Source organism: Sporosarcina sp. SAFN-010 (assembly GCF_059415065.1).
The window spans coordinates 1-47,891 of record NZ_JBPFDS010000019.1 but is presented as its reverse complement, the minus strand read 5'-3'; the positions used below and the strand labels follow the sequence as shown (position 1 = coordinate 47,891).

Annotated in this window: 49 protein-coding genes; 8 read left to right on the top strand and 41 right to left on the bottom strand. The window is 41.8% G+C overall.

Features of this window, described 5'->3' with window-relative positions; genetic code table 11:
• Window positions 1-166 precede the first annotated feature (166 nt).
• The 4 genes from ACR65F_RS16450 to ACR65F_RS16435 all read right to left on the bottom strand — a co-directional run bounded on the left by ACR65F_RS16450 (window position 167) and on the right by ACR65F_RS16435 (window position 5,282).
• Window positions 167-2,353 (bottom strand): peptidoglycan D,D-transpeptidase FtsI family protein, encoded by a 2,187-nt coding sequence (locus ACR65F_RS16450; protein WP_039041666.1) that lies wholly within the window; start codon window positions 2,351-2,353, stop codon window positions 167-169.
• Window positions 2,354-2,458: 105 nt separating this feature from the next.
• Window positions 2,459-3,067, bottom strand: a complete 609-nt coding sequence (sodA, locus tag ACR65F_RS16445; RefSeq protein ID WP_440505062.1) for a superoxide dismutase SodA — start codon at window positions 3,065-3,067, stop codon at window positions 2,459-2,461.
• A gap of 84 nt (window positions 3,068-3,151) precedes the next feature.
• Window positions 3,152-3,634, bottom strand: a complete 483-nt coding sequence (locus ACR65F_RS16440; protein ID WP_039041668.1) for a DUF456 domain-containing protein — start codon at window positions 3,632-3,634, stop codon at window positions 3,152-3,154.
• 16 nt (window positions 3,635-3,650) lie between these two features.
• Window positions 3,651-5,282, bottom strand: coding sequence for a Na/Pi cotransporter family protein (locus ACR65F_RS16435; protein WP_039041669.1), 1,632 nt, complete (start codon window positions 5,280-5,282; stop codon window positions 3,651-3,653).
• 197 nt (window positions 5,283-5,479) lie between these two features.
• Here ACR65F_RS16435 and ACR65F_RS16430 point away from each other — a divergent pair, with 197 nt between their 5' ends.
• From ACR65F_RS16430 to ACR65F_RS16415, 4 genes are all read left to right on the top strand, one after another.
• The gene (locus tag ACR65F_RS16430; RefSeq protein ID WP_440505061.1) at window positions 5,480-6,001 is read left to right on the top strand and encodes a DUF1189 family protein; all 522 of its coding nucleotides are present in this window, start codon (window positions 5,480-5,482) and stop codon (window positions 5,999-6,001) included.
• Between the two features lie 44 nt (window positions 6,002-6,045).
• A complete protein-coding gene (locus ACR65F_RS16425; protein ID WP_440505060.1) occupies window positions 6,046-6,381 on the top strand; it encodes a protein YqfZ in 336 nt (111 codons plus the stop codon).
• 92 nt (window positions 6,382-6,473) lie between these two features.
• Window positions 6,474-7,598: a flavodoxin-dependent (E)-4-hydroxy-3-methylbut-2-enyl-diphosphate synthase gene (gene ispG / locus ACR65F_RS16420; protein WP_039041672.1), complete on the top strand. Its 1,125-nt coding sequence runs from the start codon at window positions 6,474-6,476 to the stop codon at window positions 7,596-7,598.
• Window positions 7,595-8,176 carry a 5' nucleotidase, NT5C type gene (locus ACR65F_RS16415; protein ID WP_039041673.1) on the top strand — a complete coding sequence of 194 codons (582 nt, stop codon included), beginning with the start codon at window positions 7,595-7,597 and terminating at the stop codon, window positions 8,174-8,176. Before ispG ends, ACR65F_RS16415 begins: the two co-directional genes overlap by 4 nt.
• Before the next feature lie 37 nt (window positions 8,177-8,213).
• Here the strand turns inward: ACR65F_RS16415 and ACR65F_RS16410 are convergent, their stop codons facing one another.
• Genes ACR65F_RS16410 through ACR65F_RS16400 form a run of 3 tightly spaced genes read right to left on the bottom strand, consistent with a single transcriptional unit; the run spans window position 8,214 to window position 10,250 of the window.
• Window positions 8,214-8,624 (bottom strand): Fur family transcriptional regulator, encoded by a 411-nt coding sequence (locus tag ACR65F_RS16410; RefSeq protein ID WP_440505059.1) that lies wholly within the window; start codon window positions 8,622-8,624, stop codon window positions 8,214-8,216.
• Window positions 8,621-9,484, bottom strand: coding sequence for a metal ABC transporter permease (locus ACR65F_RS16405; RefSeq protein WP_440505058.1), 864 nt, complete (start codon window positions 9,482-9,484; stop codon window positions 8,621-8,623). The genes ACR65F_RS16410 and ACR65F_RS16405 overlap by 4 nt, the downstream gene beginning before the upstream one ends.
• The gene (locus ACR65F_RS16400) at window positions 9,477-10,250 is read right to left on the bottom strand and encodes a metal ABC transporter ATP-binding protein (protein ID WP_039041676.1); all 774 of its coding nucleotides are present in this window, start codon (window positions 10,248-10,250) and stop codon (window positions 9,477-9,479) included. The genes ACR65F_RS16405 and ACR65F_RS16400 overlap by 8 nt, the downstream gene beginning before the upstream one ends.
• 99 nt (window positions 10,251-10,349) lie before the next feature.
• Here ACR65F_RS16400 and ACR65F_RS16395 point away from each other — a divergent pair, with 99 nt between their 5' ends.
• Window positions 10,350-10,598 (top strand): hypothetical protein, encoded by a 249-nt coding sequence (locus ACR65F_RS16395; protein WP_039041677.1) that lies wholly within the window; start codon window positions 10,350-10,352, stop codon window positions 10,596-10,598.
• Window positions 10,599-10,726: 128 nt separating this feature from the next.
• Here ACR65F_RS16395 and ACR65F_RS16390 read toward each other — a convergent pair whose 3' ends face one another.
• Both ACR65F_RS16390 and ACR65F_RS16385 read right to left on the bottom strand, forming a co-directional pair.
• Complete coding sequence (locus ACR65F_RS16390) at window positions 10,727-11,629, bottom strand: deoxyribonuclease IV (protein WP_440505064.1); 903 nt, start codon at window positions 11,627-11,629, stop codon at window positions 10,727-10,729.
• Window positions 11,630-11,640: 11 nt separating this feature from the next.
• Complete coding sequence (locus ACR65F_RS16385; RefSeq protein ID WP_125103617.1) at window positions 11,641-12,936, bottom strand: DEAD/DEAH box helicase; 1,296 nt, start codon at window positions 12,934-12,936, stop codon at window positions 11,641-11,643.
• Between the two features lie 114 nt (window positions 12,937-13,050).
• On the opposite strand from ACR65F_RS16385, the gene vrrA reads away from it, so the two are divergent.
• Entirely contained in the window at window positions 13,051-13,536 is a 486-nt protein-coding gene (gene vrrA, locus ACR65F_RS16380) for a VrrA/YqfQ family protein (protein WP_440505057.1), read from the top strand.
• 66 nt (window positions 13,537-13,602) lie between these two features.
• The gene (locus ACR65F_RS16375) at window positions 13,603-14,574 is read left to right on the top strand and encodes a 4-hydroxy-3-methylbut-2-enyl diphosphate reductase (RefSeq protein ID WP_039041679.1); all 972 of its coding nucleotides are present in this window, start codon (window positions 13,603-13,605) and stop codon (window positions 14,572-14,574) included.
• 45 nt (window positions 14,575-14,619) lie between these two features.
• Here ACR65F_RS16375 and ACR65F_RS16370 read toward each other — a convergent pair whose 3' ends face one another.
• The 9 genes from ACR65F_RS16370 to ccpN all read right to left on the bottom strand — a co-directional run bounded on the left by ACR65F_RS16370 (window position 14,620) and on the right by ccpN (window position 23,245).
• Window positions 14,620-15,429 (bottom strand): Nif3-like dinuclear metal center hexameric protein, encoded by an 810-nt coding sequence (locus ACR65F_RS16370; RefSeq protein ID WP_440505056.1) that lies wholly within the window; start codon window positions 15,427-15,429, stop codon window positions 14,620-14,622.
• Window positions 15,426-16,124 (bottom strand): tRNA (adenine(22)-N(1))-methyltransferase, encoded by a 699-nt coding sequence (locus tag ACR65F_RS16365; protein WP_440505055.1) that lies wholly within the window; start codon window positions 16,122-16,124, stop codon window positions 15,426-15,428. Before ACR65F_RS16365 ends, ACR65F_RS16370 begins: the two co-directional genes overlap by 4 nt.
• A gap of 143 nt (window positions 16,125-16,267) precedes the next feature.
• Window positions 16,268-16,642: a cytochrome c550 gene (cccA, locus tag ACR65F_RS16360; RefSeq protein WP_039041682.1), complete on the bottom strand. Its 375-nt coding sequence runs from the start codon at window positions 16,640-16,642 to the stop codon at window positions 16,268-16,270.
• A gap of 145 nt (window positions 16,643-16,787) precedes the next feature.
• Entirely contained in the window at window positions 16,788-17,930 is a 1,143-nt protein-coding gene (locus tag ACR65F_RS16355) for an acyl-CoA dehydrogenase family protein (RefSeq protein WP_039041683.1), read from the bottom strand.
• 84 nt (window positions 17,931-18,014) lie between these two features.
• The gene (locus ACR65F_RS16350) at window positions 18,015-18,572 is read right to left on the bottom strand and encodes a hypothetical protein (RefSeq protein ID WP_039041684.1); all 558 of its coding nucleotides are present in this window, start codon (window positions 18,570-18,572) and stop codon (window positions 18,015-18,017) included.
• A 61-nt stretch (window positions 18,573-18,633) separates the two neighbouring features.
• Entirely contained in the window at window positions 18,634-19,752 is a 1,119-nt protein-coding gene (gene rpoD / locus ACR65F_RS16345; RefSeq protein ID WP_025784778.1) for an RNA polymerase sigma factor RpoD, read from the bottom strand.
• 33 nt (window positions 19,753-19,785) lie between these two features.
• Window positions 19,786-21,597, bottom strand: coding sequence for a DNA primase (dnaG, locus tag ACR65F_RS16340; protein ID WP_039041685.1), 1,812 nt, complete (start codon window positions 21,595-21,597; stop codon window positions 19,786-19,788).
• Between the two features lie 165 nt (window positions 21,598-21,762).
• Window positions 21,763-22,605 carry a pyruvate, water dikinase regulatory protein gene (locus ACR65F_RS16335; RefSeq protein ID WP_440505054.1) on the bottom strand — a complete coding sequence of 281 codons (843 nt, stop codon included), beginning with the start codon at window positions 22,603-22,605 and terminating at the stop codon, window positions 21,763-21,765.
• A gap of 10 nt (window positions 22,606-22,615) precedes the next feature.
• Window positions 22,616-23,245: a transcriptional regulator CcpN gene (gene ccpN / locus ACR65F_RS16330; protein ID WP_039041687.1), complete on the bottom strand. Its 630-nt coding sequence runs from the start codon at window positions 23,243-23,245 to the stop codon at window positions 22,616-22,618.
• 324 nt (window positions 23,246-23,569) lie between these two features.
• On the opposite strand from ccpN, the gene ACR65F_RS16325 reads away from it, so the two are divergent.
• Window positions 23,570-24,949, top strand: a complete 1,380-nt coding sequence (locus ACR65F_RS16325; RefSeq protein WP_039041688.1) for a glycine--tRNA ligase — start codon at window positions 23,570-23,572, stop codon at window positions 24,947-24,949.
• A gap of 28 nt (window positions 24,950-24,977) precedes the next feature.
• Here the strand turns inward: ACR65F_RS16325 and recO are convergent, their stop codons facing one another.
• The 23 genes from recO to lepA form a co-directional block, all read right to left on the bottom strand.
• Window positions 24,978-25,763 (bottom strand): DNA repair protein RecO, encoded by a 786-nt coding sequence (gene recO / locus ACR65F_RS16320; RefSeq protein WP_039041689.1) that lies wholly within the window; start codon window positions 25,761-25,763, stop codon window positions 24,978-24,980.
• Between the two features lie 30 nt (window positions 25,764-25,793).
• Entirely contained in the window at window positions 25,794-26,702 is a 909-nt protein-coding gene (era, locus tag ACR65F_RS16315) for a GTPase Era (protein WP_039041690.1), read from the bottom strand.
• The gene (locus ACR65F_RS16310) at window positions 26,689-27,096 is read right to left on the bottom strand and encodes a cytidine deaminase (RefSeq protein WP_039041691.1); all 408 of its coding nucleotides are present in this window, start codon (window positions 27,094-27,096) and stop codon (window positions 26,689-26,691) included. The genes era and ACR65F_RS16310 overlap by 14 nt, the downstream gene beginning before the upstream one ends.
• Window positions 27,097-27,114: 18 nt before the next feature.
• On the bottom strand, window positions 27,115-27,429 hold the full coding sequence (locus ACR65F_RS16305) for a diacylglycerol kinase family protein (RefSeq protein ID WP_052245731.1): 315 nt from the start codon (window positions 27,427-27,429) through the stop codon (window positions 27,115-27,117).
• A gap of 40 nt (window positions 27,430-27,469) precedes the next feature.
• Window positions 27,470-27,940 (bottom strand): rRNA maturation RNase YbeY, encoded by a 471-nt coding sequence (gene ybeY / locus ACR65F_RS16300; RefSeq protein WP_039041693.1) that lies wholly within the window; start codon window positions 27,938-27,940, stop codon window positions 27,470-27,472.
• Window positions 27,941-27,960: 20 nt separating this feature from the next.
• Window positions 27,961-30,078, bottom strand: coding sequence for an HD family phosphohydrolase (locus tag ACR65F_RS16295; RefSeq protein ID WP_039041694.1), 2,118 nt, complete (start codon window positions 30,076-30,078; stop codon window positions 27,961-27,963).
• A 54-nt stretch (window positions 30,079-30,132) separates the two neighbouring features.
• Window positions 30,133-31,089 (bottom strand): PhoH family protein, encoded by a 957-nt coding sequence (locus ACR65F_RS16290; protein ID WP_039041695.1) that lies wholly within the window; start codon window positions 31,087-31,089, stop codon window positions 30,133-30,135.
• Complete coding sequence (locus ACR65F_RS16285) at window positions 31,090-32,184, bottom strand: sporulation protein YqfD (protein WP_440505053.1); 1,095 nt, start codon at window positions 32,182-32,184, stop codon at window positions 31,090-31,092.
• Window positions 32,174-32,431 carry a hypothetical protein gene (locus ACR65F_RS16280; protein ID WP_039041697.1) on the bottom strand — a complete coding sequence of 86 codons (258 nt, stop codon included), beginning with the start codon at window positions 32,429-32,431 and terminating at the stop codon, window positions 32,174-32,176. Before ACR65F_RS16280 ends, ACR65F_RS16285 begins: the two co-directional genes overlap by 11 nt.
• A 57-nt stretch (window positions 32,432-32,488) precedes the next feature.
• Window positions 32,489-33,019 (bottom strand): YqfB family membrane protein, encoded by a 531-nt coding sequence (locus tag ACR65F_RS16275; RefSeq protein WP_440505052.1) that lies wholly within the window; start codon window positions 33,017-33,019, stop codon window positions 32,489-32,491.
• 36 nt (window positions 33,020-33,055) lie between these two features.
• Window positions 33,056-34,057 (bottom strand): flotillin-like protein FloA, encoded by a 1,002-nt coding sequence (floA, locus tag ACR65F_RS16270; protein WP_039041699.1) that lies wholly within the window; start codon window positions 34,055-34,057, stop codon window positions 33,056-33,058.
• Window positions 34,054-35,367, bottom strand: a complete 1,314-nt coding sequence (locus ACR65F_RS16265) for an NfeD family protein (RefSeq protein WP_440505051.1) — start codon at window positions 35,365-35,367, stop codon at window positions 34,054-34,056. Before ACR65F_RS16265 ends, floA begins: the two co-directional genes overlap by 4 nt.
• A 300-nt stretch (window positions 35,368-35,667) precedes the next feature.
• The gene (rpsU, locus tag ACR65F_RS16260; RefSeq protein ID WP_025784794.1) at window positions 35,668-35,841 is read right to left on the bottom strand and encodes a 30S ribosomal protein S21; all 174 of its coding nucleotides are present in this window, start codon (window positions 35,839-35,841) and stop codon (window positions 35,668-35,670) included.
• Window positions 35,842-35,941: 100 nt separating this feature from the next.
• On the bottom strand, window positions 35,942-36,610 hold the full coding sequence (deoC, locus tag ACR65F_RS16255) for a deoxyribose-phosphate aldolase (protein WP_039041701.1): 669 nt from the start codon (window positions 36,608-36,610) through the stop codon (window positions 35,942-35,944).
• A 98-nt stretch (window positions 36,611-36,708) separates the two neighbouring features.
• The gene (gene mtaB / locus ACR65F_RS16250) at window positions 36,709-38,052 is read right to left on the bottom strand and encodes a tRNA (N(6)-L-threonylcarbamoyladenosine(37)-C(2))-methylthiotransferase MtaB (protein WP_039041702.1); all 1,344 of its coding nucleotides are present in this window, start codon (window positions 38,050-38,052) and stop codon (window positions 36,709-36,711) included.
• Window positions 38,053-38,068: 16 nt separating this feature from the next.
• A complete protein-coding gene (locus tag ACR65F_RS16245) occupies window positions 38,069-38,809 on the bottom strand; it encodes a 16S rRNA (uracil(1498)-N(3))-methyltransferase (protein ID WP_125103632.1) in 741 nt (246 codons plus the stop codon).
• A 1-nt stretch (window position 38,810) separates the two neighbouring features.
• Complete coding sequence (gene prmA, locus ACR65F_RS16240; RefSeq protein WP_039041704.1) at window positions 38,811-39,755, bottom strand: 50S ribosomal protein L11 methyltransferase; 945 nt, start codon at window positions 39,753-39,755, stop codon at window positions 38,811-38,813.
• Window positions 39,756-39,770: 15 nt separating this feature from the next.
• Entirely contained in the window at window positions 39,771-40,907 is a 1,137-nt protein-coding gene (dnaJ, locus tag ACR65F_RS16235; RefSeq protein ID WP_440505050.1) for a molecular chaperone DnaJ, read from the bottom strand.
• 128 nt (window positions 40,908-41,035) lie between these two features.
• Window positions 41,036-42,862, bottom strand: a complete 1,827-nt coding sequence (dnaK, locus tag ACR65F_RS16230; RefSeq protein ID WP_125103635.1) for a molecular chaperone DnaK — start codon at window positions 42,860-42,862, stop codon at window positions 41,036-41,038.
• A gap of 48 nt (window positions 42,863-42,910) precedes the next feature.
• On the bottom strand, window positions 42,911-43,501 hold the full coding sequence (grpE, locus tag ACR65F_RS16225; RefSeq protein ID WP_440505049.1) for a nucleotide exchange factor GrpE: 591 nt from the start codon (window positions 43,499-43,501) through the stop codon (window positions 42,911-42,913).
• The gene (hrcA, locus tag ACR65F_RS16220; protein WP_039041708.1) at window positions 43,498-44,550 is read right to left on the bottom strand and encodes a heat-inducible transcriptional repressor HrcA; all 1,053 of its coding nucleotides are present in this window, start codon (window positions 44,548-44,550) and stop codon (window positions 43,498-43,500) included. Before hrcA ends, grpE begins: the two co-directional genes overlap by 4 nt.
• Before the next feature lie 96 nt (window positions 44,551-44,646).
• Window positions 44,647-45,780, bottom strand: coding sequence for a radical SAM family heme chaperone HemW (gene hemW, locus ACR65F_RS16215; protein ID WP_440505048.1), 1,134 nt, complete (start codon window positions 45,778-45,780; stop codon window positions 44,647-44,649).
• Window positions 45,781-45,849: 69 nt separating this feature from the next.
• Complete coding sequence (gene lepA / locus ACR65F_RS16210) at window positions 45,850-47,673, bottom strand: translation elongation factor 4 (RefSeq protein WP_440505063.1); 1,824 nt, start codon at window positions 47,671-47,673, stop codon at window positions 45,850-45,852.
• Window positions 47,674-47,891: the final 218 nt, after the last annotated feature.

The following is a 47,891-nucleotide window of genomic DNA, read 5'->3' as shown; positions in this document are numbered from 1 at the left end:
GAGAGCAAGCCCCTCGGAAAGCGTCCGCTCGCAGCGGAAATCAACTTTTTCTAGTTAATACTATTGTAAAAGAAAAAAACTGTAGGCAAACCCCGTGATTACTGGAGTTTGTCTACAGTCTGAGACAAGCTTAGTGATACTAAGCTTGTCTTTTTGTTTTGAAATTTTATTTTTTAGTTCCTGCTTCCACTTCTAACGACGGCTTAATAGTCGGTGTTTCTGTAGAAAAGATTTCAGACTCAGCCCGTTTTTTCTTAAGTGCAAAATACTCTTTGACAGCCGCTTGGGCAATATCATTGTTCGGATGTGCATAACCTTTTGTATATGTTGATACGTGCGGCACAATAACAGAATATGCAATTTCAGGGTTTTCATACGGAGCAAAACCTACGTGAGCAACAGAAATTGTTTGAGTCCCCCATAGTGATCGATCTTCGCCCTCATAATACCCTGCCTGCGCAGTACCCGTTTTCCCTGCAGCATCGAAATCTTCACCTTGGAAAATGTTGTACGCAGTCCCTTTGGGTTGATAGTACGTATAATGCATCCCTTTTTTAACTCGTTCAATTTCTTCAGGGGTATTATCAATTCGGTTGAGAATCTTCGGATCGTTCTGTTCCAAGAGAGCTCCGAATTCTTTTCCATCTTTTGAAGGATCATATACAGCCTTCAGTACTTGTGGTGCAATTCTATATCCACCATTTGCAACAGTGGAAACATACTGCGCGAGTTGCAGAGGCGTGTACGTATCATACTGGCCAATCGATAAGTCGAGTAGCTTACCAGGCTCTTTACGGTTTGGCTCTGGTGAAGACCCCGACACTTCGCCCGGCAAATCGATTCCTGTTTTGACACCCAAACCAAACGAGGCATAACTGTCTCGTAATTTGTTGAATGCATCAAAATCGATTTTTAAGCTACCGCCTTTTACATAATTATAGTTTGCTATATCCATTGCAATTTTGAACATATACACGTTGGAGGAGCGTCCAAGTGCTTCAATGTCGTCAACGGAAACGCGAGAATTTTGGTTAAAAAGAGATGCTTTGCGTTGTTTACCTACATAAATAGGCTCATCAATTTTCCTTTCTCCTAAACTCAATACATCATGCTGATAACCACTTAACACAGTAGCCAACTTCATAGTCGACCCAACTTCATATGACGTACTGAACGTACCAAATGTGTAGTCTTGTACAGTTAGTTTACCCGTTTCTTTGTCTTTCACAATCTTTTTGCCAACCATGGATAATACTTCACCTGTATTTGGGTCCATCATCACTAAGAAGGCTCGATCTAAAAATTGAGAACCACCCATTCTTTTTGCTTTCAGTAAATTATCTTCTACAATTTTTTCCAGATGGGATTGCAGTTCCTGATCTAATGTCAACATCAGATCTTTTCCTGGTTCCCCTTCACGAACGGTTTTGGTTTCTACGACTTTGCCGGTTCTATCCTTAATATTTTTCACAACTGTTTTCTGACCTTTTAGCAAATCTTCATAATAACGTTCAATGTAGCTTTTGCCTACCCTGTCATTCCGCGAATAACCACGTGAAAGGAAGTAGTCCAGATCTGTTTTAGGAATTCCTTCTAGAGGGCTAGTCGTTGTTCCAAGGATCGCGCTATCTGACATCTTGACGCGTTCCCAATCTGTTGTCGTATTGACTCCAGGAAGTGATCCCAGTTGTTCAGAGACCGTTGCGAATTCCGTATCAGTCACTTCTTCACTCTTAACGATTTGTGGAGTATAGGCATATCCTGACATCATTTCCCGATAAATCGCGAGAACTTCAAGCTCACTATCTGTAAACGAATCCATTTCTTCGTCTGTAATGCGGTCCCGTGTCATTTTCGTGATTTCGCGTTGCGCTTCCTTTTTTGAGATGGATTCGTCATTTTGAAGCGCCAATTGTTCCTTCTTTGTAACTTTATCTAGCGCTTCATCAGGATGTAACAGGATCCAAAAGTCTTTTTTGTCACCTAGAGTTACTCGCGTCGTAGGTTTGTCAATTAACTTTGCAAGCTTTTTAGCAGTTTTCAACATGTCTTCAGACGTTGTAGAAGTTGTCTTCGTATATGTAATCGCATTTCGTGGTTCGTTATCTACGAGCAAATGACCGCTCCGATCAAAAATCCGGCCTCTTGGAACACTAGTGTTCACTGCGATTTCTTCTGTACGTTCTAACTCACGCTTATAGTCTTCCCCTTTAACAATTTGCAAATATCCTAAACGAAAAATTAGCAACGAAAACAAAACGAATATAGAAAAGAATAAAAAGTTCATTCTGAAGGAAGTCAATTTGCGCTGGCGGACTTTTGCCTGATCGACTTTACGCTGATTTTTCCTCACGTTTTCCTCCTCCTTCATTAGGTGCACATCAAATGAATTATAGCATTAAAAAAGAAAAAGCACACATCTTGACGAACAAGATGTGTGCTTGGTTGCATCAATCACTTACTTATTTTCTGTGTAAAGCTTTTGTACTTCATCCCAGTTAACAACATTCCAAAATGCTGAAATGTAATCAGGACGACGGTTTTGATAGTTTAAGTAATAAGCATGCTCCCAAACGTCAAGCCCAAGAAGTGGAGTCTTACCTTCCATTAATGGAGAGTCTTGGTTTGGTGTAGACATGATTGAAAGTTCGCCGTTATCAAGAACGAGCCAAGCCCATCCAGAACCAAAGCGAGTTTTTGCAGCATTCGCAAACTCTTCTTTGAATTTGTCTAAGCTTTCGAACTTCTTGTCAATTGCTTCAGCTAGAGTACCAGTTGGCGCTCCGCCACCGTTTGGTGAAAGAAGTGTCCAGAATAAGGAGTGGTTCGCATGACCTCCGCCATTATTGCGAACTGCAGTACGGATATCTTCAGGAACTGCATTCAAATCTGAGATAAGCTCTTCAACAGATTTTGCAGCAAGATCAGCATGTCCTTCCAATGCATTATTTACATTGGTAACGTACGTATTATGATGCTTCGTGTGGTGAATCTCCATCGTTTCTTTGTCGATGTGTGGTGCTAGTGCATCATATGCATAAGGCAATTCAGGTAATTTGTAAGCCATTTCCAATTCCTCCTTGAATGATTGAATTCTTTCCTACCTTTCAAGATTATCAAACTTCCCATAGGCATTCAATTATCTTGTCTTTTATGTGACGAAGAAGATGAAAATACCGATCATAACAATCATGACAATGCCTTTGACGATAACAGATGTTAAAAATCCGATCAACGAGCCAATTCCTGAACGAAAGGCTTGTTTAAAACCAGCACGCGTAATGAGTAATTCCGCAAAAACAGCACCAAGGAATGGTCCAATTAGAATTCCAGCGACCGGAATGACGAATGGCCCAATGAGAAGACCAATCGTACTCCCCCATCCTCCAGCATTAGATCCTCCAAAACGTTTTATACCGAAAAGGTTTGCAATCGTATCTGCTCCAAACAACAAAATAGTGAATAAAATTTGTATTGTCCAGAACAGCCATCCCATGGAACTGAATGTATCAATTAGCCCATAGAGCAAAAAGCCGCCAATGATGAAGAGAACAGAAGGAATCACCGGATAGATTAAACCAATAAAAGCAACAACGAAAAACAGACTTGCTACAATCCATGCAATCCATTCCATCCGACTTTCTCCTCCCTTATGCGCGTTTTCCTAAAACCGCTTCTGCAATATTGACAGCATGATCTCCGATTCTTTCCAAGTTAGAGACAATATCTACAAATACAATACCAGCTTGCGCAGAACAGCCACCTTCATTCAGACGAATAATATGGCTCTTTCTACATTTGCGTTCCATTTTGTCGATTAACTCTTCTTGTTTAGCAACAGTACGTGCAAGCTCCCAATCGTTCGTATCTAAGGAATCCACTGCTTTTTGTACTGTACCAATAGTCAGTGCAAACATCTCTGAAAGTTCTTCTAGAGCATCTTCAGAAAGCTTTACCTTATTAACTTCTCTAAAGTCAATGAGTTCAATGATATTCTCAAAGTGATCTCCAATTCTCTCGATGTCACGAACCGTATCCATCAACATGACGTGACGGACGGATTCAACCGGCGAGATATTGACAGCAGAAATCTCAACTAGATAATCCGTGATTTTACGGTCCAAATTATTAATGGCATCTTCAATTTGATACGCAGTCTCTGCATGGCCCTTCTTACTGCTCTTCAAGTATTCGAATGTTTCTTCTAATCCTTGGACAGCGAACGAACCCATACGAATGATTTCTTCTTTTGCTTGTCCAATCGCAACGGCTGGAGACTGAGTAATGAAATGAGGATCCAAATGTTTCGGTTTATATTCAATCGTCACATCTTCACCAGGAATTAGTTTCGTTACAAAGTACGCCCAAGCACCGATGAACGGAAACTGGATTGCTGTGTTCACCACGTTAAATGAACCATGGGCGAACGCAATTTGCATCTTCTTGTCAATTCCGAACGTACTCGTTATCCATTCCACGTAAGCAGTGAAAGGAACGAGGAGGATCATGAATATGGCCGCACCAAGAATATTGAACAAAACGTGGGTTGCAGCCGCACGACGGGCAGCAACAGATGCGCCTATTGCTGCTAAAATTGCAGTTATCGTAGTTCCGATATTGTCACCAAACAAAACAGGCAATGCAGCTTTCAAATCGATAAGATTTTCCGCATATAAGCCTTGCAAGATCCCTACAGTCGCACTGGAACTCTGAACGATTAAGGTAAACACCGTACCTGCAACCACTCCAAGCATCGGGTGGTCTGCCATCGAAACGGTCAAATCAGTAAACGACTCAAGTGATCGTAAAGGCACCATCCCTTCACTCATTAGTTCGAGCCCTAGGAACAGGCCTCCAAACCCGAATACAACCTCACCAAAATGTTTAACCGTCAGTTTCGGGATGAAGAATATCATGAACGCACCAACCGCCATGATTGGCAACGCATAAGCACCTACGTCCAATCCGATGATGAATGCCGTAACGGTTGTACCTATATTGGCACCCATAATAACACCGATTGCTTGTCTCAGTTTCATGAACCCCGCACTAACGAGCCCAACGGTAATAACGGTCGTACCTGAACTTGACTGAATCAGAACCGTCACAATAATTCCGACTAGTACACCCATGAACGGGTTCGTTGTAAAACGGTCGAGAATAGAACGTAGCCTATCTCCAGCTACTTTCTGAAGACCGTCCCCCATGTATTTAATGGCGAAAAGAAATATACCTAGTCCACCAAGAAATTGAAACGCCACTTCCTGCCAATTAATATCCATGTAATGCGCAACCTCCAATAACGATATGTATACTCCCCTATTATTGTCGCCGACTTCTCATATGTAAATAGACAACGGTCAATCTTTACAATCCCTTAACATTTGACATGCTAAACTGGCTAATGTTGTGACAATCCCTACCCAATTTTATAGTACCGATGCTAAACTAGCGATATACCCAGAAAGGAGTCAACGTTTTGAAGAACTATCAATTGTTTTTTGCTTCCATCTACGAGCCAAAAAAACTCGCAGCTTTCCGATTGCTACCTATCGGAAAAGTATTTCAATACGTATTTCTATTTGTAATTCTATCAACCTTGGTGTCTTTTATACGATTCCTTACGGGAGATATTGATTTGTTCGGCTCTTCTCAAGAATTGATCGATTACGCAGCAACTGTCGGTGGTTTGCTCTATCCTATGGCATTTGTCCTTCAGCTTGTCATTAGTACGTTTTATTTATTCATCCGAGTTAGTTTCTTCGGGCTTGTTGGGCTTGGACTTTTGAAAATTTTCAAACGTCGCGGAGAATACAGGCATATGTGGCGTACTTCTGCTGTTTCAATTACTGTCCCTATTTTAGTTTCTTTAGTACTTGATATCTTTCATGTTGAAAGCGCCTTTAATTTCCCACTTACCGCGATTATCCATATTGTGTATTTAGCATTGGCTACAAACTATTATCCGAAACAGCCTCAAGCAAAAGTAACGCGCGCATAATTGTCTTCCTTCGTGCATATCGTGAGCGAAGGGGGGCTTTTCTTATGAGACTACTAATTACCGCGCTAGCTGTATTCGCGCTTATCCATATGCTGAAAATTGATTTGACAGAAGGCACGATTCAACTTGCAGCTTTTGCATCAGATGAACCCACTTGTGAAGAAGTGGACAAGCCTGTATCTATTGTTGTCACAACGGTTCAAGGTGATACAATCGAAACGTTATTTGCACTTTATCCTGATCCAAGTATGCCTTTCATTGATCGATTGACAGTTTTCTATCAACTAAACCCTCATTTACAGCTTCAGGACATTGTAGGTGGAGAGCAGATTGAAATTCCACTTAGTAGTGAAACCGTCACATTTTGCTCAAAACAATAGAGTCCGGAGGGCAGTTCCTTGTCTTTTTAGCACAATGATTGATAAAATGTACAATAGTAAACAGTAGTAATTCGAAGTAAGGAGAGAAAATAATGACTGAAATGATACATCGATCCAACACTCGTCCTGTTAAAGTCGGGAATCTTACAATTGGTGGAAGTAACGAACTATTCATCCAAAGTATGACAACGACTAAAACACATGACGTGGAAGCAACTGTTGCAGAAATCAAGCGTTTGGAAGAAGCAGGTGTTCAGATTGTCCGCGTTGCTTGCCCAGATGAGCGCGCAGCTTACTCAATCGGCGCGATTAAAGCACAGATTAACATTCCACTCGTTGTCGATATTCACTTTAACTATAAACTAGCACTGATTGCGATTGAACAAGGTGCTGATAAGATTCGTATTAATCCTGGTAACATCGGGAAGCAAGCAAAAGTGGAAGCTGTTGTTAATGCAGCTAAAGCAAAAGGAATTCCTATTCGAATCGGTGTAAACGCCGGATCTCTTGAGAAGAAAATCCTTGAGAAATATGGCTACCCAACAGCTGACGGAATGGTTGAAAGTGCCTTGCACCACATTAAAATCCTTGAAGACCTCGATTTCCATGACATCATCGTGTCGTTGAAAGCGTCAGATGTGAACTTGGCAATCGAAGCTTATAAGAAAGCTGCAGCTGCATTCGACTATCCGCTTCACCTTGGAATTACTGAGTCCGGTACACTATTTACCGGTTCCATTAAGAGTTCTGCAGGTCTCGGAGCGTTACTATCAGCAGGCATTGGTAACACCATGCGTGTATCCTTGAGTGCTGACCCCGTACAAGAAGTTAAAGTGGCACGTGAGTTATTGAAAGTATTCGGTCTTTCATCGAACGCAGCTACTCTCATTTCATGCCCAACTTGTGGACGTATAGAAATTGACTTGATATCCATTGCAAACGAAGTGGAAGAATATATCTCACACATCAAAGCACCTCTTAAAGTAGCAGTTCTTGGTTGTGCAGTGAACGGACCAGGTGAAGCACGAGAAGCGGATATCGGAATCGCAGGTGCTCGCGGCGAAGGACTTCTGTTCATGCACGGAAAAACAGTACGTAAGGTTCCTGAAGAGACAATGGTCGAGGAATTGAAAATCGAAATTGATAAACTTGCGGAAGAGTACTTCGAAAAAAAGAGACAAGAAGAACTGCTTGAAGAAAGTGGAACCTCTAAGTGAAAAACTATCGATTCGGTATCGATATTGACGGAACTGTAACGACTCCATCCTCTCTACTTCCGCATATTAATAAAAAGTTCGGTTGCGAGCTCGTTTTAGATGATATTAAGGAATATGATCTGACAACTGCTTTCGATGTCGATCCTACCGAATTTTACAAGTGGTACAAAGAAGCTGAACCAGAGATTTGTCTAACATCCTCCACGCAAGAACAAGCTAAACAATTTTTGACAGACTGGCAGAAGCAAGCAGAGCTGTATTACATCTCTGCCCGCGGTTCTGAAGTGATGGATGCGACGATGAAATGGTTTGAACGTGAGCAACTCCCCTATGACCATGTCGAACTTATCGGCAGTCATCGTAAAATTGAAACTGCACGCAAATTTGGTACAGACGTGTTTTTCGAAGACAAACACGATAATGCTGTCGACCTCCACGAGGAACTTGATATTCCTGTCATCCTTTTTGACACTCCATATAATCGGAATCCTATTCCGAATGGTGTCATCAGGGTCAATAACTGGAACGAAGCTAATGAGTGGATACAGCACAACTTCTTTACAACTCGAGTGAACTAAAAAAAGGAAAGGCTCATTTTTTGAGCCTTTCCTTTTCTTATTGGCATTGAGGACATTTCCCGTACACTTCAAACTTATGCCCTTGAATTTCCACTCCAGGTAAGTTAACTGCGATGTGATCCATCGGACACGACGGTATGTGTTTCGTTTTGCCACATACCGTACAAATAAAGTGATGGTGATGAACGCCCGGGTCACAGTGCATCCGATATTGACGTTCCCCATTCAGATCAGTTTCTTCCAAAATATCAAGTTCCGCAAAAGTGGTTAAGTTTCTGTAAATTGTATCAAAGCTCACTCCGGGATTGTCTTTCTTCAGAAATTCACCAACATCCATTGCAGCAGTATATCCATCTCGCTCTGCAAGAAACTCTAAAATCGCTTCTCTATTTTTTGTTCGCTTGTAAGAATGTTCCTTCAACGTTTCCCAAGCTTTTTCTACATTCACAGTACTTCCCCCTTCCTTCTCACTGTACTTTGCCCCGTCAAACGTTTACCCATTAACACAAGTAGTAAGATGAGTATTGCCGTCACTACGATCGTACCTCCAGGTGCAATATCCAAGTGATAGGCAGTGAATAGCCCGGTAACGACGGATACTTCCCCAAAAAGAATTGACAGTAACATGGCTGATTTAAAGCTTTTTGCCACTTGAATTGCAGCGGCAACTGGTAGGGTCATAAGAGACGATACAAGAAGAATTCCGACAATCCGCATCGAAGCTCCAATCACTAGCGCCGTGAGCACCATGAAAAACATTTGAATCCAGCGTCCTTTAATGCCTGATGCTTGAGAATAATCCGCATCGAAGGATAACGTAAACAATTCTTTGTAGAACAAATAAATGAATGCAAACACTCCGACTGCAAGAATTGAGACAACTAGTAAGTCTTGTCTGCTTACTGCAGAGACCGAACCGAACAAATAACCTACGAGGTCCGCACCAAATCCTTTAGCTAAGGAAATGAATATCGCTCCGAATCCAATACCTGCTGAGAGTATGATTGGAATTGCAAGTTCTTCAAAATTGCGATAAACCCTACGCAATCTCTCGATTAAGAGCGAGCCGCCCACTGCAGCTGCCATACCTAAATAAATCGGATTGAGTCCTGCGAAAAACAACACTTGCTGACTTAAATACAAGCTTCCTGCAATCCCCGCAAGCGAGACATGGCTTAGTGCATCAGCAATTAGAGCAAGACGCCTAACAACGATGAAGAGCCCAAGCATTGGTGCAATCACTCCGATAATTAAACCTGAGAAAAACGCATTCTGTAGGAATTCATAAGTAAATAATGCATCAATCATTGGAAGTGTCTCCTTCCTTCTGATGAACGAGACGGACAGAATGACCATACCATCGTGATAGATCGTTATCATTCAGCTTCGCAAAGTCTCTTCTTCCACCATGGAAGTGCATCGTCCGATTCAAACAGGCAACGTGTGAAGCAAGATCAGTCACAAGGTCAATTTCATGAGAAACTAAAATAATGGCTATGCCATTGTCACGATTCAATTTTTCAAGCATAGAATAGAAAGAAGCCGAGTTTTGCTGGTCCACCCCGACAGTAGGTTCGTCCATGATGAGCAGTTCTGGTTTTGCCGCAAGTGCTCTTGCTATGAAGACACGCTGTTGCTGTCCTCCAGAGAGCTCACCTATATTACGATCAGCGAATTCTCTCATATCCACCTCAAGAAGTGCATTCATAGCAGCTTCTGTATCCGCTTTTGAAAACCGCTTTAACAATCCTGTTTTTTTCGTCAAACCACTTCTCACAACTTCCAGAACAGTTGCTGGAAATCCGCTATTGAAAGAATTTGATTTTTGGGAAACGTAGCCGATTCGTTCTTTGTGGCTGACTGAAGAAATCGGCTCCCCGAATAGTTCCACTGATCCTTTATTCGGCTTTAACAATCCTAATAGAATTTTAATGAGCGTCGATTTCCCAGATCCGTTCGGACCAATAAGTGCCCAAAATTCACCTGGTTTCACAGATAAGGTGATATCTTTCAACACCGATGAATTTCCATAATTAAAAGTTACATCTGTTAATTTCACTAGACTTTCTTGCATACAACCATCCTTCTATTAATAGTAATGATTACGATTCACTCCAATGATTATAAACGAAATGGCGCGGGCTTACAAATTTAAAGAAAGCTAGGTGACAATTTGGATTACACACGATTGCTACTGGAAATGAAAAAAAGAAGCGATGAAGAGATGTTGAAGATGTCCAAGTCGTATGGATTAGATTTTACTGTTGAGGAAATCAGAATGCTTAGACCTTTATTAGATGAGATCTCCATGCATTGGATTTTAACAGGGGTTCCTGAGAGTTTTATTTCAAAGGTGGAGCGGATTTTAGGACAGAAACGTACGAATCAGTTGTTGGAGGATTATTTAAATATGCGAAAGTAAGAAGAGACTGCCGAGCAAATCAGTTACTACTGATTTGCTCGACAGTCTTTTTCTTTAGGAACAAGTATTTTAAACTGTGATGATTTATTAGCATTTCCACAACTATTCACCAATAAAAACGACAACTATTAAACGTTAGTCTCTTCGTTCAATAATGCGTCACGATATTTAGTGGTGAACTCCCCACTTTTCAGCATCATGATTTCTTCTTTGTATGGTGCTGTTTTGTTTTTCTTGTCCGTACCAATGAATGGGGTTTCAAGTATTTTTGGAACGTTTGTGAATGATGGGTGATGAACGATATAGTGCAGTGGTTCAAAACCGATGTGGCCGAAGCCCACGTTTTCATGACGGTCTTTCCCTGCCCCACGGACGTTCTTACTATCATTGACGTGGATAACTGAAATTCGATTTCTACCAATGTAGTGATCAAATTCTTCCAGCACACCTTCAAAATCGTTAACAATATCATATCCTGCATCATGGACGTGACACGTGTCAAAACAAACTGAGAGACGATCGTTATTTTTAACGCCATCAAAAATCATCGCAAGTTCTTCAAAGCTTCTTCCGCATTCAGTGCCCTTACCTGCCATTGTTTCCAGCGCGATCTTGACATCGGCATCTTCAGATAAGACTTCATTCAAACCTTCGATGATTTTTGCAATGCCCTTGTCAACGCCTTCACCTACGTGTGCCCCTGGATGCAATACGATCTGGTTTGCTCCAAGTGCTGCTGTCCGTCGAATCTCTTCTTGTAAGAAATCAACGCCCAGGCGGAACGTTTCAGGTTTCACGGTATTTGCGATGTTAATGATATAAGGCGCATGGACGACCATAGAGGATAGTCCGTGCTCCATCATATGAGCTTGCCCTGCAGCAATGTTCAACTCTTCAATTGGTTTACGTCGCGTGTTTTGTGGAGCTCCTGTATAAATCATGAAAGTCGAAGCACCAAATTCGAGAGCATCCTTACTTGAACCAAGTAACATGTCCTTCCCACTCATCGATACATGGGAACCGATTAATATAGGTTGTTCACTCATTTTTTCTTATTCATTCTCCTTTCACGCTTTTTAAAGCGATCCACTTCCGCAGCCCGCTTCTTTTTATAACCAGGTTTCACCTTAGTTGGTTTCCGGATTAAAGCAGTAGCCTTCTTGTCGATTTCATCCTGTTCTTTCGGACGATTTTTTCTGGAATGACGCTCTTTCAGTTGCGTCCACTCTCCATTTTTCACATCTTCATGTACGAATGGGATACCCATTTTCTCGATTTTAACGATAGCATCATCTTCAGAAGGATCGAATAATGTGATAGCTACCCCTTCCAAACCAGCACGTGCTGTACGTCCAACACGGTGGATATAGAACTCTAGGTCTTCAGGGAGCTCGTAGTTGATGACGTGGCTTACGCCAGGGATATCAATTCCTCGTGCTGCTAGGTCTGTCGCTACAATGAATTGATATTCAAGGTCACGAATTTGTTTCATCATACGAGTCCGTTCACGAGCGTTCAAATCACCATGAATTTTCCCAGTCTTCACACCTTGCGCAGCAAGATAGCCCGCAAGCTCATCTGCATTTTGTTTCGTATTGGTGAAAATAATCGCCAAATAGGGATTGATTGACTGGATGACGTTTAAGAGTTTCTTTTTGCGATCCATTCCTCGTACCGGAACGAGCGAATAGTGCATGCCTTCTGTTAATGGCTTTTTTGTGCCGAGCTGAATATGAACAGGGGAGTTCATATACTTTGCAAGAAACGGCTTAAGTTTTTCTGGAATGGTCGCAGAGAAAACATACATTTCCAAGTCACTTGGCATTTTTCCTGCAAACTGGTCAATGTCTTCAATGAATCCCATATCAAACGCAAGATCGGCTTCGTCGATTACGAGGATGCGGGCAGTATGAATCGATAACGCACCTGTATCTGACATATCTCGGATACGTCCAGGTGTTCCAACAACTAAATGAGGATTCGATTTCAATTTGTCAGCAGAACGTTTCTTATCCGTCCCGCCAATCAATAAACTTGTGCGGACTTCTGAAGAAGCTGTTAGTTTTTTCAACTCATCAAATAACTGGATAGCAAGCTCCCGTGTTGGAGCAGTGATGACTGCTTGAAGCTCATCTGCATCTGTATTAATGCGTTGTAAAATTGGAATTAGGAAGCTATGAGACTTACCTGTTCCTGTGTGTGCTTGTCCGATTGCGCTCTGACCTTTTAAAATGAGCGGAATCATTTCCTTTTGGATGGGGGTTGGACTTGTGAAGCCCAATTGTTCTATCGCGTCGCGAAGAAACGGTTTAAATTGGTAATCAGTGTATCTAGACATGTTCGTGTCCTCCTATCATTCATTCGTTCATTGTAGCACGAAACTGTACCGCTGGTTGTTTTTTTCGCATAGGATACATTATAGACAAAGTACTCTTTGGGAAAGGAGATAATTATGAGATATCAATCTTTTTATCCATTTGCTAATCAGCAGCGGCAAGCTCCTGCTGGCCAACAGATGTTTCGTGGAAACATTCATCAGGCAAATCCCTTTATGCAGGGACCTGCGGCACCATTTACACAAGGCCAAGCGAATCAGCAACCTTCCCCGTTTGGGATGGATCCTGGATTTGGTGGTCAACAGCAAGCACAAGGTGGAACACCTACAGGGGCTGGTCTTTCAAAACCTGAAATGTATATGGAAACCGCCAATCGTTTTATGACAACTGTTCAACAATATGCTCCAATGGTACAACAGTTTGCGCCAATGCTTCAAAACATACCTGCCATGTGGAAATTGTATCGAGGATTTCAATCTCTTCCGGACGCAGGGGTAGCAGGAGCAGGAGCATCTGCAGCAGCATCTGTTGCACGCGGGGCAGCGCCAGTCGCTTCAGGACCACTACCTTCTATACCTAAAGTGTTCCAGCCACCAATCTAAGACTTTGAACCTTTAAGCCATCTCCGCTATAATAGGAGTAGATCCCTTTAGAGGAGTGAGCTTAAAATGGAAGTAATGAAGATTTCCCCGCGGGGTTATTGTTACGGGGTCGTCGATGCAATGGTGATTGCTAGAAATGCGGCACTCGACGAATCATTGCCGAGACCGATTTATATATTGGGCATGATTGTACACAACAAGCATGTGACGGATGCATTCGAGGAAGATGGCATCATCACATTAGAAGGAAATAATCGTCTCGAGATTCTCAATCAAGTCGAAACAGGTACTGTAATATTCACAGCACATGGAGTCTCTCCTGAAGTACGTGAACTCGCACGTAAAAAAGGTCTAGTTTCAATCGACGCTACGTGTCCTGACGTAACTGTCACACATGACTTGATTCGTGAGAAAACTGCTGAAGGCTACGATATCATCTATATTGGTAAGGCGCATCATCCGGAACCTGAAGGCGCTCTTGGTGTTGCCCCAGGAAGAGTTCATTTAGTTGAAAATGCCGAGCATATCGAGCAGTTAACTCTTCAAAACGACAAATTACTTGTCACAAATCAGACAACTATGAGTCAGTGGGACGTAATCCACCTCATGGAAGACTTGAAAAAGAAATATCCTCACATCGAAGTCCATAAAGAAATTTGTATGGCGACACAAGTTAGACAAGAAGCAGTTGCCGAGCAAGCGGGCGAAGCAGATTTGCTGATTGTAGTTGGTGATCCGAAGAGCAATAACTCCAATCGTTTGACACAAGTTTCAGTTGAAATTGCTAATACCCCGTCCTATCGAATTTCAGATGTCTCTGAAATTGATTTAAGTTGGTTGGAGGGCGTTGAACGCGTGGCCGTCACAGCAGGTGCTTCTACACCTACATTGATTGTTCGTGAAGTGATCGAATTCCTTACGAAGTTTGACCCTGCAGATCCGTCAACACACATTGCAGAGCGCAAGTTTGACTTAAATCGACTGTTACCGAAGATTAAGAAACCAGCACCCGTTACACGGATTGAACCGTATGTATAAATGAGTAAATCCCCCACTTCTCAGTTGAGAAATTGGGGGATTTTTTTAAATAAAGGTGAAAGGTTCTGTATTTTGTTGGGATTGTAAAAACGTCACATTGTAGTTACGTTGTTCACATTTCGCAGCCATATGTTCTGCAACGCCTTGAATCATCACTTTTTCAACATTATGACCCGGATCTACGATACATAAGTCAATCGCTTCAGCATCTTGGGCGACATGGTAATACAAATCCCCCGTTACCAACACATCTGCTCCAGCACGTTTAGCGGCATGTATATATTTGTTTCCATCTCCACCTAAAACGCCTACTTTATGAATCAATCGATCTTTATCTCCTACCATTCTAACTGCAGGCACATCTAGCTTCTCCTTCACAAGGAGGGCAAACTGTTCAAGCGACATACTCGAAGCAAGCTTACCGACTCGGCCAATGCCATATTCTTGATCAGATTCAAAAGAAGTACGTTCAAGGATTTTTATCTGAGTGAGCCCTAGTTTTTCTGAAAGCAGATCATTGACCCCGCCATTTGCTATGTCTAGGTTCGTATGAGCTGCATACACCGACAAATCATTCTTGATACACTTCTCAATCATTCGTCCTTGTGGTGTATCAGTCCAAATGTGTTTCGCAGGTCTAAATAAGGGTGGGTGATGTGCGATAATAAGCGTCGCTCCACGCTCGATCGCTTCGTCAACAATTGCTTCGTTCACATCTAATGTGACTAAGACAGTGTCAACCGGACGATTCAATTGACCAATATGTAAGCCGATTGGATCTCCTTCCATTGCTAATTTTTTCGGTGCCCACTCTTCAAATACTTGAATGATTTCATGACCATTCACGTTTTTCATGACTTCAACACCCTCTCAATCATATCCCTCGTATCACTCAATTGCTTACGTTTCGATTTTGCCTCTTCAGATTGCGCAGACTGTGTTAACACATTGATCACACGTGATATTTCATTTAGCTCACCTTGCCACTTCTCTTGAAAAACAGCAGAACGTTGTCGTAAAAGAAGTGGACCCATTAGTAACTCCTCAGGGTGATAAGACTGATCTCCTCGCTCTAGCACAAGGACTTCATAGATTTTATGATCCTCTTTCAGAATTGCTTCATTCAAGATTTTCCATGAATTGCTGACTGCCCAAACACGGATTGCCTTTGCATGGATATTCGGCTGTACAATGATTCGTTTAACCCCAGTTAACCTATCCGCGTCATTTTCTAAAATAGAGGCAATTAGAGAACCACCCATCCCTGCGATGGTCACAGTTTCAACACCATCATCAGGATAAATAGCTTGTAGTCCATTTTCGAGACGCACAACAACCTTATCCGTTAAGCCTTCCTTCGCAACATTTCGCTTCGCAGATTCAAATGGTCCTTTTACAACTTCTCCTGCAATAGCGCGGGATATTTGCCCTTGTTGAAATAGCCAGCATGGTAAATAAGCGTGGTCACTTCCTATATCTGCAAGGACAGTTCCTTGTTCAGCAAATGATGCGACCAACCGCAATCTTTCTGATAAATTTTTCGCGTTCACTTTTTGTTCCACCTTTCAGCAGACGGACAAACTGTCGTCGACTTCTTCCATTAATCTTATCGAAAATTAGACTTTTTTGCACGCATCAAACAAAAGAGCAATCAGGCAGCGGAGTTCCGCCACACTGATTGCTCTCTAGATTATCATTTAAGAGTTAGAATGTAATCGACCATTGCATCGATGTTCTCATCAGGAACGAGTCCACCAGGCATACCGCCTTTACCATTCTTGATGATTTCGTGAAGCTCTTTAGCGTCTTTGTCTTCACCGTGAAGGCTAGGACCGACTGCTCCTTTTAGGTCTCCACCGTGACATCCGATACATTTTTGCTGAGCTACTGCTTCAGCATCGAATTCAGCAGATGCACCTTCGTCTTCTTTCGAACCTTCTTCCGTTGCTTCGCCATCTGCATCGGCAATCTCTTTTTGTTGATCAATACCATACATGGACATGAAGAAAATGAGTCCGATACCTAATGCGAAAATCAAAATATAAGGAACAACAGGATTTTTACTCAACGAACTTAACCTCCTTCACCAGAAACGATTCTGTAGTATATAGTGCACATATCTTATTGTACTGTATTCTGGATGAAATCGAAAGACTTATCAACAGACTTTTCTCTTTTGTGACATTTTGGACATACTTTGTGAACTTTTTTCGTTAACAGCCAATTTGGCGGGCAATCACCATATGTTGGACTTCAGAAGTTCCTTCTCCAATTTCCAATAACTTTGCATCACGCATATATCTTTCAACTTCGTACTCTCTCATATACCCATAACCACCATGGATTTGAATGGCTTCGTCTGCAACTTCCATTGCAATCTCGGAGGCATACAACTTACACATCGCAGCTTCTTTTGTAAACTGCTTTCCCTCGTCTTTCAACCAAGCCGCCTTATAGACCATATTTCTTGCAAGCTCAATTTTCATCGCCATATCTGCTAGCTTAAATTGTGTCACCTGGAACTCAGATAGCGACTTTCCAAACTGTTTCCGCTCTTTTGCATATTGCATGGCACGTTCATAGGCTGCTTGAGCAATTCCAACTGCCATTGCTCCAATTCCAATTCGTCCACCATCCAATGTTACTAAAAATTGACGGAACCCGTTCCCTTTTTTACCAAGTAGATTCTCTTCAGGTACTTGTACATTCTCCATAACGAGTTCAGTTGTATTAGAGGCGTGCAATCCCATCTTTTCGTAGTTATCTATCACTTTGAATCCTTCTGCATCTGTAGGAACAATAATCGCACTAATTTCTTTTCCGCCATTATCTGTCTGTCCAGTAATCGCAGTAAGCGCAAGATTCTTAGCATAACTGGCATTGGTGATATATACTTTTGAACCATTAATAGTATAAGTTCCATCTCCAAGTTTAGCTGTTGTTTGTGTGCCGCCTGCGTCTGATCCCGCATTAGGTTCAGTCAGACCAAATGCACCAAAAGAAGTTCCTTCACATATAGGACGTAAATATTTTTGTTTTTGTTCTTCTGTTCCAAATAAGTTAAGTGGCGCTCCCCCAAGCGAAATGTGCGCGGAATAAGTAATTCCCGTAGACGCACAAGCCCGACTTAATTCTTCAGTGACGATCGCAAAACTGATTGTGTCTGCTCCTGCTCCGCCATACTCTTCTGAAAATGGAAGTCCCATCATCCCCATTTCAGAAAGTTGTTTAAAGATTTCTACAGGAAATTCATTCGTCCGGTCCCTCTCAATTGCACCTGGTGCGACTACTTCGTTTGCAAACTCCCGAATTGTCCGCTGTATCATTTGTTGTTCTGTAGATAAATTGAAATCCATTATGACATCCCCTTTTTTGTGAACGCTTACAAATTTCATTATACAGAATTAGTTGATAGTTTAACAGAAAAAAAGGATTTTTGCTCAATATGAAATGAGCAAAAATCCGATAATCATCAGTAATCCCGCAGCACCTGAAATCGTAAAATACAATAGCTTGAGCAAACGACCTGCAAATAGCCATAAAATGCTATTCAACATAAGAATGCCTACTAACAACATTGTTTCGCCTTCAAAAAAAGCAAACCATATTTTAAGTGATATCGCGAGCAACATAAAAGCAGAAATAATATATGTAAAAGGAATAAGGGCAGAACGAAATGGTTTACTAATTATTAACCTGACTAGTAAACCAAGAACAAAAATAGATGCAGTTGCAATCATAATTACAGGATAATTGCGAATTGTAAACATCAAAGCGGAAAGACCTACTGCTAAAATTACCAACATGATCATTTTCTTCGTGACCGAATACCGCTCTTTTTCCAGAATAGCTTTTTCAATCTTTACATTCGCCGCTGCTTCTGCATCCCCTTGAGCGTATAACGTAATTAAAAAATCACAATAATGCTCTGGCAACAGACGATTCTTTTTCCAATAATGTATTTCTGAAATAATGATTCGTTTACGCTGCGCATTCATAAACGTTCTCTCCTTCTACTGAAAAAAGACACCGGCAAGGAATTTGCCCGGTGCCAGTTTCTTATTCTAAAAAGTCTTTCAGACGCTTACTACGAGAAGGATGTCGTAATTTACGAAGAGCTTTCGCCTCGATTTGACGAATCCGCTCACGAGTTACTCCGAATACTTTACCAACTTCTTCAAGAGTTCTAGTTCTGCCGTCGTCTAATCCAAATCGCAATCGAAGGACATTTTCTTCACGATCTGTCAGTGTATCCAAAACATCTTCAAGCTGCTCTTTCAACAATTCATAAGCTGCATGATCAGAAGGAGACTGCGCTTCCGAGTCTTCAATGAAATCTCCCAAATGCGAATCGTCCTCTTCACCAATCGGTGTTTCGAGTGATACCGGTTCTTGTGCAATCTTAAGGATTTCTCGAACTTTTTCAGGAGTCAGTTCCATCTCTTCACCGATTTCCTCAGGTGAAGGTTCTCTTCCTAAGTCTTGCAATAACTGACGCTGAACCCGGATGAGCTTGTTAATTGTCTCTACCATGTGAACAGGTATACGGATCGTTCTCGCTTGGTCTGCGATTGCACGTGTAATCGCCTGGCGAATCCACCATGTCGCATACGTACTAAACTTAAAACCTTTTGTATGGTCAAACTTTTCAACGGCTTTAATAAGACCCATATTTCCTTCTTGGATCAAATCTAAAAAGAGCATACCTCTTCCTACATATCGTTTTGCAATACTTACAACAAGACGTAAGTTAGCTTCTGCTAAGCGTTTCTTAGCTTCCTCTTCACCTGCAATAATACGTTTAGCAAGAGCTACTTCTTCTTTACCTGTAAGCAAATCAACACGGCCAATTTCTTTTAAGTACATGCGGACGGGATCATTAATTTTCACACCCGGCGGAACGCTCAGGTCATTCAGGTCGAACCGTTCTTCATCTGCAGCAGGCTTGCCCGGCGCTTCTTCAGAACTTTCTTCTTTGCCTTCCATCTCAATACCAGCTGCCTCGATTTGATCGAGGAACTCTTCAAACTGGTCGGGCTCCATTTCAAAAGTAGCCAATTTTTCAGTGACTTCTTCTATTGTCAACTCGCCACTCTTTTTACCGGTTTCCAGCAAAGCAGCTTTGACTTCCTCCAACGTTGTCTCTGTTTCTCCAGTTAGTTCCTCTTTTTTAGCCATAATAACCTGTTCCTCCTTAGTACGCCGGTCGGCTTACATTGCCGATAATGATTTCCGGAGCTGTATGATCTCTCTCGCTAGCTGAAGTGCTGCGGGTAGATCGTTCATTTTTTCTGCATCTTTGGCTTCGTGCATTTTTTGCGTAATGAGCTGTTGAATTCGGTGTTTCTTTAAATGTAAAACACAATCTTCCACTTCCCGCTCTGCGTGTTCTGGGTCCCGTTCCATCACAGCTGCTTCCAACACAATCTTTCGGAGTTCACGGTCTTCAATCGTTTCTGCAAATCGATGAAAATCAGGTGCACCATATTGCTCATAGAATCCCGCTAAATGGATATATATAGTAGCGTAATCATCATGAACAAACAGATCCTCGTGGTGATTCTGAATCGTGTCAAATAAGGTCCCATCGTTCAACAGATGACTTAACAGTAGCCTCTGTGCACGTCCTGTCGCAGAGAGGCTTTGCTTTCTTTGTTGTATGATCGGCATGACGGGCTCGGAAAAGCTGTCAGGTTGTGACTTTCTGACGGCTTTCCCTGCAGCTTTTGCATACTGCTGCTCGAGCGCATCAACCGAAACATTGGTATCCATCGACAGTTGTCTCAACATCATGTCTTTTTCTACCGGTGCCAAGACTCCCGCAAGTTCTTCCATCACTTCATGGATATATTGCAGTACATCATTTTCATGTGATAAATTTTTAGACCTTTTTGCATATGCCATAATGAAAGACATATAAGAATGAGGACGACCCAGAATCTTTTCTTGAAATGCTTCAATTCCATTTTCAGAAATGTAATCATCAGGATCCATTTTATTAGGAAGTACTGCAACCTTAAGAGAAAACCCTTTCTGCATGACGAGCTCTGCAAATCGTTTAGAAGCTTCCCAACCTGCGTTGTCCCCATCACAACAAATAATAAGATCGTTAGTAATCCGCTTCAACTTGATCAGTTGAGTATCTGATAACGCTGTCCCCATGACTGCTACAGTATTTTCAATACCATTTCGATCCGCAGACAACGTATCCATAAATCCTTCGAATACTATTACATTACCCTTTTTCCGAGCATTAAGACGTGCACGGTGAAAATTATACAACAATCGACCTTTTTCGAATATAGGAGTCTCCGGACTATTTAGGTACTTCGCGTCTTTTTCGGTCTTCTCAAGCACTCTGCCAGAGAACCCGACTATTGTACCATGATCGTCATAAAGTGGAAACATTACTCTTCCGCGGAACCGATCAAAAAATCCAGTTCCATTGTCTCGTTGGATGACAAGTCCTGCTTGTTCCATCTCATTCATATCAAAACCTTGACGCTGTAAAAGGGAAGATAGCGCCTCCCAGTCATCAAGTGCCCATCCTATACTATACTTTTCGATGTTTTCCCTTGTAAATCCTCTTTGTTCAAGATATTGATATGCTTTTTCGCCTTCCACCGTATTTAACAAGAGGTGATTATAGAAGTTTGCCGCGAATTCATGGGCTTCATACATCTGTTTGTGCGCCACATCTTTTTCTGACGCACTTCCCATCTCAATAGATGCATCAATCGGAATATCAAGTCGCTCAGCAAGCTGTACGACTGCTTCTGTAAATGGACGGTTATCAATGTCCATTATAAAAGTGATTGCGTTTCCACTTGCCCCACAGCCAAAGCAGTGAAAGAGCTGTTTATCTTCAGATACCGAAAAAGACGGGGTACTTTCTCCATGAAATGGACACAACCCAAACCAATTCTTTCCTCTCTTTGTAAGCCGGACATGCTCACCTATTAGATCCACAATATCCGTCTTTGAACGTATCTCCTCTATTGTCTGTTCAGGAATTTTTGACATGCCATCACCATCTTCACTGTCTTTAAATTCGATGTATCCATTAAAAATCCTTCTTATTCGACAAATTTTTTATTTTTCCCCGAAACTGCTATTTTACAGGAATATATCTGTGAATACTAGTTATAGTTCTAAAAGGAGTTGTGAACGAAAAAAGAGGGACCCGCCTTATCGATGGAGGTCCTTCCGAATTTGCTCAAATTTCCGGCTATTCATATGCGATAAAATTACATTTGCTGTCTCTTCCACTGCTCGATTTGAGACATCAATTACCGTACATCCGATTTTACTAACAACTTTATTGAAGTGAGCGATTTCTTGTTCGATTCTATCGATTTTTGCATAATTCGCATCATCTTTTAGCCCTAATGCAATTAAACGTTCCTTACGAATCGAATTGAGAATCTCAGGAGAAATGACAAGCCCAAAACACTTATCAGGATCGATTTCATAAAGTTCTGCCGGGGGCTCGACCTCGGGAACGAGTGGAACATTAGCGACTTTAAAGCGCTGATGAGCTAAATATTGAGAAAGAGGAGTCTTAGAAGTCCTGGAAATTCCCACGAGTACAATGTCTGCATTTAATACTCCACGTGGGTCACGTCCATCGTCATATTTCACAGCAAATTCTATGGCTTCAATCTTTCGGAAGTAGTCTTCATCCAACTGTCGGACAAGTCCTGGTTCTTCAGTTGGCTTTTCATCTAAAACTTGTTCAAGAGACTTCATAATGGGACCTAATAAATCTAAACACTGTACTTCACGCTCCCGACAACACTGTGTCAGCGCTTCTCTCATATCACTACGAACCAATGTATAGACGATGACAGCTTTTTGTTGTTCAGCAAGCCAGGCAATTTCTTCAAGCTGACTTTTTTCTTCAATATGGGAAAATCGTTTCATCGAAACCGTATCCAAATCTTGGCGAAACTGACTCGCTGCTGCTTTCGCCACAAGTTCCGCAGTTTCACCAACTGAATCTGAAACGATAAAAAACTTGAGTTTTTTCATAGGACTCACCTCATAGCTCATGATCTTGTGCAAGTGTTAAAAACGCTGCAGTTATATTTGTTTTTGTAATTCTTCCAACCACTTCTAGACCTTCTTTTGCTGTCCCTATTACAGGTAACGAATCTATTTGCTTATCCATCATTTTTCGAGCAGCAGATAAAAGTGTGTCTTTCTTGTGACAGTATATAACATTCGGCATTCGGGTCATAATGACGTGTACGGGTATTTTTTCAAGCTCCGTATTCCCAATACTTGTCCGCAATAAGTCTTTTCTTGAAAGGACTCCTGTTAAACAGGCTTCTTCATCTACAACAAACAATGTACCTACATCTTGTAAAAACATCTGGCAAATTGCGTCATAAACTGAACTGTGTTCTGGTACAACAGCTGGAGTAGATTGAAAGTCACCAACTTTCATGCCAATCATTTCATCTCCCACGGAATGCACTTGCTTTTTACCCGAGTAGAAATAACCAACACGAGGGCGCGCGTCTAAATAGCCTGCCATAGTAAGGATGGCTAAATCAGGTCGTATGGTAGCTCTTGTTAAGTTTAACCGCTCGGCAATATGTTCTCCGGTAATCGGTCCGTCCGCCTTGACGATCTCGAGGATCTCCGTCTGGCGCTTATTGAGTTCCATCTATGTCACCGTCCTAAGCGTTCAATTAAACAAATCTTACTTTAGTATATAACAAATCCAGTTCTATTGCGAAGAATCATGAACCGTGCTAAACTAAACTCAACATTTGAATAGGCGAAGAAAGGTCGATAAGTACTGTCAGCAAAAAGCGAACGGGGATAGTGAGAGCCCGTACTTGACATGAAAAGGCAACCTGGAGCCATAGCAAGCTTAAAGAGGACTGTTCAGTTGCGCAGTCAATCGAGGTGGAACCGCGGGGCATGACGCACCCGTCCTCGGACATATGTCCGAGGATGGGTGCTTATTTTAATTGGAGGGATTATTATGTATACAATGGAACAAATTGTGAACGTTTCAAAACAGCGTGGATTCGTATTTCCTGGATCTGAAATTTATGGAGGACTAGCGAATACATGGGACTACGGTCCACTTGGTATTGAACTGAAGAACAATATCAAACGTGCATGGTGGAAAAAATTCGTTCAAGAATCTCCACATAACGTAGGACTCGATGCTGCAATCTTGATGAACCCGAAAGTTTGGGAAGCGTCAGGCCATATCGGGAACTTTAATGATCCTATGATTGACTGTAAAAAGTGTAAAACACGTCATCGTGCAGACAAACTGATTGAAGATGCACTTGATGCTAAAGGTATGGAAATTGTTGTTGACGGAATGCCATTTGAGAAGATGAAGGACTTGATCATCGAGCATAATATCGTCTGTCCTTCTTGCTCTGCATTGGACTATACGGATATCCGCCAGTTCAACTTGATGTTCAAAACGACTCAAGGGGTTACTGATTCGTCTGCAAACGAAATCTTCTTACGTCCTGAAACGGCTCAAGGGATTTTTGTGAATTTCAAGAACGTGCAGCGCTCTATGCGTAAGAAACTCCCATTCGGTATCGCGCAAATCGGTAAAAGTTTCCGTAATGAGATTACTCCAGGTAACTTCACATTCCGCACACGTGAATTCGAACAGATGGAACTCGAATTCTTCTGTAAACCAGGTGAGGACGAAGAGTGGTATGCTTTCTGGCGTGATGCTTCGAAGAACTGGTTACTTGACCTCGGCCTAACTGAAGAGAATATGCGCCTTCGTGAGCACAATGAAGACGAACTATCCCACTACTCAAAAGGAACAGTCGATATCGAGTTCAAATTCCCGTTCGGTTGGGGTGAACTATGGGGCATCGCTAACCGTACAGACTTCGACTTGAAGCGTCATATGGAGTATTCCAATGAAGACTTCCATTACCAAGATCCTGTTACAAACGAAAAGTTTGTTCCGTTCTGTATCGAACCATCTGTCGGTGCTGACCGTGTCACTCTTGCATTCTTATGCGATGCGTTTGACGAAGAGGTACTTGAAGGCGATGACAAACGTACAGTCATGCGGTTCCACCCAGCTTTAGCACCTGTTAAAGCAGCTGTGTTGCCGTTATCCAAGAAGTTGGCTGAAGGCGCTGGAGATGTGTATGCAGAGCTTTGCAAGCACTTCCCTGTACAGTATGACGACTCACAGTCCATCGGTAAGCGTTACCGTCGACAAGATGAAATTGGTACTCCATTCTGCATTACGTACGATTTCGATTCTGAAGAAGATCGTCAAGTAACAGTACGTCACCGCGACTCAATGGAACAAGTTCGCTTGCCGATTGAAGAGCTAAAAGCTTATATCGAAGAACGTATTGCATTTTAACCAAAAACTAAAAACCGGCAGAGTCAGATTATTCATCTGACTCTGCCGGTTTTTCTTTTGTTGGTAATAGGTTAGGTGTCCGATCGAGCTGATCCAGAAAAGACCTTGATTTCAATCTCAGTCCGACTTGTTCATCATAAATTTGACGAACCAGCTTTTTCATGAATTGCTTGGTCGATTTTTTTAATGTAAGAGAACCTACTTGTGTAATCGGTACTGTTGCAAATGTACGGATGAGTTTCAGTTGAGCAGGAGTGATTCTTACGATATATGGATCCGTATGGAAGCAGCGATGGCACAAAAACCCTATTTCCTGGAACGAAAATGCAAATTCCCCTTCAACAGAACCGCATGACGCACAATGATGCAACACAGGGTGAATACCTGCTACGGGAAGCATCTTCCACTCAACGAACAGCGCTATGGCTTCAGGATCATATCCTTCGTTAATTGCATGCAATGCTTCGTATAATAGATTAAAGACGCCTGTGGATCGTTCACCATCATCAGTAAGTCTGTCTACCAATTCTACAATATAGCTGGCATACGAAGTGGCTTCCAAATCTTCACGTATATGACGCATGGAATCTATGGGCTCCCCTTGTTCAAGAGAACCCATCCCTTTTCCTGTACGCAATAAAAAGGATCCATAGACGAAGACTTGAGAAATGGAAGACAACCGACTGGCTGGTTTTTTTGCTCCCCTGGCCATTGCGGTCATCTTCCCTGCTTCCTTCGTTAAAATCGTTACAATCTTGTTGGTCTCACCGTAAGGCATCGTGCGTAGTACAATACCTTCCCATTTGTTCATCATGACGTTCGCCTCCACTAGTGTGCGGGACGATCAATACTCGTCGTCGCGGAAGCCAAATTCTTTCAGCTGTCCTGGTTTGTTGCGCCAATCTTTTTGTACTTTCACCCACAATTCAAGGAATACCTTAGAGCCTAATAACATTTCGATATCGCGTCGTGCTTTTGTACCAATTTGCTTCAACAAGGCTCCTTGCTTACCAATAACAATTCCTTTTTGTGAATCCCGATCAACAATAATTGTCGCCATAACATTGACAATATTTTTGTCTTCATCACGCGCAATTTTCTCAATAACAACTGCTATCGAATGCGGAACTTCTTCGCGTGTCAAGTGAAGTACTTTCTCACGAATCAACTCTGAAATAATGAAGCGTTCCGGATGATCGGTTACTTGGTCGTCCGGATAATATTTCGGGCCTTCCGGAAGATACTTGTTGATTGTCTCCATTAAGCGATCAACATTATTGCCGTTTAATGCTGATAACGGAACAATTTCTGCGAAGTCATATTCATCTACATAAGATGTAATGATTCCGAGCAAGTCATCAGGATGAACGAGGTCGATTTTGTTGATGACCAAGAACACTGGCGTATCTGAGTTCTTTAGCATTTCAATAACAAAGCGATCTCCAGGTCCGATTTTCTCGTTGGCATTCACCATAAACATGATCACATCTACTTCTTTTAATGTATTCTTGGCAGACTTCACCATAAAATCACCTAGCTTGTGCTTTGGCTTATGGATCCCTGGTGTATCAATGAATACAATCTGTGAACTATCGCCCGTGACGACCCCTTGAACCTTATTACGGGTTGTTTGAGGCTTATCGCTCATAATGGCAATCTTTTGACCGACGACACGATTCAAAAATGTTGATTTTCCAACGTTAGGTCTTCCAATTATAGAAACAAATCCTGATTTAAATTCACTTTGCGCCATATTCGAGGTCCTCCTTACGAAACGCACCAGGTATCAGTTCTCCAACTGTTGTGTCCAGAACATCACCTTTAAGATTCGTTAAATAGACAGGCATGTCTACAGAACAAAATTCAGAAATCACTTGTCGACATGCGCCACATGGTGAGATTGGTCCGTCTGTATCCCCTGTCACAGCTAGCGCTACGAAAGAGCGATTGCCTTCTGATATCGCTTTAAAAAAAGCAGTGCGTTCTGCACAATTTGTCATACTATAAGCTGAGTTTTCAATATTACACCCTTCAAATATGGTCCCGTCTTCTGTAAGTAAGGCAGCACCTACAGGAAATTTAGAATAGGGTACATATGCATTTTGCATTGCATGTTTTGCATGCTCCATGAGTTGTTGTTTGTCCAAAAATTCCACTCCATTCGTTTACATCAGCCATTTCGGCAAAAAGATCAGCAACCCAATTATCGCACTGGCGATAGAAAAAACAAGCACAGCCCCGGCTGCGAGGTCTTTTGCTTGTTTCGCTAAAGGATGCCTTTCTTGCGTAACTAAGTCTACCACACGCTCAACCGCAGCATTCATTAATTCTAATGCAATCATCAGTGCAATAACAGCGGTAATAATTATCCATTCAAATTGACTTAATCCAGTCAACCCTCCTACAACTATCACAACAATTGCTGCCACTAGATGAAACTTTACGTTCCGTTCCCTAGTTGCTCCATGCATAATACCCATCCAAGCGTAGGAGAATGCTTTGAAAAATGTTTTCACAGTTTTATCTCTCGAGTCCGTACGACTTTAAGATTTCATCTTGTCGACCGAACATTTTCTTTTCATCAGTTTCCGTCATGTGATCATATCCGAGCAAGTGCAAAAAGCCATGCAATGCGAGGAATCCAAGTTCTCTCTCCACACTATGCCCATAGTCTTTGGCTTGGCGTTGAGCGGTTTCTACCGATATTAGCAAGTCACCCAAATGACGTGGCATATCATCTGCACCGATGATAGCCGCTTCTCCTTCACCCTCTTCTTCAAGAGCAAATGAGATGACGTCTGTTGGCTGATCTTTCCCTCGGTAATCTCGGTTGATCTGTTTTATGGAGCTATCATCTAAAAAAGTGACCGACAGTTCAGTTCCATCTTCAAGGCCTTCTGCATCAGCAGCAAAAGAAAGGAGCTTCTGAATAAGTTTTTCTGCAATTTGCCCATCACCATTTATTTCATCAATAAAATCGATTTCCAACATATACTCCCTCCTCAGTTTCCTTATTTCGGGTATTCAATCCGGCTATGAAAAATACCGTTCAACGTTTCACAAATCACTTGTTCCACAGTACGGATTTCTTTCAAGGACAACTCACATTCATCGAATTGGCCATCGTTAAGTTTGTCCTTCACTATCGATTTAACCAAACCTGAGATTTTTTCAGGAGTCGGTTCTTTCATTGAACGAACGGCCGCTTCACAACTATCTGCAATTGAAATGACTGCAATTTCTTTCGTTTGCGGTTTTGGTCCGTGGTATCTAAAATCGTCCTCTACTACATCTTTCCCTTGTTCCTTCGCTTTAAAATAAAAGTACTTCAAGAAACTGGTTCCGTGGTGTTGACGTGCGATATCTATAATTTGTTGTGGCATCTTCTTTGCAGCAAGTAGATCTGCGCCATCTCCCGCATGAGCAATAATAATATCGCGACTTTCTTCAGGTGTTAGCTGATCATGGGGATTCACACCATGCTGATTTTCGATAAAATACAAAGGTCTTACAGTCTTTCCAATATCATGATAGTAACTGCCCACTCGAGCTAGTAATCCATTCGCTCCGATCGCCTCACAAGCCGCGTCGGCTAAATTGGCGACCATCACACTGTGATGATACGTTCCTGGTGTTTCTGTCAATACCTTTTTCAATAGTGGATGGTTTGGATTGGATAACTCAACTAGACGTAAATCAGAGACGATCCCAAATATCGATTCAAAGAACGGCAACAAGCCAATCGTGAGCGCCGCAGAGAGAATAGCTGAGCTGATTGCAGCTATCGCATAAAAAAGTATTTCCGAAAGCGTATAGGTAGATTGTGTCATAAGTAGATAAAACGCAACGTACAACAAATTTGCAATGGCGACCGCCAAGCTTGTTCTCATAATCGTAAGACGTCTTCCACTTTCACCAAGGACAAGTAGCGCCGTTACACCGCCTAGTAGGAAATACAATACTACTTCCATTTGCATTATCGACGTAACGCCTTCTTGTAACATGAGGCCACTTGTTGCAGCAATCATTACGACAGAGAGTATGGCTAATCGTTCATTCGTAAGAATTTTCACTAGCAAAGGTGCTAATGCAGCAGGAAAAAGAAATGAGACTTGGACATCGAACTCTTTTTCCAATACACCTGTAAACTTCATCATTACAACAACTAAAAAGAAAATCGAGTAAAAGATAAGTAGTGCTTTCTTTAAGACTTGTTTATCTTCTTTTCTTGACATGAAATGAACATAGACAAGACCCGACAAAAGGACAATCAAACAAATTAGTGCAAGTATCGGTTTGATAGATGTTTGGTTTGTCAGCAATCCTGTTACTTCAAGCTGTCGGTAAATTTCCTTATCAATCACTTGACCTTCCCTTACAATCACTTGCCCTTGTAGGATTCTGGTTGGTTCTATACTATCTCGAGCCTGTTTCAATCGTTCCTCTGTCAAATCTTCGTTGACAGTTTCTGTAGGGACAATTAACGGTCGTACTAGCTGAATCATCGTTTGAACTTGTCCATCAGGAATTTTTGAAGAAGTTCTGAGTTTACGCTCAGCATCATATTGAGCAACCGTTACATCTTTTGCCTTAATCGGTTTCGATAGTTCAGATGCCACAATTTTAATGAGTTCAGAGCGCATCTCTAGTAATACTGCTTCATTTTCAGTGAGTAGTCCTGTTAAAACGGTTTCACTCAAGTAAATGTCTGGTTCAGTCTCTTTTAATTCTTTTAACTTATTATTCATTTCACGAATTGCCGATTTCAGCGAAGTTGCCGAAATCGTCTCTTCTTCACTTAATGTACTTTTTTTCACTTCAAGAATATAGTCGAACAACGAGGAAGCGATTGACTGTCGATTGGTAGAAATCTCTTCATTGAACTGATATACAGGTGGTTGTTCTTCTGCAACACGGTCACGCTCTTCCTCTGTTTTCACAGTATCCTCTACCGTTTTTAAAGATCGGAGCGTACTTGGGGCAATTTGAAATGGTGTTAACTCATAAGTCTCTTGCTTCACATCATCATAAATGAAAAAAAATAAAACGACTGCAGACAATCCAATAACCAACCAGGCAGTTACATGAAACTTTAAGGACTTGATAAGTTGGATCAACGGCTTTAGCATCCCTTGAATCCCCTTTCAGTCTGAAATACAAAAAGTATGTAAGGAGCAGCCCGGTTAGGACTGCTCTTCTTCGTATGCATCGATAATTTTTGCAACAATAGGATGTCGGACCACGTCAGCTGGCTCTAAATATTGGAAGTGGATCTCTCGAACTTTTGACAAAATAGACTCCGCCGCAATGAGGCCCGACTTTGAACCCTTGGGTAAATCTATCTGTGTCTTGTCTCCCGTAATGACCATTTTAGAACCGAAGCCCAATCGAGTTAAGAACATTTTCATTTGAGCATGCGTCGTATTTTGCGCTTCATCAAGAATAACAAACGCATCATCCAGTGTACGTCCTCTCATATAAGCAAGAGGAGCAATTTCAATGGTTCCTCGTTCTATTAGACGTTCCGTATGTTCAGCGCCTAACATATCATGTAGTGCGTCGTAAAGTGGACGCAAATACGGATCGACTTTGTCTTTTAAATCACCAGGCAAAAAACCTAAACTTTCTCCAGCTTCCACAGCCGGTCGCGTTAAAATAATTCGTTTTGCAGAACCGGTTTTCATGGCATGCACGGCAAGTACAACGGCCAAATACGTTTTCCCAGTTCCAGCAGGTCCAATACAAAATGTTAGGTCGTTCTGTCGGATTGCTTGAACATATTCCCGTTGTCCGATTGTTTTAGCACGAATCACTTTCCCTTTACTGTTCCGAGCGATTTCCACATCATACAGTTCGGCAAAGTATTCAATAGTACCATTATTCACCATTTCAATAGCAGTTGCAACATCTCTTTGGTTTATTTGGATTCCTTTGCGAATCACTTTCAACAATTGTTCTAAGAGTTGTTTCGCTGCATCTGTATTCTCTTCCGACCCTTTGAGAGAAATCGTTTCACCTCGTGACAGTACAGCAACGGATAGATTTTCTTCAATCAGCTTAATGTTCTGATCGGAAATTCCAAGTAACATGATCGCTTCGTTTGGATCTTCTAGATGTAGTTGAAGTTGTTGTTCACTCAATCAATCGTCTCCCCCTTGGGATAATGGTCTTTTTACCGCAATATTTTCGTTGATCAAAAAAAGTATAGTCCCTGTTACTTTATCACTACCAAACGTCACCTGTAAAATATTTTCATCCTTTATATCCTTTTCAAATGAGGTTTCAGATAGTAATTTATGTTTTAATAATGGGACTAAAAAATTTTTCTCCATTCCTTCTTCTAAAGTAATTGTTTTTACGGTATTATCCACTTCTTCATTCCACTCTACAATCTTCCAAAATGGACGATTTGCAGATTGTTGTTTCAGCCATGGTAAGTGCCATTCTATAGACACACTTTTTTCCCCAGCAGCGCGATATTGAATCGTTTTCGGTAATGAGAATTTGTACTCTAGCCAATAGTCCGCAAAAACAGCACCTTCTGCTCCTACTACTGCCACCTTATCACCTTGTTCTAATACGCCTGTCGCCAGCAGATCCCCTTTTTTAACGGTTTGGTTAAGTCGAGCGACCCTTTCTCCACTTTTTAGCTGAAAGCCTGTAATGACTCCTCCAGTGCGTGCTGCTAACTCACCCGGTTTCCCTGTTTTTTCAACCTTGCTTGAGGTTTTTGGTGAAATCATCGGAATCACAGTAAGTGTTGCACCCTTTTTTTCGAAGCGCACCCATGATAAGTCCGGCTCATCAGTCATAATTTGGCTCCGGATCGTTGTCTCATCTGGTAGCTGACGCAACAACTTCATTGGAACGACTGCTGACTTTTGCAAAGTTTGTTCTATTCGTTCAGCAATTTCAGGATGCTCCGCATCAACGTTTACTTGCCACAAAAACAGCGAAGCAAGAAACGGGATAATGCAGAGCAGTAAAGCGACCCACGAATGGAATAATCGATTAATCGGGGTTCCATCACCTAAGCGCTCAACATGGACTTTCAATTTAAATCGTCGCCTATTTGTACGGATGTACTTTAAACCACTTGAGTCTGTACGAAACCAAATAGCACCATCTATGTGTTCAAGTCTCGAAACACGTTTCTTATTCCGAATCATCTCGTTCACTAGATGTGCGGGTTTTCCTTCGCCTTTCAATTCTACGTCAAATAGCTTACGCTTCATACACCTCTCCTTCCTTCGCGTCTTTCGTAATCCGAAGTTCGTGTAACTCTGTGAAGGAGAGTAACGCTGATTTTTCCATTAACATGTCAAAATGAATATCAGTGCCTTTAATATGGATGATATAACCTTCCTTACGTAATTTCGCATACCCTTCAGAAATGATCACTAGCTCATATCCACCAAGTACTTTGAGTGAAGTTAAATCTTCCAGTGAAATTAAAGATCCCATTTCAAATAGTTTTCTCAACGCATTGACCCCCTATACCATTCTTATGCTCGGTACAGGGGGTCAATGCGTATTGGTTTATAGTTTAGATTTAGGTGGCCCCAGAATTTCTGAAAACACGATCCCTCTCAGTATATCTTGTTTACTCGTAACATCCACATTAAGGGATTCACTCTTCACAAACCGCTGTTGGTCTGGATTATGCGTCGAGAGTCTACCTGAAGATCGAGAACTTGTTTGTCTTTCTGGTCGACCTGATTTTGGGCTTACAGGCTTTCTCATAGGTGCTTCAGGAATTAAAACAGGTTCAATCGGAACGGGTTGTTCTGCGACCGTTTTCCGCTGATCTTGTTGGATTTCCTTATAAATTTCACCTGTTAGCTCTTTTAATCTTTTAAAAGGATCCATCTGTTCAGAGGTTGATGACTGTCGTGTCTGAGTCTGTTGAGCTCGTTGTGGCATCGACTGTCTCTCTGTCACTGGTTGCTTTTTAGGCATTTCAGTTTTCTGAGGTGTCCCTTGCTTCTGACTTTGATCGTCGCTCTTATTCTTCTTACCGAATAACGTACTGATAAGTCCAATCGCAATCAGAATTATAATTTGTTCCATCAGCACATCCCCTTTCCGGGAAGTTGCGGTTTATCATTAGTTCTTCGGCTTATTGTCCTGATCGCCAGAACCGCTTATTTTCCCGATGGAATCTCTCATACCTGTATCTGCTTGAAGATTCTTATAGTTCATGTAATCCATCACACCAATATTGCCGCTACGAAGTGCTTCAGCCATAGCAAGTGGTACTTCTGCTTCTGCTTCTACAACCTTTGAGCGCATTTCAACAACTTTGGCACTCATTTCTTGTTCGCTAGCAACAGCCATTGCACGACGCTCTTCAGCTTTTGCCTGTGCAATATTCTTATCTGCTTGAGCTTGCTCAGTTTGAAGTTCTGCACCAATGTTCTTACCGATATCAACGTCAGCGATATCAATAGATAGGATTTCAAATGCTGTTCCAGAATCCAATCCTTTTGTAAGGACTGTTTGAGAAATCAAATCCGGATTTTCCAATACTTTTGCGTGGTCAATTGAAGAACCGATTGTACTAACAATACCTTCACCAACACGAGCAACAATTGTCTCTTCACCAGCACCACCGACGAGACGGTCGATGTTAGCCCGAACTGTAATACGCGCTTTAGCTTTCACTTCGATACCGTTCATCGCAACACCCGCGATGAATGGTGTTTCAATAACTTTAGGGTTTACAGACATTTGTACAGCTTGCAACACGTCACGACCTGCAAGGTCAATTGCTGCAGCACGTTCGAATGTCAGTTCAATATTTGCACGTTGAGCTGCAATTAGTGCGTTTACAACGCGGTCAACGTTACCACCAGCAAGGTAATGACTCTCTAGCTGATTAATCGAAACGTCCACTCCTGCTTTGTGTGCTTTAATGAGTGGGTTTACAACACGGCTTGGAATTACTCTTCTAAGACGCATTCCCACTAATGTAAAGATGCTTACTCTGACTCCTGCTGATATTGCGGAAATCCACAATGCAACCGGTACGAACGTAAAGAACACAGACAAAACGATAATCGCAACGACGGCGATTACTACGATCCCAATTAGACTACCACTGATCATCCTTCATTCCCCTCCATTTCTTGAAGTTCCCTGACAACTGTCCGAGATCCTTCAACTTTCACTATCTTAACACGCTTTCCTTTATCAATGTAGTTTCCTTCTGAAACGACATCGATTCGTTCTCCGTCTAACACGATTGCTCCTGATGGACGTAACGGTGTTAGAGTGATTGCTGTCTTACCAAGCCAATCAATACGGTTTACATTGGAAACATATCCGCTTTCCGTATCCGTTGAGTCCATAAGAATCATTCTGTTCAACAAATGCAGTTTCTTTCCAAAGAATTTCATAATAACCACCATCCCCGTTGTAGCAATTATTAGTGCAATGAGCACAGAAATCGCCATATATGCAGGATTCGCACCTGCCATTATAATACTACCGGTGACAGCGACTGCACCCGCTATTCCTGCAATCCCATGGGGCAAGAACAACTCCGCAACAATCAATCCCGCACCAAGGAGGAACAAGAGAATCGCTTCATAGCCCGCTAAACCGGCTATCAAATGTCCGTAGAAAAAGAGTAATAGAGCTGAAACTCCCATTGTACCCGCTACACCAAATCCTGGGGAGTACAATTCTACAATTAACCCAAGACCTGCTATTGAAAGTAATATTGGAACAACTACAGGATTGGTAATGAATCGTGCAATCTTTTCACTAAATGTCGGATCCGTAGAGATAGTTGTTGCATTTTTCATGCCGATTTCCGCCAACAACTCATCATAATTAGCGACTGTTCCTTCACTGTATCGGACATCCGGTAATGCAGCTTCACGGTCAGTCAATGTTAACAACTCACCTTTACCCGCGCGGAATTCCGGGAGATCTTCCTCAGGATTTGCCATAGCAAGTGCAAATTTAGGATCACGTTTTTGTGACTCAGCCGCATTTTTCATGGCAGCTGACCATGCACTGCGGGCTTTCTTATCTGCCGCATTACCAGAACCGTCAATCACTGCAGAAGCACCCATTGTAGAACCTGGTGCCATATAAATTTCGTCTGCATGGAGGGCAAGAAAAGCCCCTGCTGATAAAGCCCGTTTGTTGATGTATGCAACAATTTTAGGTTCAGTCTCATCCATTAGCTTCGCGATTTCACCTGCAGTATCTGTAAAGCCTCCTGGTGTATTGATATCAAGCACAATTACATCTGCACCTGCTTCTTCAGCCTCATTGAAAGAACGTTTTAAAAACGCATACAATCCCTTCTCTACTTCATCATGAATAGGAACTTTGTAAACGGTTCCAGTTTTCGCTAGAGACGTAGTCGAAAATGGAAGTGCAACGGCTGATACAATAAGTGTCAAAAGCAGAAATCCTCTAATGAGCTTCTGCAAAAACCCCACCTACTTTCTAAGTTGATTGCTCTTCAAGTATACCTATTATACGGACGAAACACACGTAAGTTTCACTATACGGAAAGTTTCTTGTGAAAAATATTTCTGCGATTGTGAGTTCTTAAGGTTCAATGAGCTCTTTGGACTACTATCAAGAAATGAACTTAATTTGTGAAGCTAAAAAAATAAGCCAGAAAATCCATAGGATTTTCTGGCTTACGCGCATTTTACTGGGTTAACGTTGCTTTAAGCAAACAATATAGGAGTTAATCAGAATTTGCGTTTACGAGCAGCTTCAGATTTCTTTTTACGCTTAACACTTGGCTTCTCATAAAACTCATGCTTTCTTACGTCTTGTATCGTACCACTCTTTGATACAGTACGTTTGAAGCGGCGAAGAGCATCTTCAAGTGATTCGTTCTTACGAACAGTTGTTTTAGTCATCTCTTGTCCCTCCCTCCGAACACACTTCGAACATAGCATACTGCTATGTACTTGAAAATTATAACGTATTATTTTCTAACGGTCAATATAAAAGTTGAAATTAATAGTCGGATTTTGACTGAAGACCATTCATGATTGCAACACCAGAGCTTGCACCAATGCGTGTTGCACCTGCTTCTTTCATAGCTGTCAAATCTTCTAAACTACGAACTCCGCCAGAAGCTTTGACGCCCATTTCTGGACCTACCGTGCTACGCATCAATTTAACGTCTTCAACTGTTGCTCCGCCAGTTGAAAATCCTGTGGAGGTTTTTACAAAATCCACTTTCGCAAGAACTGATAATTCACAAGCTGTACGCTTTTCTTCATCTGTAAGCAACGACGTCTCAATAATCACTTTTACGATGGCTTTTCCTGCTGCTGCGTTCACAACAGCTTCGATGTCTTGTTGAACTGCTTTCGTATCTCCACTTTTTAAAGCACCGATGTTAATGACCATATCAATTTCACTTGCGCCGTTTTCAATCGCATTTTTCGTTTCAAATGCTTTAACCTCTGATGTTGTTGCACCGAGCGGAAAACCGATAACAGTGCAAGTTTTTACCGAGGTTCCCTTAAGTAATTCAGCAGCAGTCTTTACCCATGTTGGGTTCAAACATACAGAAGCAAATTCGTATTGCTTCGCTTCATTACAAAGTTCTATAACCTGTTCTTTTGTAGCATCTGCTTTTAATAATGTGTGATCGATCATTTTTGCTATTGAATTCATAGTTATGACCTCCTAGAGGATGTACGTACCTCTTCCATCATATCAGAATCAATCCAAATAGAAAAGAAACCACTAGGCACAATGCCCAGCGGTTTCCATTAATGGACTAATTCTTGTTCTTCTTCCATTACTCTAACGAATTGTCCTTCATTGTAAGGATATCCTGCCTTTAATAATTTCACACGAACAATTTTACCGACCATTGCTTCGTTAGCAGGGAACACCACTTTTAAGTAATTGTCGGTATAGCCTACATACAGATCACTTTCCGGATCTTCTTTGAACTTCTCTTCTGGGATGACTTCAAGAACGTCCCCTTCAAACTCGGCTGCATACTGCTTTGCAAGCTGATCATTCAGTTCGATCAGACGATGAACGCGATCATTTTTCACGTCTTCATCCACTTGGTCTTCCATGCGGGCTGCAGGTGTCCCTGTACGTTTTGAGTATGGGAATACATGCAATTCCGAGAATCGATGATCACGGATGAAATTATATGTCTCCATAAACTCTTCTTCCGTTTCACCTGGGAATCCTACAATCACATCTGATGTGATCGCTAGATGAGGCAATGCCTCACGAAGACGATCCAGACGCTCTGCAAAGAACTCCATCGTATATTTACGTCGCATTCTCTTTAGAACGGTATTAGAACCAGATTGGATTGGTATGTGCAAATGGCGAACGATAATTGACGAGTTATTTAAAACCTCAATCACTTCATCCGTCAGCTGACTTGCCTCAATCGAACTAATACGAAGTCTTTTGATTCCTTTGACTTTTGTTTCGAGATCGATAAGCAACTTAGCGAGATTATAGTCTTTCAAATCCTCACCATAGCCACCTGTATGGATACCTGTTAATACGATTTCCAAATATCCAGCATCGACTAACTGCTGGGCTTGGCGAACAACTTCTTCAGGATCACGTGAACGCATAAGACCACGAGCCCATGGAATAATACAGAATGTGCAGAAGTTGTTACACCCTTCTTGGATTTTCAACGACGCACGTGTACGGTCAGTGAAAGCAGGTACATCCAGTTCTTCGTAGACCCTATTTTTCATGATGTTACGGACAGCATTGATTGGTTGACGTTCTTCACGATATTCTTCGATTAACCCAAGCAATTTTGTACGATCTTGCGTACCGACTACGATATCCACGCCAGGGATGGCCATAATTTCTGCAGGTGAAGTTTGTGCATAACAACCTGTTACACAAATGACTGCATCTGGATTTTGACGAACAGCACGCCGAATGACTTGTCGACTTTTTTTGTCTCCTGTATTGGTAACTGTACATGTATTAATGACATAAACGTCAGAGTTTTTTTCAAAGTCAGTCCGTTCATAGCCAGCATCTTTAAAAAGCTGCCAGATTGCTTCAGTTTCATAGTGATTCACTTTACAGCCCAATGTATGGAAGGCAACCAATGACATCAGCTGCTCACCTCTTTCATTCAAATTCGTAAGACATGGCGGATAATACGTATAATGGCGCAGTTTCTGTGCGGAGAATACGTGGCCCAAGCGATATAGGTAAGAACCCAGCATCCCTTAATATTTCTGCTTCGGATCTTGAGAGACCACCTTCAGGACCAAATAATACCAGTATCGTTTGTCCATGATACACCTTCTCGAGACGGACCGCAATTCTTTTTGAAGTTCCTTCTTTTGCTTCTTCTTCATCCGCAAATAGACAAACATCGAAAGATTTTGCTTGCTTCAATATCTCTTTAAAAGTGAGAGGCTCCGAAATCTCTGGAATGACGGTTCTATGAGATTGTTCAGCGGCTTCCTTGGCAATTTTACGAAGCCTTGCTGTTTTTTTGTCTCCCTTTTTTTCGTCCCATTTTACAATAGATCGTTCTGCTTGAAAAGGGATGATTCCTGTCATTCCTAGTTCAGTTCCTTTTTGGGCGATCAACTCCAACTTATCCCCTTTAGGTAAGCCACACGCTAGTGTAACTTGCACAGGAAGTTCACTCATAGAAGAAGTATTACCTGTATCCTGTACAGTTACACCATCTTCATCAAACCGAAGAATTGTTGCAATGTGGCCAACGCCTTCTGAAACACAACAGATTTCTTCACCTTCGCGCATACGCATCACACGAGTAATATGCTTTTCGTCTTCACCAGTTATCATTGCAATGCCGTCTTCTTTAAACGGCTGATCAAGAAAATAGCGTTGCACGTTATTCCCCCCGTTTGCGGGCAACCAATGCGACCCAATCTTCCATTACAACAGATTCAACGATTTCGAATCCTTTTTGAATGAGATCTTCTTTTACAAAGTCTTTTTTAGCCCCTATGATACCAGATACGATGAACAACCCGTTATCCGCTAATAGCTGAAATGCGTCTTGCGAGAATGTAACAATCACTTCAGCCAAAATATTGGCGACGATTAAATCTGCTGGCTCTTTGACAGAATCCAAAAGGTTGCCGTGCACGACTTCAACTTTTTCGTCACAATTATTTAACGCAATGTTTTCTTTTGCTGACCGAACTGCAACTTCATCTAAATCCAAAGCGAGTACTCGTTTAGCATTCAACAAGGTTGCACCAATTGCGAGAACACCCGAGCCTGTTCCTACATCGATGACATAGTCTTCAGGCTTCACATACTTTTCAAGTGCTTGTAAACACATGACCGTAGTCGGATGAGTACCTGTGCCGAATGCCATTCCTGGATCCAACTCAATAATTAGCTCATCAGATTCCACAGGTACATATGTTTCCCAAGTTGGAACAATGGTGAAACGTCCTGAAATCTTCACCGGATGATAATACTTTTTCCAAGCAGTCGCCCAGTCTTCTTCATCCACTTCCGTAGTTGTTATGGCTTTCTTACCTGTATCCAAATTGAATTGCTTCAGTTTATCAATCGATTCGCTAATTTCCTGCACCGTTTCTTTTAAGAAACTGCTTGCTGGTAAATAGGCTTTCACTAAAACGCCTTCAGAGGGAAAGTCTTGTGGATCCAAGTCATATATTTCGCCGAAACGATCTTCATGAGTACGTTCAGGTTCTCCTGAATCTTCAATGACTACACCACTTGCTCCTGCCTCATGAAGTATGTTGGCAACTGCCTCAGTTGCCTCATTTGTCGTGTGAATCGCTATTTCAGACCATTTCACCTACGCTCAGTCCCTTCAATCACCTTTAATCGATCGTTTGATTTTATCAAACAGTGAACTTGAATATTCTCCCGGAGCATCCCCATCGATTGAAGCGAATTCCCGAAGCAGTTCTCTTTGTTTTTCCGTCATTTTCTTAGGTGTCAGCAATTTCACAATTACATGCTGGTCACCGATTCCATGCCCATGAACATTTTGAATCCCTTTTCCACGTAACCGGAATGTAGTTCCTGGTTGTGTACCAGCAGGGATTTTCAAATTCACAGACCCATGAATAGTCGGCACTTCTATCTCATCACCAAGAGCAGCTTGTGGGAATGTAAGCGCAACTTCCAAAATGATATCATCCGCTTCACGAATGAACTTCTCATGTGGTCGCACCCGGAACACGATATACAAGTCCCCTGATGGCCCACCATTTACTCCCGCTTCACCTTGACCCGCCACGCGTAGTTGTTGCCCATCGTCAACACCTGCAGGAATGGTAATCTTGATTTTTTTACGTTTTTTGATTCTGCCGCTACCATGACAAGTTTCACACTTCTCAGGAATGATCTTACCTGTACCTTGACAGACGTTACATACTTTTCGATTCACCATTTGACCAAGTGGCGTGTTTTGCGTAACTGAGATTTGACCAGTACCGCCACAATTTGTACATGTTTTCGCAGAAGTCCCTTTTTTGGCACCACTTCCATCACATGTATTACAGACTTCTTCACGAGGTATTTCAATTTCCGTTTCTTTACCGAAAGCAGCCTCCATGAAGTCGACGGTCATTGTATATTGAAGATCGTCTCCTTTACGTGGTGCATTCGGGTCGCGGCGACGTCCTCCGCCACCACCGAAGAACGAACTGAAAATGTCATCAAATCCAAATCCATCTCCACCGCCACCAAAGCCGCTGAATCCGCCTCCGCCAAAACCTTGGCTCGGATCTGCATGCCCATACTGGTCATAAGAAGCGCGCTTATTTTCATCACTAAGGACTTCAAAAGCCTCTGTAACTTCTTTGAACTTATCTTCCGCCCCTTCTTCTTTGTTCAAATCCGGGTGGAACTGTTTGGAAAGTTTACGATAAGCTTTCCGTATTTCTTCTTTAGTAGCCGTTTTCGGCACTCCAAGTATTTCATAATAATCCCGTTTGCTCATTCATCTACACTCCCGAAACTCATTTAGCGTTGTGTGCATTGTAACACTTTTTGAGTAAGTTTGGTAACAAACGAAAAAGCCAAAGCCGGAATATCGGACTTTGACTTTTCCGTCAATCAGTTATTGATTTAGTTTTTCTTGTCATCTTCTACTTCAGAGAAATCAGCGTCAACGACACCGTCATCTGAATCCGTTGCATTTTCGCCTTGAGCGTTAGCTTCAGCTTGGGCTTGCTCATACATTTTCATAGTCATTTGTTGAACAACCGCTTCAAGAGCATCTTTCTTTTCTTTCATCTCTTCAAGGTTATTTGCTTCAATTGCAGCTTTCAAAGCATCTTTCGCTTCTTCAACGCTCTTCACTTCTTCTTCAGACACTTTGCCTTCCAAGTCTTTCAACGTCTTTTCAGACATGAATACGAGTTGGTCTGCTTCGTTACGAAGATCTGCTTCTTCTTTTTGCTTCTTATCATCTTCAGCGTGAGCTTCAGCGTCTTTTACCATGCGATCGATTTCATCATCAGAAAGACCTGAGCTTGACTGAATTGTGATATTTTGCTCTTTTTGAGTTCCCATATCTTTCGCTTTAACTGTAACAATACCGTTTTTGTCGATATCGAACGTCACTTCGATTTGTGGAACGCCACGTGGTGCTGGTGGGATATCCGTCAATTGGAAACGACCAAGTGTTTTGTTGTCAGTTGCCATCGCACGCTCACCTTGAAGTACATGGATGTCTACAGCTGGCTGGTTATCAGCAGCAGTTGAGAACACTTGTGATTTACTTGTTGGAATCGTTGTATTACGGTCAATCAATTTCGTGAAGACGCTACCCATTGTCTCAATACCAAGAGATAGTGGAGTTACGTCAAGCAATACTACGTCTTTTACGTCCCCAGTTAGAATTGAACCTTGAACAGCCGCACCCATCGCTACTACTTCGTCCGGGTTAACGCCTTTGAATGGCTCTTTTCCAGTTTCTTTCTTGATCGCTTCTTGTACTGCTGGGATTCGAGTAGAACCACCAACCAAGATTACGCGATCTAGATCTGAAGGTGAAAGATCCGCATCTTTAATAGCTTGACGAGTTGGAATCATAGAACGTTCCACTAGTGATGCAGTTAGTTCGTCAAACTTAGTACGAGACATTGATACTTCCAAGTGAAGTGGTCCCGCTTCTCCTGCTGTGATGAAAGGAAGTGAAATTTGTGTGTTTGTAACACCTGACAAGTCTTTTTTCGCTTTTTCAGCAGCATCTTTCAAACGTTGCATTGCCATCTTGTCTTTAGAGAGGTCAATACCGTTATCTTTACGGAACTCCTGCACTAGATATTCGATGATGACATCGTCGAAGTCATCTCCACCTAATTTGTTATCTCCAGCAGTTGAACGTACTTGGAATACGCCGTCGCCAAGTTCAAGTATGGAAACGTCGAACGTACCGCCACCAAGGTCATAAACTAGGATTGTTTGGTCCTCATCTGTTTTATCCAAACCATATGCAAGTGCTGCTGCAGTTGGCTCGTTGATGATACGCTCGACTTCAAGTCCAGCAATTTTACCAGCGTCTTTTGTTGCTTGACGTTGTGCGTCGTTAAAGTAAGCAGGAACTGTAACAACTGCTTTCGTTACTTTTTCACCAAGATATTCTTCTGCATAGCCTTTCATGTATTGAAGGATCATTGCTGAAATCTCTTGTGGTGAATATTCTTTGTCTTCCACTTTTTCTTTGTAATCTGTTCCCATGTGGCGTTTAACAGACATGATTGTGTTCGGGTTTGTAATCGATTGACGTTTTGCAACTTCACCGATTTGACGTTCTCCATTTTTAAACGCAACAACTGAAGGTGTCGTACGGTTGCCTTCCGGATTTGGAATAACTTTTGCCTCTCCGCCTTCATATACTGCTACTACTGAGTTTGTTGTTCCTAAGTCAATACCGATAATTTTACTCATATCTAAATTCCTCCTAATTTTGGTTCATCAAAGTTTTTAGTAGAATAGTTATTCGTTCACTTTAACCATTGCAGGTCGGAGTACGCGATCTTTCAACGTATACCCTTTCTGCAACACTTCAAGCACCGATCCTGACGGGAAATTCTCATCGGAGTCTGTCATGACGGCTTGATGGTAATTCGGATCGAATTCAATACCAGCTGCTTCAATTTCAGTTAATCCTGATGATTTCAAGGCCTCTTCCAAACTACGGAATACCATTTCCATACCAGTAAGTAATGACTTGGCATCGTCACTTTCTGCTTTAACAGAAAGTCCACGTTCAAAGTTATCCAATACCGGTACAAGGTTTGTCAAAACCTCTTGTGAACGGTATTTTTGCAACGCTTCTTTGTCTAGCGTAGCTCTTCTACGAGCGTTATCCAAGTCCGCTAATACTCGTAAGCGTCTGTTCTCTTCTTCCTGCAACTTTGTCTTCAACTCTTCAATTTCAGCATCTTTTAGTTCTTCTGCTGTTAGAGTCTCTTGTTCTTCCACTTCAACTGTTTCATCTTCAACTGTATCAGCAGTCACTGCTTCGTCCTGTTGTACAGAAGTTTCAGTGTCCAACTCTTCAGATGTTTGGCCATTTTCTGTCATGATTCGTTCCTCCTATCCGTTCTTCCCTCAATTGTGAGTCTCGCAAGTGCAGTAGAAAGATCATCACTTAAAATATCAAGCAATGTAATTACTCTGCCATAATCCATACGTTTCGGCCCAATGATTGCAATTGAGCCAGTCATATCCGTACCTACTGCATAGGCTGTCGTTATGACACTAAAATCATCTAATGTTTGCTCATTGTTTTCTGAACCAATCCGTACTTGGATGCCTGCGAGATCATTTTTGAACAATGTGAGCGGCATCCCATGCTCAATTGCTTCTAAGAACGTTTTTACTTTTTGAACATCATTAAATTCTGGTTGTTTCATCATGTTCATCTGACCGCTGTAAAATAGACGTTCCTCTGTTTTACCTGCCATGGCGTCTTGAATGGAAGTAAGAATTGTACCCGCATTTTTGACATGCCGTTCAAACAACAGTTTCGATTCCGTAGCTAGTTTACGCGGTATTTCAGACAGCGGAGTTCCAACGAGTCGCTCATTCAAGAGATTGACCATTTTCTCAATATCTGAAGGCGATAATCCGTCAGCTGCATCGAATACATGATTCTCCACTCTTCCGCTATTCGTTACCATAATGGCAACTGCTTTCGATCCTGATAAGGGAACTATTGAAAACCGTTTTACTTTATGAGCCGTTGTATCCGGCCCTAGTAAGACTGTTGTATAGTTCGTCAGTTCCGAAAGAATAGATGCTGAATTCCTGATGAGTACTTCCGCTTCCAGAACTTTTTCCTGAAAGACTGAACGTAATTGAAGGTTGTCCTCCATTTTTAGCTTTTGAGGTGTCAGCAAGTGGTCGACGTAAAATCGATATCCTTTTTCAGAAGGAACCCTTCCCGAAGACGTATGGGTTTTCTCAAGAAACCCCATATCTTCAAGATCCGCCATCTCATTTCGGATGGTTGCCGGACTAAAAGGAGCTTCCTCCTTTTTGGAAAGTTGCCGGGAGCCCACTGGCTGAGCGGATTCGATGAAGTCGTTAACCGTCAGTTGCAAGATAAGCAATTGCCTGTTTGTCAACATAATCATCACTCCTGTTAGCACTCCTTTTAAACGAGTGCTAATACTACTCATAATTTATCAAATGACAAAGATAGTGTCAAACATTTGAATCTTGTTTCATCCAAGAAATTGTTGAAAGGCTTCGTTTCCTTTAAAAATTCCGTTTCGCGTTAGGCGAATTCGATTCTCATGGAGTTCAAGCAAATCTTTTTGCATGAGATTCTGGATGACCGCACCGTACTTTTCATCCATTGTAATTCCGAATTTTTCAGCGAAGTGTTGGATAGAAACTCCTTCTGTTTTTCGAAGTCCGAGAAACATTTCTTCTTCCATGCTTTCTTGAAGAGTCACTGTATTCTCTTCTTTTCTTGGCAACTCACCAGTTCCCACATGTTCCATATACCGTTTTAGAGGTGCGATGTTTGCATAACGAACACCATTAAGATAGCCATGAGCTCCTGCCCCGATTCCAGCGTATTCATCGTTTTCCCAATAGATCATGTTGTGAATAGACTCACTGCCAGGAATTGCAAAGTTACTGATTTCATACTGTGATTTTCCTGCGCGCTCCATCCTATCGATAAGTTCTGCAAACATAACCGTCTCTTCATCTTCCCCTGGTAACGGAAGTCGTCCTTTATTCATCAAGTTATAAAATACCGTCTTCGGTTCAACGATAAGCGAGTACCCCGAGTAATGTGGTAACTCAAGCGCAAGTGCTTGGTCTAGCGTATCTTTCCATTGAGCTTGTGTTTGCCCTGGCAACGCATAAATCATATCAATGCTGATGTTTTCAAAACCAGCGCGTCTGGCGTTGTTGACAACTTCAATTGCTTGCTTTGGACTGTGAGAACGACCGATTTTTTTCAATAGGTCCGCATCAAATGATTGAACTCCTAAACTTAGCCGTTTCACTTGACCATTTTTTAACACGTTCAGTTTATCCATTGTTAACTCATCAGGATTCGCTTCTGTTGAAAACTCCGTTAAAGCTTTGACATTTATATAGCTATGAACAATTTCAAGTAATCGTTCTAACTGTTTTGCTGTTAGTGCTGTTGGAGTTCCTCCTCCGAAAAAAACAGTTTCAACTTTTGTGAAATCGGCCCCGCTTTGTTTTAACAACGACAATTCTTTGTCTATCGTCTCAATGTATTCGTCCACTGGTTGGTTTTCAAAAAATACTTTGTTGAAATCACAATAGTGGCAGATTTGGTGGCAGAATGGGATGTGGATGTAAATACCTCTCATTAGTTGCTTTCCCTCCTGTAAACGCCAAACAGAGGGCTATATGCCCTCTGCTCATGCAGCTTATTCCAATTACTCTTCGTCCATACGTAGTACTGCCATGAAAGCTTCTTGTGGCACTTCTACTGATCCTACTTGTTTCATCTTCTTCTTACCTTCTTTTTGCTTTTCAAGAAGTTTTCTCTTTCGTGAAATATCTCCACCATAACATTTCGCAAGTACATTTTTACCCATTGACTTAATCGTCGAACGTGCAATGATTTTTTGTCCGATTGCAGCTTGTACTGGAACTTCGAATTGCTGACGTGGGATCAGGGATCTCAACTTCTCAACAATCGCCTTCCCACGGTCGTATGCGAAATCACGGTGAACGATAAAGCTAAGCGCATCGACAGTCTCGCCATTCAACAAGATGTCCATCTTATTAAGTTTGGATTTCTTATAACCGATTAATTCATAATCGAGGGATGCATACCCTTTAGTTCCCGATTTTAGCTGGTCAAAGAAATCATAAACAATTTCCGCTAATGGTAGTTCATACATAATGTTGACACGGGAAGAATCCATATAGTCCATCGTAAGGAAATTGCCTCGTTTTTTCTGACAAAGTTCCATAACTGCACCTACATAATCATTCGGTACCATTATCGATGCTTTAACATAAGGCTCTTCCACGTATTCCGTTTTTTGTGCATCTGGCATCATTGAAGGATTGTCAACTTTCATTTCACTACCGTCTGTCATGACGACATTGTAAATTACGCTTGGTGCCGTGGTGATTAAGTCGATATTGAATTCTCTCTCAATTCGCTCTTGAATGATCTCCATATGGAGAAGTCCTAAGAAGCCACAACGATATCCGAACCCGAGAGCTTGAGAAGTTTCCGCCTCGTATTCCAAAGCCGAGTCGTTAAGCTCAAGCTTCTCGAGCGCTTCTCTTAAATCATTGTATTTGGAAGTGTCTATCGGATATAAGCCACAGAACACCATCGGATTCATCTTACGGTACCCTTCTAATGCTATATCTGCAGGGTTTTCAGCAAGTGTTATTGTATCTCCCACTCGTGTATCCCCTACTGTTTTAATAGCAGCTGACAAATAACCAACATCTCCAACTGTCAATTCATCCCGTGGTGAGATCTTTGGAGTGAAAACACCAAGATCGACAACTTCGAATTCTTTTCCAGTTGCCATCATACGAATTGTATCTCCTGGTTTAACGGAGCCTTCCATTATCCGAATGTTAACGATGACACCTTTGTACTGATCGTAATGGGAGTCGAATATCAATGCTTTCAGTGGGGCACTTGGATCTCCCGTTGGAGCTGGAACTTTTTCAACGATTTGTTCCAGGATTTCTTCAATCCCGATTCCTGCTTTTGCTGATGCCAAGACTGCTTCTGATGCACCGATGCCGATTACATTTTCGATTTCGTCTTTCACACGCTCTGGATCCGCTGCTGGAAGGTCGATTTTATTTACTACTGGTAAAATCTCAAGATCATTATCTAACGCTAAGTAAACGTTTGCTAAGGTTTGTGCTTCAATCCCCTGTGCTGCATCCACTACGAGTATCGCACCTTCGCACGCCGCAAGACTTCTAGACACCTCGTACGTGAAATCGACATGCCCAGGAGTGTCGATTAAATGGAACGTGTACTCTTCCCCATTCTTCGCAGTATAAGAAATCTGAACTGCATTCAATTTAATCGTAATTCCACGTTCCCTTTCGAGATCCATCGAATCCAAAGTTTGTGATTTCATTTCACGAGCAGTAATGGTTTCAGTTTTTTCAAGTATTCGGTCTGCGAGTGTGGATTTCCCGTGATCGATATGAGCAATAATTGAAAAGTTACGTATATTTTTCTGTCGATCTAATTTCTGTTGATGATTCATCATAATTCTCACTCCTAATTCGGCTAGTATGAATTATAGCAGAAACCGAGCAGGGGTGTTACACATTTCCTTTTCACTATAGATTAAATGCGTAATTCCTTTAAAACTAAAAAAGAGAAGCAGTATCTGCTTCTCCCAGAATGTAGACAAAAGGGATGGGAATCGATTTGATTTCCATCCCTTTTGTCTTTTTGCATCGTTGACTCTGAAAATGAAGG

Excerpts from the sequence above, each read along its gene's own strand:
- sodA (WP_440505062.1), bottom strand. The coding sequence starts at position 3,067 with ATGGCTTACAAATTACCTGAATTGCCTTATGCATATGATGCACTAGCA.
- ACR65F_RS16440 (WP_039041668.1), bottom strand. The coding sequence starts at position 3,634 with ATGGAATGGATTGCATGGATTGTAGCAAGTCTGTTTTTCGTTGTTGCT.
- ACR65F_RS16435 (WP_039041669.1), bottom strand. The coding sequence starts at position 5,282 with ATGGATATTAATTGGCAGGAAGTGGCGTTTCAATTTCTTGGTGGACTA.
- ACR65F_RS16425 (WP_440505060.1), top strand. The coding sequence starts at position 6,046 with ATGAGACTACTAATTACCGCGCTAGCTGTATTCGCGCTTATCCATATG.
- ispG (WP_039041672.1), top strand. The coding sequence starts at position 6,474 with ATGACTGAAATGATACATCGATCCAACACTCGTCCTGTTAAAGTCGGG.
- ACR65F_RS16405 (WP_440505058.1), bottom strand. The coding sequence starts at position 9,484 with ATGATTGATGCATTATTTACTTATGAATTCCTACAGAATGCGTTTTTC.
- ACR65F_RS16400 (WP_039041676.1), bottom strand. The coding sequence starts at position 10,250 with ATGCAAGAAAGTCTAGTGAAATTAACAGATGTAACTTTTAATTATGGA.
- ACR65F_RS16385 (WP_125103617.1), bottom strand. The coding sequence starts at position 12,936 with ATGTCTAGATACACTGATTACCAATTTAAACCGTTTCTTCGCGACGCG.
- vrrA (WP_440505057.1), top strand. The coding sequence starts at position 13,051 with ATGAGATATCAATCTTTTTATCCATTTGCTAATCAGCAGCGGCAAGCT.
- ACR65F_RS16375 (WP_039041679.1), top strand. The coding sequence starts at position 13,603 with ATGGAAGTAATGAAGATTTCCCCGCGGGGTTATTGTTACGGGGTCGTC.
- ACR65F_RS16370 (WP_440505056.1), bottom strand. The coding sequence starts at position 15,429 with ATGAAAAACGTGAATGGTCATGAAATCATTCAAGTATTTGAAGAGTGG.
- ACR65F_RS16355 (WP_039041683.1), bottom strand. The coding sequence starts at position 17,930 with ATGGATTTCAATTTATCTACAGAACAACAAATGATACAGCGGACAATT.
- ACR65F_RS16350 (WP_039041684.1), bottom strand. The coding sequence starts at position 18,572 with ATGAATGCGCAGCGTAAACGAATCATTATTTCAGAAATACATTATTGG.
- rpoD (WP_025784778.1), bottom strand. The coding sequence starts at position 19,752 with ATGGCTAAAAAAGAGGAACTAACTGGAGAAACAGAGACAACGTTGGAG.
- dnaG (WP_039041685.1), bottom strand. The coding sequence starts at position 21,597 with ATGTCAAAAATTCCTGAACAGACAATAGAGGAGATACGTTCAAAGACG.
- ACR65F_RS16335 (WP_440505054.1), bottom strand. The coding sequence starts at position 22,605 with ATGAAAAAACTCAAGTTTTTTATCGTTTCAGATTCAGTTGGTGAAACT.
- ccpN (WP_039041687.1), bottom strand. The coding sequence starts at position 23,245 with ATGGAACTCAATAAGCGCCAGACGGAGATCCTCGAGATCGTCAAGGCG.
- ACR65F_RS16325 (WP_039041688.1), top strand. The coding sequence starts at position 23,570 with ATGTATACAATGGAACAAATTGTGAACGTTTCAAAACAGCGTGGATTC.
- recO (WP_039041689.1), bottom strand. The coding sequence starts at position 25,763 with ATGATGAACAAATGGGAAGGTATTGTACTACGCACGATGCCTTACGGT.
- era (WP_039041690.1), bottom strand. The coding sequence starts at position 26,702 with ATGGCGCAAAGTGAATTTAAATCAGGATTTGTTTCTATAATTGGAAGA.
- ACR65F_RS16305 (WP_052245731.1), bottom strand. The coding sequence starts at position 27,429 with ATGGGTATTATGCATGGAGCAACTAGGGAACGGAACGTAAAGTTTCAT.
- ybeY (WP_039041693.1), bottom strand. The coding sequence starts at position 27,940 with ATGTTGGAAATCGATTTTATTGATGAAATAAATGGTGATGGGCAAATT.
- ACR65F_RS16295 (WP_039041694.1), bottom strand. The coding sequence starts at position 30,078 with ATGCTAAAGCCGTTGATCCAACTTATCAAGTCCTTAAAGTTTCATGTA.
- ACR65F_RS16285 (WP_440505053.1), bottom strand. The coding sequence starts at position 32,184 with ATGAAGCGTAAGCTATTTGACGTAGAATTGAAAGGCGAAGGAAAACCC.
- ACR65F_RS16275 (WP_440505052.1), bottom strand. The coding sequence starts at position 33,019 with ATGGAACAAATTATAATTCTGATTGCGATTGGACTTATCAGTACGTTA.
- floA (WP_039041699.1), bottom strand. The coding sequence starts at position 34,057 with ATGATCAGTGGTAGTCTAATTGGGATCGTAGTAATCGCCGTCGTTGCG.
- rpsU (WP_025784794.1), bottom strand. The coding sequence starts at position 35,841 with ATGACTAAAACAACTGTTCGTAAGAACGAATCACTTGAAGATGCTCTT.
- deoC (WP_039041701.1), bottom strand. The coding sequence starts at position 36,610 with ATGAATTCAATAGCAAAAATGATCGATCACACATTATTAAAAGCAGAT.
- mtaB (WP_039041702.1), bottom strand. The coding sequence starts at position 38,052 with ATGTCATTGGTTGCCTTCCATACATTGGGCTGTAAAGTGAATCACTAT.
- dnaJ (WP_440505050.1), bottom strand. The coding sequence starts at position 40,907 with ATGAGCAAACGGGATTATTATGAAATACTTGGAGTGCCGAAAACGGCT.
- dnaK (WP_125103635.1), bottom strand. The coding sequence starts at position 42,862 with ATGAGTAAAATTATCGGTATTGACTTAGGAACAACAAACTCAGTAGTA.
- grpE (WP_440505049.1), bottom strand. The coding sequence starts at position 43,501 with ATGACAGAAAATGGCCAAACATCTGAAGAGTTGGACACTGAAACTTCT.
- hrcA (WP_039041708.1), bottom strand. The coding sequence starts at position 44,550 with ATGTTGACAAACAGGCAATTGCTTATCTTGCAACTGACGGTTAACGAC.
- hemW (WP_440505048.1), bottom strand. The coding sequence starts at position 45,780 with ATGAGAGGTATTTACATCCACATCCCATTCTGCCACCAAATCTGCCAC.
- lepA (WP_440505063.1), bottom strand. The coding sequence starts at position 47,673 with ATGAATCATCAACAGAAATTAGATCGACAGAAAAATATACGTAACTTT.